Origin of the sequence: Aliiglaciecola sp. 3_MG-2023 (assembly GCF_030548205.1) — a bacterium.
In the GTDB taxonomy this organism is placed as follows: domain Bacteria; phylum Pseudomonadota; class Gammaproteobacteria; order Enterobacterales; family Alteromonadaceae; genus Aliiglaciecola.
In genome coordinates, this window is record NZ_JAUORV010000010.1 from 115,343 (window position 1) to 173,013 (window position 57,671).

Sequence of the window (57,671 nt, forward strand, 5' to 3'; positions counted from 1 at the left end):
TTCACGACGCTTTGTTTTTAACCTAGGTTAACCTAACAAATTAACGATGCCAATAAAATGCACACAATACCTGTAAAAAATCCTTATTTATTATACTCCTAATGGTTTAAAAATGACTTAGCCCCTGCAAAGCTGAACCTTGAGGGGCTAAGAGTATTATGTGTTCAGATTTATTCTTGCGGTAAGAAGTTTTCTTGGTTTACGTAAGCTTCTTCCCAGATGAATGCTTCTTCCCAGATGAACGCTTCCTCCCAGATGAATGCCTCTTCCCAGATGAACGCTTCTTCCCAAATGAATGCCTCTTCCCAGATAAACGCTTCTTCCCAAATGAATGCCTCTTCCCAGATGAACGCTTCTTCCCATATGAACGCTTCTTCCCAAAGTTCAAATTCGAACCCTTGGATGTAATAATTGCCGTCTTCATCTTTACGAGCTGCGCCCATATAGTGTTGTTCACCACTTAAGTCGGCGGCGATATCCATACCATTGTTTGCACACCCTGTGGCTGTCGATTCAACGGCTTTAACGGCATTAACACTACCCGAACCCTGTTGGAAAGGACTGTATGCAAGCTTGCCATTTGATAACTGTGCCATGGTAGTGCTGCTCATTAAGCGACACTTCACATCGTTTGCACTCAGACTCGGATCATTTTGTAGCATCAAAGCGACAATTCCACTTACCACGCCTGACGCTTGCGATGTACCCGACATAATAAACCGATCATTTCCAACCATATATTGTGGGAATTTATTCGGCATATACATATCTTCACTGGCTAAACTAAATATATGACCACCTGGGGCAACTAAATCTGGCTTTACAAAAGCTTCATGAGTCGGACCTTGTGAAGAGAATGAAAGTAACTCGTCATCATGAGGGTTATCTTGGGTGTAATTATCAGTGATAGCGCCCACGCTAATAACATAAGGAACATTAGCAGGTACGCCAATAGTCATTGCCGCAGGTCCGGTGTTACCTGCTGAGGTCACAACTACAATATCTTTTTCCCATAGCTTCATAATGGCTTGGTTAATTGGATCTGCCCAATAATTCGAGCGAGGTGGCGCACCAAAAGATAAATTGACTACGCGAATATTCAGCTCTTCATGATGATCAGAAACATATTGAATAGCACGAAGTGCATCCAAATATGTGCTGTGACCATCTTCATAAAAGGCTTTGATAACGACTAGATTTGCATCAGGGGCGACACCTTGATAATAATTGCGCATTTGGCCATCAACCACTGCGTAGTCACTATTAGCGATTATCCCTGAAATATGCGTACCATGACTATTCTCATCAGTCATATCTTCAGCTTGCATTTCTTGATTTTCAATTGCGTCAAATGCGGCTGTAATTCGAGGGTTATTATCAGTATCGTTTTTTAACGCTTTATGGTCAGCCCAAGCCCCACTATCAATAACAGCGACAGTTATATCTTTCCCTGTAATGCCATCTTCATGAAGCTCGTTAGCCCCTATAGTGTTAACGTAATAACTGTTGCTGTCCCCTTCATTTGCTTGAGTATCATAGCCTTTAACTAATTCACGATCACAATTTTGGGTAAAGGAAACATTCATTGAAAAGTCGTTTTGTTGATAATTTTCAGCACCACTACGAGCAAAGGTTAATTCTACTTTTGCATCATCATACGCATTCATTTTTGCGTAACGACTTAACCAAGAGGAGTCCAGTGTTAACTCACCATTTTGGCGTCCAAAGAAGCTCCAAAATACAGTGCTTCCATTAAATTTAACCGAAGTAACATTGCCTAGGCTTGTGGGCCAGGTAAATTTCATCTCATCAACATTTGTTTGCATGTCACGGGCGTTGTATAAATTCCAACTAACCTTTTTTCGCTCTAAGTCAACAACATGACTTCCATATACCTGACAATTATCAAGGGCACCAGCAGTAAAAAGAGGCTGGTTCTCAGTAATGGTTATCAACGCCGGAAAGCTCTTTAACAATTCCAATTGTAAATCAGAAACTCGCACGCCAATACCGTCAACGAGGGGTAATTCATGGGTTACAATCCCGCCTACCAAGTTAACCAAATCGTTGACTACAGCAATATCACCACCCTGGATTAAAATTTCATTGTCCATTGAAAGGATACTGTCAATGACAGGCACTTCAGGTAAACCTAATGAGGTTGTGAGGGCAGACACATCTGTTAAGTCAGCCACGCTATCAAGATCTAGACCTAATAGCCCACTGCTAGCAGCACTAGCATTAAATGTTGAAAAGCTTAACAAACCACTGACTAAAACTGCGAAAGTACTTCTTTTGTGTAGTTTCATATTAATTATCTCTTTGTGTTTCCATGCATGAAATGGTGTTGCACACCAATAGCAGGTTCCGTAACTTTCCATTCAAAGCAATTGGCGTGCCAATGATTAAAGCGCCATTTTCATTAGCCTTTAGTCTAATGTGAAAATTATGAACGCAACCAAAAAGAAAATAATGACTGTAAAAAATGGAGCCACAAACCAATATTTGCAATCATATTTTTCAAATATTATTAAAAATAGCGAGTTTGAACGACTTCTTATCCATCCATAAGCTTGCCTATACTCATCAGAAATATCATTGCAGTTAATCTCGATGACTATTATTTATTAAACTTGTCGTGTTTAATGAACCTTATTCCTTGAAAATAAAAATAACTATGCAACTACGTTTTGGTTTATTCATACTCACCTTGCTTACGTCGAATTATGGGATCGCTGATGCTAGCTCATTCCCTGTAACCTGTATTCCTCAGCCCCTCAAAGATATAGAAATTTGTTCACTGTCTACTCAATCTGAGCATTTTCCGGTGAATGATCTCGTATTGTATAAACGCGAAAAAGATCGCTTTCCTGTGCTTCTAGAAGTGATTAAAGGCGATGTTGCCGTTAGTTGGTTTTGGGGCTTTTCACGACATGGAAAGTACACTGTAATGGGCTTTGCTGAAGAAGGACATCCTTACTTTGTCGTTTACGAGACTAGCCGCTTTTTAGAAAGTGAACAACGTCCAACCGCCATAGCCATTCTTTCAGATTACTTTTTAAGCGATTTAATAGTACTGGAAGATGATGGTACCGCGCGTTTTGCAAAAAACCACGACACAAATAGGGAAGGCGAAAATATCGACTGTTTTGACCCGAACATTGATCGTGAATTACATAACGATACCTGTTTTGTGAACATCAATATATTCCATAAGAGCCACAAGCCTGTTAATTAAAGGCAGCTAGTCAAATATAAATAAAGATGAAAATATTTCTTTCACTAGGGTCACTTTTGCTTGTTCCCTAGGCGTCTTTTTACTAACTAAAGATTGAGTGAACTCATAATGGTATTGCGCGGGATGTATTTGTTTAATTTCACCACTTTCTAATTCATGTTTAATATAACTAAGTGGTAAATAACCAATATACATAGCGGATAAGATAAGCGTTTTACGGGTATCAAATTGATAAGCTTTGGCTTCTAGCTTGAGCTTCTGCAATTGTTTGCGACCTCCTTGATCAACATCTAGCCCGGGATGGATAGCAGCGTAAGAGGCAAGTCTTGACTCATCGAAGCCGTCATCAACAACGTCATACAACGGATGCCCCCTAGCGCAGCATAAATACATTGTCTCGCGAAATGCGGGAGAATACTCTAGGCCATCTACGGGCTTATAGTTCGGAAATAATCCAATATGCGCCTTATCTTTAAGCAAACTTTTTTCAATAAAATCAATGGATCCGCCATCTAAAACCAAATTTATCTTAGGCGCTCGTTGATGGATTTGATTCACCACCTTAGCTAAACTTTTTTGTTTACTACCATCAAGTTGATCGGCACATAAAATGACTAGCTCACCACTTAATTCACTATTTAACGAACGCACCAATAACGAAAAGTCATTCAAAGAATCAAAAAGATCTGTGCAAGCATGATAAACCACCTGGCCAGCTTCGGTGAGGGTAAATCCTTGTCGCCCTCGTAGACACAATTTGAGCTTCATGCGGCTTTCAAGGTTTCCCATATGAACGCTAATAGTAGATCGAGAGACACCAAGCTCACTTTCCGCAGCTGAAAAACCTCCATTTTCTACAACAGACTTGAACACCCTTAATAATCTTAAATCGTACTCGGTGATTGGTTTAGGAATTAAATTGTTTCTAGACATAATGTTTTACATCCTTAAACGTATAGATTGAAAGTTTAATATTTAAAGAGTAATTTAATTAGGTTTCAATAGCGAAAAAATTTGATGGAACCCTACATGCTTAACTTAAACGATCCAACCTTATTAAAAACAGCGTCCTATATTGATGGACGTTGGTTAATAACCGACAATCAAATCCCAGTAATTAATCCAGCCAATGGTCAAGAATTAGTCTCTATCTGCGACGCAGATGTAGAAGATGCTAACCGAGCCGTAGAAGCTGCCCACCGGGCCTTGCCGCAGTGGTCAGCTTTAAGTGCGCAACAACGCGCGAATTTGTTACGCAACCTTTTCCAATTAATGATGCAACATCAAGATGATTTAGCTCAGATTCTCACCTTAGAACAAGGCAAAACCTTTGCTGAAGCAAAAGGTGAAATCGCCTATGGCGCATCGTTTATTGAATGGTTTGCAGAAGAAGGTAAACGAATCTATGGAGATGTTATACCGGCCCCTAGCAGCGACAAACAAATTATTGTGCTAAAACAACCCATTGGAGTTGTAAGTGCAATTACGCCATGGAACTTCCCTAATGCAATGATCTCCCGAAAAGCGGCAGCGGCTTTAGCTGCGGGCTGTACTTTTGTGGTGAGACCGGCAACACAAACACCTTTATCCGCAATGGCAATGGCAGAACTGACCCACAGAGCGGGCTTTCCCCCAGGCGTTTTTAACCTGATAGTCGGTAAAGACTCTCAAGGATTGGGTAGCGTGTTAACGCAGCATCCACACGTAGCTAAATTCACTTTTACAGGTTCCACAGGGGTCGGCAAGAAGCTCATTGCCCAGTGTGCAACCAGCGTAAAACGCGTGTCCATGGAGTTAGGCGGTAATGCCCCCTTTATCGTCTTCGATGACGCCGATATCGACGAGGCTGTACAAGGCGCATTAGCTTCAAAATACCGAAATTCAGGCCAAACTTGTGTTTGCACAAACCGTATTTTGGTGCAAAAAGGTGTGTATGCTCAGTTTTGTGAGAAATTCATAGAAGAAACTGCAAAGTTAAAATTAGGCGCAGGAATGGACGCTGACTCCCATATTGGTCCCATGATTAATGCCAAAGCAGCCAATGATGTAGATGAATTGGTACAACAATCCATCGACCAAGGTGCAGTATTGAAATTAGGTGGCACCACCACCTCACAAGGTCCAAACTATTATCTACCAACTGTGCTGACCAATGTCAGCAATGATATGCCTATTGCCAGCAATGAAATCTTTGGGCCTGTTTCACCCATTATTCAATTTGAAGAAGAGAGCGAGGTAATTGAGTTAGCTAACGCCACTGAATATGGATTAGCAGCCTATTTTTACAGTCGCGATGTAGGTCGCATATTCCGAGTAGCCAAAGCACTCGAATTTGGTATGGTGGGGATTAATGAAGGGGCTATTTCAAATGCAGCGGCTCCCTTTGGCGGTATGAAACAATCAGGTAATGGCAGAGAAGGATCCCGTTACGGATTAGACGATTATTTAGAAATTAAATACCTATGTTTAGGTGGGCTAAACAACACTTAAAAACTAAAAATCACTCATACAAAGATGTCTATATATGTCATCTAAGATGAAAAAAACGCTATTTTTAGCCAATCAAGCCCTACACTAACAGGGCTTGATTGTTAATTGAATGCCACATCTTTTGAGTATACCCTGACTCTATTTACGCCTGTTTCCTGTTTAGCGTAATACGATCATAGGAATATGACTGCGCTCAAGCATTTTCATAGTGTTACTGCCCACAAAAAACTGCCTAAGCTTAGAGTGAGCAAATGCGCCCATAACAATAAGCTCAATGTTTTGGGATGTTTTATATGTCATCAGAGATTCAAAAATATTTCCTTCAATATAAGCCGCAGTGACTTGAAATCCTTCATCTTGCAGCCTTTGCTTGGCCGATATAAATTTATCATGTAGATCTTTTTCGTTATTTTTTACCGAAACTAAATGACAATGAAGACCACGCAATAAGCCCCCTTCTATCACACGCTGCAACGCTTTATCAGCCGTTTCCCGACCATCATAAGCGATCATAAATGAAGATGGAGGATTAAATGCATTAGGAATAAGCAATACAGGATGACAAGCCTTGCGAAGTAACGTTTCAATATTAGAGCCTAGCGCGTCAAAGCTATTATCATGTTCTTTACCATTACGGCCAATAACAATGAGTCTGGTTTTCGCCTTTAAATCGGTGATGGAATCTACCACCTCACCATGTCTTTGCATGGACTCAACCTCGACCACACCTGAATTTTGAGCATGTTGCACCGCAGCATCAAGTAACTCACGGCCAAGTTGCAACGCGACTTTTGCGCGTTGCTCATCAAGCTTAGTCATTTCTTCAAGCAATGCTGAGCGCGCACCTAAACCAATCGCACCAGTATAGTCATCCGCACCATGCTGCTGTTCTTTTTCCAAGGCATGCAAGAACAGAATAGGTTTATTTAGTTTTTTTGAAGCCCAGACAGCTGCATCTGTCACCGCAGGCGTGATTGCAGAACCATCTATACAGGTCACAATTTTAGTCATCATTATCTCCTTAATGTCCGCCAAACAGTTTTTCAACTTCTTTAGGATCGTTATGCACCCCAAATTTATCTACTACTGTAGCCGTTGCGTCATTCATTCCCATAAGCTTAACGGTTGCACCTTCGCGACGGAATTTAATGACCACTTTATCCAAAGAAGATACCGCCGTTATGTCCCAGAAATGCGCATGAGTAAGATCAATTACAATACTTTCAACAGCTTCTTTGAAGTCAAACTGATTGACAAATTGTTCTGCTGAGGCAAAAAATACCTGACCAACAACTTCATAAGTTCGCACTTTTTCATGTTCATTGTAATAAGACTTAACTGCCATATAACGACCAATTTTATTGGAAAAGAACAAGGTCGCCAATAACACGCCTACAAACACCCCAATGGCTAAGTTATGGGTAGCAACAACCACAATAACGGTAGTTATCATCACAATATTCGATGATTTAGGGTGCTTACGTAAATCGGTGATAGAAGACCAAGAAAACGTGCCTATGGAAACCATAATCATCACTGCCACCAGCGCCGCCATTGGAATTTTACCCACCCACTCGTCAAGGAATACCACCATAATGATTAAAAACAAACCGGCGATAAAGGTTGATAAACGTCCCCTTCCCCCAGATTTCACATTAATAATAGATTGACCAATCATCGCACAACCGGCCATTCCACCAAACAAACCAGCGCCAATATTTGCCATCCCCTGGCCTTTACATTCTTTATTCTTGTCACTGTTTGTATCGGTTAGATCATCGACAATGGTTGCCGTCATCAAAGACTCAAGCAACCCAACCACGGCTAAACCGAGGGAATACGGCAAGATAATTTCTAGAGTGGTTAAATTAAGGGGCACTTCCGGCCATAAAAATATGGGTAAAGTATCAGGTAATTCCCCCATATCACCTACCGTTCGTATATCTAAGCCTAAAACAATGGACACGATAGTGAGACTAACAATACACACCAAAGGAGAGGGTACGATTTTCCCGATACTAGGAACGTAGGGTAATAGATAAATAATCCCCAATCCTGCGGCAGTCATGGCATAAACATGCCAAGTCACATTGGTCAGCTCAGGTAATTGCGCCATAAAAATCAGAATCGCTAGGGCATTCACGAAACCGGTGACGACAGAGCGAGAAACAAAGCGCATTAAACTGCCAAGCTTTAGGAAACCGAAGATAATTTGCAGCACACCGGTTAGCAAAGTAGCAGCAAGCAAGTATTCCAAGCCGTGCTCTTTAACTAGGGTAACCATCAGCAATGCCATTGCTCCGGTAGCAGCAGAAATCATTCCCGGACGACCTCCGACAAAGGCAATGATCACAGCAATACAAAACGAAGCATAGAGGCCCACTTTAGGATCCACTCCGGCAATAATAGAAAAAGCAATCGCTTCGGGTATTAAGGCTAGCGCTACCACAATACCAGCAAGCACATCACCACGAATATTAGAAAACCATTCTCTTTTCATGTTTTCGAGCATGTAAATAACCTAAAAGTTGAAGATTCTTGGCAATCAAGAAAAAAAGTATGTTTCAATGCAATAACATCTACGAACAAACGAAATTCTTTGCGCGTTAAGCAATAACGAATTATTAGAGGAAGGACACCCTAGGGTGGCGTGAATTTCAAGCTTTTAATCCTTAATAAATTGACTATAGTTTAGACGATATAACTTTAGAAATGTGCTTACAAGCGCTAATGATAGAAAGTCATTAAAACCACTGTCCCACTATAAATTCAAGGCTGGCTAAAATACCAGTACTGAATATTAACCTAATAAATTTAGATATTACCCCTGTTTTATCAAGTACGTCTAAAAATGCGAAAACTCCCCAAACTCACGATGGGGAGCACAAAAACCGCAACAAATACCCAAGTAAGGGTACCGTAACCACTACCAATTAAAGCAACCAGCCCTACGGAAGAAGCGAGATAAATTGACAAAATCAGTGCTATAGCGGCAATTGTAGGACGCATTAACTTAGGCATTTTTTGTTGATTTTCTTTATACACTTCGGCGATCCGCTCATTCATACCATGGATAAAAGCAGTGCCTGTCTCGATAAAAGTACCAAATAACACTACATAAAAAATGGCCTGCAACCATGGAACGCCCAATTGCTGCATCATAAAATCAGATGGTACTTTTGCCTCAGTTACCTGCGCCGCATTTACCACCATAGCCACAAAGAAAAACAGCGCAGGCAGCATGGCTAGAGGGCCGGCAATAGCCCCAGCTAAAAGCGCGTCTTGGGATGTACGCATGTGGCGCACACAGAACAAAATGAGCGGTAAAGCGGCAATATTGTAACCAACGTACTGGATAGCGCCAATGAACCAATTATCCTTAATTTCGCCATAAAATAATTGCTCATATACATTCTCACCATACTCATGCAAGTACAAATATACAAACACACCGTAAACTAGATACAACAGAAATGACCAGCCGGCTAATACCTTCTCAATTAATTTAGTGCCCCAGGCAACCAATATACAAATTGATGCCATTAACACCACTGTACCCAGGGTACTGGAAATAGACAGATGTTCAGAAACCACTTCTCCGGCAGCAGAGCCAATTACCGCTAAAACTAAAATCCCTAGGGCAAAATAGGCCAACTCATACACAAACCAAGCTCTTCCCAACAGCTTTTTAAAAAAGCGTCTGTAAGTATAACTTTGGGTTTGTCGAGCAAATTCAAAGCTAAGCATACTGATTACGCTAAAGGCAGCAGTTGCAACTAAAATACCTAAAAAACCACCTAATGCCCCTGAACTTAGAAAAAACTGAACTAATTCTCGACCTGTCGCATACCCGCCTCCAATCAAAACCGACTGGAGGATAAAACCTGGCAGTAAAACACGTTGGAAGAAACTTGTTTGCATAGTTTTCTCTTTTTGAGATGTGTTGAGCTAAGCAATTCTGTGTGGTTGATTCAACCCCTTGGAATTATTGTTTTAGCCGTTGATAACTGGACAATAAACGCTGCCATATGGGACCTGGTTTTCCTACGCCAACCTTTTCCCCCTCGATGCTAATAATGGGTTTTAATTCTTCAAAAGAATTACTCACCCATACCTCATCAGCTTGTTTTACTTGTTCGACTGTGGGCGCGAGTTGTTTTACTGGAATACCTTGACTTTCGGCCAAATCAATAATGATTTTACGGGTGACTCCCGCCAAGATGTTATCCACAGGAGGGGTGAAAATAACGCCATTTTTTACTATGAACAAATTACTGCTAGGGGCTTCTACTACATACTCATCTCTAACTAGCAGAGCCTCACTATTGGCCACGCCATCATGTGCCAATTGCATATAGGACATCACATTACCCATCAAGCTTATGGATTTTATTGAGCAACGTTGCCAGCGCAAATCTTGTTGAAAATAAGCATCACAACCAGGATAAGACATGTCGATAGGGGGCGTAAAAGGAGTACTAAACATAAACACTGTCGGCTTTGCATCCACAGGGAAACGGTGCTTGCGAACGGCTTCAACACCTCGCGTAATTTGTACATATAACATTTGCGCGGGTTCATTATCGGCTAGCAAGGGTTGTGCAATATTGCTTAATTCCTGCACCGTTAAGTCCAGTGGAATATCGACAGAATTAAGTCCTTCAAGTAAACGTTGCCAGTGTTGAACCCCACCTAAAGCTTTGCCCTTATAAACAGGAACAACCTCATAAATACCATCTCCAAACAGAAAGCCCCGGTCCAGTGGCGAAATATTCACCTCCCTCAACGGCATATATTGGCCATTGAAGTATGCTGCACAATCGTTGTTATCCGTTTTATCATTAGCCATATAAAAACCAGCCTACAGAATTGTTTAGTATAAAAATCAAAAATATACTGTACTGTAAATTTCTCTTATGTGTAATTTTTTTTCGAATGACAAGAGGTAACCGCGCCCCAACACAGTTGTAGAATTAACCGCGAGGGCTTCGGATAAGTTGGCAACGTCATTCGCTTTCTACCTCCTTTGACTATTGAGCAATCAATTCATGAGGAAGTTATTGCCAAAATCACACAACTCTTTCAGGATGTAATACAAAGATAGAAATAGCCTAATAAAAAGTGAATTACCATGTTGAAACAGCTTATCCATATCGATACGACAATCAGTGAAAGTCTGCAAAGTCAGATTCGTAACAAATTGGTAGAGGGGATATTGGTAGGCTCGTTTCCATTGGGATGTAAACTCCCCTCATCACGTCGACTCGCTGAACAACTGGGCGTGGCGCGCAATACTGTAGTCTTGGTTTACCAAGCGTTACAAGATGAGGGTTATATCGTCACCAAAGAACGCAGTGGTATTTTCGTTAATGAAAAAATCCACCAAGGATGGGTAAACCAATCTCAAACAAAACCTCGCTTTCAACCCAAAGCCACTGACAATACCCACCGCTTTAAAGGGGCTTTACAAACAACCAATCAAACAGCATGTCCAGCAGATTGGCAAAAATATAGCTATCCATTTATGGATGGAAAATTTGATGCTTCACTATACCCAGTAAAAGAATGGCGCGATGCCAATCAACAAGCCAACGTAACTCGGGAAATAAATCAATGGTCACAGCTTCAAGGCCTTGGCGATGATCCCAAACTCATTGATGAAATTCGCACTAAAATAATCCCGCGCAGAGGTATTCAAGCAACAAGTAGCGAAATACTTATAACAGTAGGCACTCAACAAGCGCTGTACTTGATTAGTGAGTTATTTGTGGATAAATCTATTACCGTGGCCGTAGAGGAGCCCGGATACCCAGAGGTGAGAGAGTTATTACAACATAAAGGAGCAAATTTAGTTTATCAACCCGTTGATGACAACGGCATGCAAGTCGACTCGCAGTTAGATAAATGCGACATCGTTTACACTACCCCCAGTCATCAAACACCAACCAGTGTCACCATGTCGATGTCTCGCCGACAAGAGTTATTAGACAAAGCCAATCAGCAAGATCTGTTAATTATCGAAGACGACTTCGAGTTTGAAAGCAACTTTTTACGACAACCCCACCCGGCTCTGCGCAGTTTAGATGATAAAAATCGCGTGGTGTACATATCTTGTCTGTCCAAAGTCTTAGCTTCGGGTATTCAGATCGGATTTATCGTTGCAGACTCTGGCGTTATCAGCGAACTCAAAAAACTACGTAAAATTACCATGCGTAATCCGCCTTTAAATAATCAACGAGCGGTAGCGTATTTCCTGTCGTTAGGCTACTACGATGCATTTATGCTGCATTTGCATAAGGTCTTTTTTGAACGTTGGTTAACCTTAAGAGAAGCGTTGAATACGTATTTACCAAATTGCATAGATACAGGTCCAATCCAAGGTGGCACGGCTTATTGGATAACAGGTCCAAAGCAATTAGATGGTGAAAACTTGCAAGAAAAAGCCGCTGAGTTGGGGATTCTCATAGAGCCGGTAAAACGATATTTTGCCCTAAATAAACATCCAGAAAATTGCTTTCGAATGGGAATTACTAGTATTCCCAACAACAGAATCCGTGCAGGAGTTAAAATGCTTGCCGATCTAATTCGGCAATTAACTGCTCAGCACGAAGAGAAGCTTGATAACGCCAAAGGTAAACTATTAGATGAACAAGCATTACGTAACTTGTTACCTGGCATTCATTTAGAATGCCAAATGGTTTATGGCGTTCCCTGTACAATCGAATTACTCCCCGATGGCACAATGACTGGTCGCACTGGAGGCATTGGTAGCGAAGAAGACACAGGTCGTTGGTGGATTGAAAACGGCATGTATTGGCGTCAATGGAAACTATGGAGCTATGGAGAAATTCGTGGATTTTACGTGATCATGGATAGCAAAAAAATGAAATGGTTTGACCAAGATTATCGATTTGTACGTGAACTGGAATTAATTTAGCTTCATCAGAACTGGACCAACACATCCATTCATTCTGGCACTATCACTTTACCTCTGGACCCATTAGAGTTTTACCTTATGCAAAGCAGTCAATTCAAATTGCTTTATAGTGAGGAACTAAATGAGTCATTTTGCCATAGCGGGTTTACAACTAGCCTCGTCAAAAGGTAACAACACCCAGCAAATCGCCGCTGAAATTACGCTCTGTAAACAGCGTTTCCCTTGGTTAAACATGTTAGTGCTGGGTGAATTAAATAGTCACGGCCCAGAAAAGAAATATGCCGAGACCATGCCAGGCCCAACGGAATCCTTTTATCGCGATTTGGCTAAGCAACTTAATATTTGGTTAATTCCCGGCAGTTTATATGAAATAGCCAATCATCACATTTATAACACTACACCAGTCATAGATCCTCAAGGTCAGGTAATTTGCCGTTACCGAAAAATATTTCCTTTTTGCCCTTACGAAAGTGATGTATCACAAGGCCAAGACATTGTCGTTTTTGATGTTCCTCAAGGACGCATTGGTATCGCGATTTGCTATGACCTTTGGTTTCCAGAAGTAGCACGCAGCATGGCTTGCAAGGGAGCTGAAGTACTCATTTATCCGACTATGACAGGCACTATCGACCGTGGAATTGAATTAAATTTGGCACGGGCAACCGCGGCTAGCAATCAATGTTATGTGGTGGCCATCAATACTGCCGGTGAACTAGGCAATGGCCAGTCTATTATCGTTGGTCCGCAAGGTAACGATATTTACGTTGCAGGGGAGCAACAAGAAATTATCCCGGTAGAAATTGATTTTGCCCAAGTACGCCGCGACAGGAAGCGAGGACTACATAACCTGGGACAACCCCTAAAAAGCTTCAGAGAAAGTCAATGGCAAAAGTCAGTGTCTTCCTCTACAAACGACAACGAATTTTTAGCGTCTTTAGGCGAGCTAAAAATTCCAGAGCGCGATGACAATGAATAGTCATTCTGGACCAAAAGCGAGTCCCTAACTGGTACTACGGATTTAGTAACCACTGAACTACCCTCAAATAAGACTAAAAATAAAAAGATAATTGGAGTAACACTATGCATTCTGTGACATTTAGAAAACATACCATTGCCAAAGCTATTGCCAGTGCCTTGGTATTGGGGTCACCTGTTTATCACGCCTCCGCGCAACAAGTTGCGAACCAAGAAGGTAAGACAATTGAACGCATTGAAGTGACTGCCAGCCGCCGAACACAAAGTATTCAAGAAGTGCCTTATAATATTTCAGCCATTTCTGGAACCGAATTAGAAGACGGCCAAATTGTAGACTCAACGGAATTATTACGAAATATACCAGGTGCCACTATTGTTGACAGAGGTTACCGCAACTCTGGGGTTATCAGCGGTGTGGTAATACGTGGTATCAATGTAAACAGTGGTGCTCAAGGTGATGTACCATTATCTGCGGTTTCCACTGTTGCTGCATATGTCAACGACACCCCATTAAACGCCAACTTTATCCTCAAAGATATTGAAATGGTCGAAGTACTTCGCGGTCCTCAAGGCACATTGTACGGCTCAGGATCGCTGGCAGGTACAGTAAAATACCGCATGAATAAAGCGGAAACAGATGAGTTTTATGGCAGCGTGGGGATGTCAGTAGGTCAAACAAAGGGGTCTGAAGGCAATAGTATCAATATGGATGCGATGGTAAATATCCCGCTTTCAGAAACGTTAGCATTTAGGGCAAATATAGGTCGCATCGATAATGACGGCATTGTTGATTACACCAATGTTTACGTTTTAGATGCTGACAACTATGCCCCTGCAGCACAAGGTGGGGATCTCGCCACCGGTGGTGTAAGTTTTCGAAGTGTTGAAGATGCAGATACGGTAGATATTGACTACGGTCGCATGTCACTATTTTGGCAACCTACTGACAATTTAAATATCAACCTGTCATATCAAAAACAAACCGATGAAATCGGTGGTCGTAGGCAAGTAACTCGCGGCACCAATTGGGTGGATGGAACAGAACAGGCTTATGGTGACTACCAGAATGGTGCAGTATTATTAGAGCCTTCTGAACGAGATGTAGATTTAACCGCGCTGGAAGCGGAGTGGGATCTTGGCTTCGCCACATTAACGTCTAGTAGCTCAAAGTACAATCACGAAGGTAGTTCTACAAGTGATAATACCGGCTTTTACGCTAAGCAGAACTGGTTTGCCGATTTATACTATGGTTCACCTCGACCAATGGCATTGGCGGATAGAAGCTACGATGATGAAGCCTTTGTTCAGGAATTACGTTTAGTTTCGAATCAAACGGTCAACAACATAGATTGGGTGGTTGGGGCATACTATATGGACCAAGATAGTGTCGCCACACAAGATAGCTACATGCCTGGGTATCAAGAATGGGCTGGCGCGGCTTTCCCTTGGTGGCCGAGCATGGCCGATTTTGGCATGGTTTACACAGATAACGACTTTCACTACGTCCGTACTGAGAACTTTAAAGATAAAGCGTTATTCGGCGAACTAACCTATCACTTTTCCGACGATTTTCGCAGCACTGTGGGTATTCGACGATTTGATAACACCTTTACTAACAATACTGAATTACTCCTTCCAATTTGGCCGTTTTTAGGGGCACAACCTAATTTTGAAACGTCAGAAAGCGATACCTTATTTAAGCTCAATATGTCTTATGACTTGAGCCAGGAAACAATGCTTTATGGCACAATTTCTGAAGGTTATCGTAGAGGAGGGGCTAATGCGGTGCCACTCAACGGGAGTTTGGCAGAAAGGCCAGAATGGCAGCAATATGACTCAGATAAAGCTGTAAATTATGAAATTGGTGTGAAGGGTTATTTAGATAACAGAAAACACAGTTACAGTTTATCTGCTTTCGTGCTCGATTGGGATGATCCTCAGCTTAGTACGTCTTCATTCTGGGGATTCTATACAGTTACTAACGGCGAGTCTGCACGTACCCAAGGCATTGAATTAGAGTTACAAGGCTATCTCACTGACGAAATTCACTATGTGTTAGGTTATGCCTATGTCAATGCTGAACTAACCGCTGATTTCATCGTTCCTACCGGCGTATCAGCCGAAAACGCGACACGAGTACAGGCCTCAGATGGAACTCGATTGCCGGCATCGCCTGAACACACCTTGAGTTTAGCGCTAGACTACACTTACGAAATGAATAATGGCATGTACTGGATCACTCAAGTAAACACTTACTATCAGTCTGACTCTTTAAATTATCTAGGTGAAAGTCAAGCGTTGCAAGCTGACATAGATGGCTTCTCGTTATGGAATTTAACCTCGAGAATTAGCAAAGATGATTGGAATGTCACTTTCTACATTAAAAATATGTTCAATGAAGATGGCACCACAGGCACATTACCAGAAGCCTATATGGGTACTGATCCCGATGAAAACTTTTTGGGTAACTCTTCCAAAGATTACATCAGTCTTCCAAGAACCCTAGGTGTTGCATTTAACTATCGATTTTAATTTTATCCGAGCCATTTTACGTCCAGCACTCAGTGGTCAAAATGGCTCGCTAATACCGAAGCAGGTTAATATGCTCTAAACTCAATGACAAAATTTCATTATGACGCAATTTTTATGTTAACTGAACAATCGCAGAACGCACAAAAAAAACTCGATGGTATTTGGCTACAGATTCGCAATAAGCAACTAGAAATTGCTTTAGCACAATGCAAATCTTTGTGTGCTGATTTTCCTGAATATGCCCCTGCTTGGCATACATACAGCGAAGTGAACCTATTTTTAGGTAAACATGCATTAGCGTTGCGTTACATTGAAGCGGCATTGGCACTATCACCAAATATTCCAGATTGGTTATTACTCGAAGCAAAACTCCATTTTATATTGGGAGATAGAAGAAGCGCACAAGATATAGCTAGCTCGTTAACTGCTGAAGACAATGATTCAGTCGTCTTTAATGCTGAACTGGCTCTTCTACTGAATAAACTAAACCTCTATCAACCATCTTTAACTCACTATCAACGTGCGCTTACTTTGCAACCTGATAATCCGCAAATATTATTTAATTTAGCCTCAGTGCAACGATATGTAGGTAAGTTAGATAGTGCCAAGAGTACTCTGGATAAGCTCATAGCGCTGAACCCCAATGACAGTGAAGCTTGGCTAATGCGTTCTAACTTGCACAAACAGACCAGTGAAAGTAATCACGTAGATAAGATTAAAACGGCACTTACCCGCCCTGCTTCCCCTATCTCAAAATCACAACTGTATTATGCATTAGGCAAAGAACTTGAAGATTTAGCTGAATACGGAGATGCCTTTAATGCGTTTCAACAAGGTGCATCTATTCGGCGTCAGCATATGCAGTACTCTCTGGACAATGATCTTGCATCACTGGACCAAATTCGCAATGTATTTGATGCCAACACTGTCCATAACGATCAACCTGGATACGACTCCCAACAACCTATTTTTATTGTTGGTTTGCCCAGAACTGGCAGTACCTTGGTGGAGCGTATTGTTAGCAGCCACTCGCAGGTTATGAGTGCCGGCGAGTTGAATAATTTTGCACTGCAAATGATGCAACAAATTCAGCAAAGTGGTGTTGCTAAACCGGTTAATAAACTAGACTTAATCTCACTCACAAAACAGATAGATTTTAAACGTTTAGGCCAAAGTTATATCGAAAGCACCTACCCAGATACGCAAGGTCATCGCAAGTTTATAGATAAGTTGCCCTTGAACTCTCTGTATGTTGGGTTAATTCATTTAGCCCTTCCCAATGCCAAAATCATCCATGTAGAAAGAAACCCACTGGATACCTGTTACGCAATTTTTAAACACATTTTTACCCAAGGTTACCCTTTTTCTTACAATTTGGATGAATTAGCTCAGTATCAGATTGCTCACCATAAACTGATGACACATTGGAAAACCTTGTTACCGAATAAAATACACAGTATTTCATATGAAAACCTTACATCGAACATCGAGGCGCAAACAAACGCGATTTTAGACTATTGTGAACTTCCAATAGAACAACAATGTCATAATTTTCAAGATAATATTGCAGCTTCAACAACCGCCAGTGCAGCGCAAATTAGGCAACCGGTGTATTCAAGTTCTGTGAATAAATGGAAACATGTGAGTAAGCAATTGTCTTCAGTACATGCGAAATTTGAACTCGCAGGTTTAGTATGAGAATAATTTGGGCGATAACGTTGTTGTTGGTTAATTGCCTATTTGTTGTGTCAGCAACAACAATAAACGCCATTTTGGAAAGCCCTTCCGCGATACCCCAAAAACCTATTTTGATGTCTGAATTATTCATTCCTGATAGGGCTCAGAAGAAAAGTCAAAAAGGGCACATTGCATTACAAATGGATAAACTTAGGGCCAAAATTCAAGTCATTCAATCGGCGTCTCCCCTGCAAGAAAATATTGAGATTCTGCCGGATATGAGCTTTAACTGGGTGAGCAATGAATTAGGAGAAGTTATCCCTGAAAAGCGGCACTTGCTGCATAGTGACAACCCCAATTGGGACTTTTTTATCGGTGTAGGGGAATTTTGGGGCACTCCCCCTGAACATCAAGGGAGTAAAATCAGCCTGCCATTTGCGATAGTCGAGAAAAATGAGAACTGTGTACATAATGGTGTTTTAGTCATTGAATTAGGCTTAGCGGGCAGTTCTAATCAATTTTACTATCAAATAAGTAGTGAAACCTGTGCCTATTTTAAGGCTGACTTTTGGGGAACGGGCACCGCCCACTACACAGAAAACACGAGTGATTCACCCAGTGAAATAGTGACTCAATATGAAGCTGAGAAACACGCTAGATTACCCTGGGTTGCGTTAGATGAATTAGCCAAGAAACTCCCTAAAATAAAGATAGAAAACTTAGCTTTGCCACAACGAATTGCACTGACAGATATGAGTGCTTATGGCGTACTTTATAAAGATGTACATTATGTATCGTCATGTCCCACACGCGCTGGCAACTACCCATTTTGTGAACAACTAGTGCTTCCATCTTATTCTACCGCAAAGTCATTATTTGCTGGATTAGCAATGTTTTATTTAGAAAAACACTACGGAGATGTATTTGAACAGCCGGTAAACCGCTGGATAGAGCAATGCAGCGATAGCCAATGGCAGGGGGTAACTTTCGGTCATTTGTTAGATATGACCACGGGAAATTTCGATTCAGCTCAATACGGCGTTGATGAGGCATCTGCAGATAAGCTTAGTTTTTTTACTGCGAAAACAAACGAAGGTAGAATTGCCTATGCCTGCAACCACTATGTCCGTAAACGTCCCCCAGCAAGCACTTTTGTTTATCATTCCTCGGACACCTATTTGTTGGGTGCTGGCCTAAACAAATTTATAAAGTCTAAACTGGGAGAAAATGCCGATATATTCAACGATATTTTGTACAAACAGATTTTCCTTCCCTTAGGATTAAGTCAAATAAGTGCAAAAACAAGACGTACCCTAGATGAGGCACAGCAACCTTACACAGGCTATGGGCTATTCTTTAATCGCCACGATTTAGTTAAGTTGTCTCTTTATATTCAACGTCAATCGACTTCAACTGAATCCGCTTCGGAGCTCTCCAAAAATTATCTTCTAGCAGGATTACAACAAGCCCCAAACAATCGTGGTGCCACAACTGATTACCCTAACATTCGTTATCAACATGGTTTTTGGGGAAGAAAAGTGGATGCTAAGTTCAAATGTAAATCCGAAAGTTGGATACCATTTATGTCTGGCTATGGCGGAATTACGTTAGCATTTTTAGGCAACAACAATACCTACTATTACGTCAGTGATAGTTATCAGTTTAACTGGACAGAAGCCCTCAGTGAATTAGATAAGCTAAATTCAGTTTGTAGTGGTTAACCTATGAACCTTAATACATCAGCAGTACGGGAGAAGTAAGTGACTAAACATATAGCCATCGAACAAACTCAATTAAATCAATGGAAAGTCGATTCGAATGGCGCACTAGCCCGTATTTTCTTAGCTTTTCTAACCACCGCAGGTATCTTCTATATCAACATTATGCCCGCGCTAGTCAGTGGCTTAATTGAAGGTTTAAATTTTACTAACCAACAAGCAGGCTTTGTAAGCTCTTCAAATCTATATGGAGCAGCAGCCGGTGCGCTTTTAGCCGTCTTTATCGTCAAGCATATTAATTGGAAAAAATGGGCGTATGTACTGCTCCTCACTATTCTACTGGTCGACTTTTTATCTATTTTTATTACCTCCCCCACTATTATGGTGATAATCCGTGGCGCACATGGTTTAGTGGGCGGCTTGCTAGTAGGGATTGGTTTTGCCGTTATTTCACGCACCCGAGATGCAGATAAAACGTTCGGTTACCTGCTTCTTATCCAATGGGGATTAGGTGGTCTTGGGATTATGTATTTGCCCGCGATGGTACCTGAATATGGCACCTCCGCGTTATTTATCGCGTTGATGAGCTTTACTTTTATCTCACTTGCTATGCTGCCTTTTCTACCAAGTTATCCGGTAGCTGCAACCGATCCTTTAGCCAAGTTACCGGCTAAAGTTCGTCGTCAACCATTGGTCTTAACATTGTTGGCTATTTTCTTGTTTCAAGCTGCCAACATGGGATTATTCGCTTATGTAATTGGACTAGGAAAAGCAGAAGGCTTAACCATGGATTTTATGAGCCCAGCATTGGCCAGCGCCAGTTGGGTGGCACTCCTGGGTTCCATGTTAGTGATATTAATAGGTACAAAATACGGAAGAACTATGCCCTTAATTGCAGCAATTATTGTCACGGCAATCTGTACTTGGGTATTAATATATAGCGAAGTTTCAATGGTGTATTTGATAGCCAATGTGCTCATCGGTATCACCTGGGCGTTTGCGTTACCCTATATGTTTGGCATTTGTTCTGAATTAGACAAAGCAGGACAATTAGCTGCGTTAGGCGGATTTGCATCAAAGATGGGCTTGGCTTCCGGTCCAATGGCAGCCGCTTTGCTTCTCAATGATGATAGTTATGAAACCGTTATCTATTTTTCGAGTATCTTACTTATTGTTTGTTCCGCTGTAATTTTTTGGCCTGCAAGACTGCTAGATTCTGATAAGAAGGCCTCACTTTGACATGCAATTCTATCAACCAAAGAGTAAATGAGTAAATTGTCGGAAGCGTTTCACCTAGGACGTTTTCGAATAAACAGGAAAAAACCTGAACTAAATAAAATAAACAGAAAAGCAGATGGCTCACTTACCTCTGTAATATGCTGTTCAATTGCTGCTAAATTTGAATAAGTAATCAGATGAGACATGTTTATTTCTTCTCCGGGTTGCAAGGTAACACCCAATGCGTAGGAAAACGTACCATCTCCAAACGCCTGTTGACTGCCACCAATATCCGATCCCGTCGCACTTGCGTTACCAGTAAAACTCAAATGGCCAGTATTTGCTACGTCAGTTTCCCGAATTAATGACGTAATGGCATTATCGCCGGTTTCAGTTTGATTATTGATATACAGGCTGGTATCGGCAAAGACAATGTCTAACCCATTACTGGACGTAAAAAACAGATCTAGCATTGCGAAGGCTTCAGCAAAGCTATTTTCACCATCAGCCATGGCAAAAAACCCCATTTCAAAGGTTCCTTCAATGGAAAATGTTAATGCTGTGGCGTTTTCATTGGAAAGCGTAAACTCTCTTTCCAAAGACACATCAGAGTCTGCTTGAGTATCAAAAAGTTCAGAGCTAATACTTGCTTGGGCCTGCCCACTGCCCCAAACTCCACGCTCAGAAATATCATTATTACCATCAGGAACTAATTCCTCCTCCACAATTTGATACAACTGAGTATCATTCATGCCGAAGGCACCTTCGGTGTCTGCGTTACGAGTACTGCTACTATACCGTGTAACAGTCGAGGGGGCTTCAGGAGCAAGACCGGCGATAACAATTTCTAAATCGTCAAATTCAACGGCATCATCTGCTTGCAATTCAGTATTGATTGGATTGCTAAAATCGGGACCACCGGATCTAACCTCTAATCCAATCGGCAACTGTCCCCCGCCAGCAATGATGATGTCGTGGTAAAATGACACACCACTATCAGCACTAATGGGGACAGCCATGCTAATCCCACACCATACTGAAGTCACAGCAGCGATAAAAATCGAGTTCATTGCTTTCATGATTTTTCCTTATTTTCACGGGAGACCAAATACAATTGGTGCACAATCCTATGACTAAAAGTATAAGCGCATAAATGTGTTTAAAAATGTGCACTGGTACCTGATTTTTGAAATCTGAATACCTAAATTTGGTAAAAACTCTGCAATTTAGCCTAATTTAACTTAAATTAAATTGTATAGTTTAGGCTCAGCGAGCAGGTAATTTACATGTTATTAGAGCGAGAAGTCGCAATTGATAAGATATCAAACACTATCTCTCAAATAGCGCAGTCGGGAAAGGTATTGCTACTCAGTGGTGAGGCTGGAATTGGTAAAACCACCTTGCTAGAGCACGTACGTTCCCATGCAGACGATACCTTAGATATTTATTGGTCTGGTTGCGATCCTTTATTTACGCCGCGCCCCTATGCTCCCATCTACGATTTTGCTCAGCTCCTATCGCCTTCATTGCTCACTCAATTGGAAAACGGCGCTATTCCTAACTTAATTTATTCCAGCTTTTTTCAAGCCATAAGCCAACTGGGCAAACCGACTATTTTGGTAATAGAAGACGTGCATTGGGCCGACCATGCCAGCCTAGATCTCATCAAATATATAGTTAGACGTATCTCGTTTTTACCCTGTTTACTGTGTTTGAGTTATCGGGTTGATGAAGTGACACAAGATCATCCATTGAGCTCAGTACTTTCATTAGTGCCATCAGCTCATACAGCGCGAGTTCACCTTGAACAATTGAGCCAAGACGCAGTATCAAAGTTAAGTAAAGACAGTAGTTATGATCCAGAAGCCTTGCACAAAATCACTGGCGGAAACCCGTTTTTCATTGCTGAATTATTAGCTAACAATGGTTATAACAATCACACAATACCGGCATCAATTAGAGAAGCAGTGAGCAGTAGAGTGCATTTATTAGGTCACAATGAACGTGAATTGCTGCAAGTATTAAGCCTTATCCCTTATAGCATTCCAGCGGCTTTAATTAGCCAATTATTTGATGAAAACGCAGAGTCCTTCGCAATGGCCTGTGTAGCCAGAAAATTATTAGTTTGTGATCACCAAAGTGTGTTTCGATTTAAGCATGAGCTAGTTCGCTTAGCCATATTGGAAAATCAATCACCCCCGCAAATAAAACTAACTCATAAGCGCATAATTGAAAGTTTAGAAACATTGCCTTTGGTCACTAACTTAGCTTGGCTTGTGCATCATGCTGAAGGGGCCTTAGATGCAGAAAGAGTACTTAAATACGCACCTAATGCAGCGACTAAAGCTGCAGAACTAGGCGCACATAAGGAAGCCGCCTCGTTTTACCGTAAAGCCTTAAGTTTTGTAGAATATGCAGACCCTGAACTCGCCGCAAGCCTACATGAAAACTGGGCCTACGAAGTCAGCTTAACTACCCATATGCAGCAAACCGTCATTGACGCACGACGCCATGCTATTAGTCTATGGCGAGCCTTGGATAGGCAGGATAAAGTAGGGGAAAATTTACGTTCATTGTCGCGTCTATATTGGTATCAGGGCCATGCAGAGAAAGCGGAGCAATACGCCAATCAGGCAATCAAAACCTTTGAATCAATACCTGCTTCCAGCGAACTGGCCATGGCATACTCGTTACGCTCACAATTAGATATGCTTAACGATCGAATGGAGGACTCCTTGTATTGGGGAAATAAAGCCCTCGAATTAGCAGATCAGTTCTCAAATCCCACGGTGAAAGCACATGCCCTAAACAACATTGGAACGGCTTTATTGATGCACGGCGATGCCGCTGGTGAAGATAAACTAAAACAAAGTCTGGCTATTTCAGAACAATATGGATTCCACGAAGATGTGGCAAGGGTTTATACAAACTTTTCAGACTACTGTATTCGATTCAAGAAACTTGAAATGGCTGAAACTATGACCCTAAAAGGTATACAATATGATATTGCCCACGATCTCGATTCCTGGACGTACTATTTAGTCGGATTACAAGCCCAACTGCGACAAGAACAAGGTCGATTAATAGATGCCCAAACCATTGCTGCCGGTGTGCAATCAATTAGCAATCAAACATTGCTAATGAAACTGCCCGCGTTAATTGTATTAGCGCGAGTCAACTTACGATTGGGGGTAGCAAATAGCCAGGAACTGCTCAACCAAGCCTTAAAAGACGCCCAATCAACCAACGAAAATCAGTACATGATTCCAGCAAGGTTAGGACTGATTGAACACCTATGGTTAAACGCTGATAATACAATTCGTATAGAGGAGGCTAAAAAACACATAGATTGGCTAAATGAGTTGCCCTCTGGTGTATTAAACCCATGGCAGTTGGGCGAACTGTTAGTTTGGGCTAAACTTTTGCAATACGACATTTCAAATGGGCGGGAAGACAGTATATCAAAACCCTACCAACTCCAATTAAAAGATAACGGCGAAGCGGCGTATGCAGCATGGGATACCCTTGGAATGCCATTTAATGCAGCGATGTGTCTGCTGTCAATTCAAGGAAAGCATCGGCCATCTTCTTTGTTAAAAGCATGGCAACTATTTGACAAGATGCATGCAAAAGCCTTTCAACAAAAGGTTAGGAGTATTGCTGCAGCAGAAGGCATTGCCGATATGCTTCCAAAAATTCGTCGCGGTCCTTACTCTAAAACACGTAAACACCCCATTGGGCTCACCAATAAAGAACAACAAGTTTTGAAGCTTTTAGTCACAGGCGCGAGCAATCTCGATATTGCCACTTCCCTTTCTCGCTCAAATCGCACAATAGAAAACCACGTGTCTTCGATTTTGAGTAAACTGAATGTGGATAACCGAGTTGAAGCGATGCTTAGAGTGCAAAACGAACCTTGGTTATCGGAATAATAGAAACCACAGCACACACTGTGCAAGCATATTAAAGTTTGAAAGTGGGGATCAATGTTAGAAACTCGAACAACTAAATTGCCCCCAATGTTGGTCGGGTTTGTGCCATGAGCAATCAGTGAGCAGGCGTTATTTGACAAGTTGCAGTGAGCCTTAAAACGGCCAGTCGAGTTATCCTTTAAATGATGACAGAAAGTGCGACATTCCTGACATTGTCGATGTCTAAGATAGGTAGGAAACTATTTTCATAATTGACGACGGCTTATTGAAAATTACAGGAAAAAAGCACCCAAAAATGTTGAGGGATAACAATTACCTCCATCGAAGGTCTTTGTTAAATTAAATTCAACAATAGGTGCTTTTCATTGATTAAATCAATTACTCAATGTTGTAACGAATAGCAACTTTTATAAATGTATATATAGTAACGACCAACAGCCATAAGAACACCAAGGTTTCGTCGTTATATAGTTTTGCCCAAAAATTATTTTCGATTTGAATAGGTTCGGCTTTATATCTGTATATTTGTCCTGATTCACCCTTACCGCTGAAATTAATGTACAAACCTTTCTCTTCATTCGCATATATGAACCCAGAACTTTGTGTAGAAGGTTTTAAAATTGAAAATTGTTCTCCCATTTTCAAATCGAAAATCTCCGCCAAATAGTAATTCTGCGAGAGGGCAGCTTTGTCAGCAATTTGCACTTGTCCTGAGTACATAATTGGAAACACAGAAACTTCTTCTTTAATAGAGCCACCTACTCTTACAATGCCATCAATTGGTAAGGTAACCGCAGACTCTTTAGAGGGATTCAAAATTAAGGTTGCACAATCAGTGAACTCAGTTACCTGGCCGTTATCGTTTGTAATTGAGCCAGTAGTAGGTTCATCGATTGAATCTAAATTAATTTCTAGCGTGCCTGTACTTAGTCGTGTGAACTCGATAGAAGAACTACCTGAGACTTGAACCAACCCAGACATTTCTTTATAGTCATTGCCACAGTCAAATGCAATTTTTGCCTTTTCGACTCTCCAAATTGGGTAAGCGACATCTTCGAACGGCATCACTTCTATAAGTTCAGCTCTAGCAGATACAGAAAATAAGGTGTTTTTTTCCGTAAAAAATAGTACTGAAACTACAATTATCCCGATCAAAATAAGCCAGAACAGACTTAAAAATATAAAGATAATTCTACCTTGAGCTTTTTCAGCAAATTCGTTAGCAGAATATGGAATGTCTTCGGATACGAAAAAAATACTAAGTAAAAATTTACGTATATAAAAAGCAAATGAGCTTTTAGTTTTAGAATTAGCTGTTTTCTTTTTAGCCATTACATTGCCAATAATATGGTTTCGTCAGGGATTTTTATATATTTCTTCCGTTTGACGACTAATTTGTTAATGCTTGTTAAATCTGTATTTTCTAATACGCATTTTTTGTCATATGATACGTTAGATGGACTATTAATTTTCTCACATTTGAATGACTTACCCGTGTCACCAACCGAAACACTGTCTCTTCTAGCGTTACTCCGAATCAACATTACGACATTACTTTTCGCTACTGAATCTGTCCAAGTAGATATAAAATAACGCTTGTCAGTGGATTCACAAGAACCTGCGACACTAGCGAGTACTGCCAAGCTGTTAGAATCGTATTCTTGCAATTCATCCATAAATTTAGATTGGTAAACTATTCTAGTAAAACCAGATATTTTTCCATCTATCTCATGTGACATAGAGGCTTTGTATTTTCCATCTTTACTTGTAATTGAGATACACAAAAGCCCTTGTATTCCACTTATCAGCTTAACGCTCAGAAATTTTTCATCGTCAGCTGATTCGTATTGAATGCCTTTGAGAAAAGTACCTGATACCTTGACCTTTTTGCTTAATGATTCAGAAAAGTCGCTTATGTTTATTACGTTCTGTGCCAGTGCTGAATTTGCAGCGAGCAGACACATGAATAGAAAGCATTTTATAATCATAAATGTAACCTTTGAGTTTTAACGTCAATCTCAAGCTAAAGAATTATTATAAGACGCATTTTCATTAAGGTTGCGAAACCAATAAATGAAATGGACCGTAATTTCCAGTAGCTATTAAACGAACGGTGTATAAAGCCGACTTGGGTGGCGTGAAAGGTAAATTGGCGTTTTTACGTGTGCTAATTTCCCATTGTCTTAAAGTCTTTCCTTGTTTATCAATAATGGCGAGGGTAAAGAATACTCGCTGCGCTGCGGCCAAACTCTCAAATACAATTGGGCTGTTTTCTCTTGCTTCCAACTGGTATTCCGCGATGCTACCTTCCGCAAACTGACCCTGAATTATATCGCCAACCTTGACCTTATTAGCGTCTCCGCGTAAGTCCGAATTTAATGCCCATTGATTGAGTCCTATATTGAACTCTCCATAGCCTTTAGTTGCTGTCAAACGGACCGTGTATAAACCCGACTTGGGTGGTGTGAAAGGTAAATTGGCGTTTTTACGTGTGCTAATTTCCCATTGTCTTAAAGTCTTTCCTTGTTTATCAATAATGGCGAGGGTAAAGAATACTCGCTGCGCTGCGGCCAAACTCTCAAATACAATTGGGCTGTTTTCTCTTGCTTCCAACTGGTATTCGGCGATGCTACCTTCCGCAAACTGACCTTGAATTGTATCGCCAACGTTGACCTTATTAGCGTCTCCGCGTAAATCAGAATTTAACGCCCATTGATTGAGTCCTATATTGAATAAGCCGTGATAGTTGTTAGCAACTAAGCGAACGGTATAAAGACCCGATTTAGGCGGAGTGAAAGGTAAATTGACAGCTCTACCTGAGCCAATGTCCCATTGTTTTAGGGTTTTTCCACGTTCGTTGATTATCTGAAATTTGAAATCAACACGTTGTTGTGTCGTTAAATTGTCAAATACAATAGCGCTATTTTCTCTTGCTTCCAACGAGTATTCGGCGATGCTACCTTCCGCAAACTGACCTTGAATTGTATCGCCAACGTTGACCTTATTAGCGTCTCCGCGTAAATCAGAATTTAACGCCCATTGATTCAGTCCTATATTGAATAAGCCGTGATAGTTGTTAGCAACTAAGCGAACGGTATAAAGACCCGATTTAGGCGGAGTGAAAGGTAAATTGACAGCTCTACCTGAGCCAATGTCCCATTGTTTTAGGGTTTTTCCACGTTCGTTGACTATCTGTAATTTGAAATCGACCCGTTTATCAGTTTTGTAGTTTTTAAGAATGATAGGACTATTTTCTTGAGCTCTAAAACGATATTCAGCGATACTCCCAATGGCAAATCGGCCGTTTATTGCATCCCCTTTATCTAATAAATTGGCTTCTCCACGTAAGTCTGAGTTGATAGACCACTGATGAAGTTTAATCTTATAGTTTCCGCTGTAGTTAGTTCCAGTAAGACGAATGGTGTAAGAGCCGGTCGTTAGAGGTGTAAATGCAAAGCGAGAGTGTCTTCCGGATCCTATGTCCCAACCAGCTTTTTGAATACCATTTTCGTCTAGTATTGCTAGCCTGTAGTCGACGCGTTTATCGGTTTTGAGGTTTTCAAGCTCAATAGCGCTATTTGCTTGACCGTCAAAGGTATATTCCTTTGTTTGGCCTTTTGCAAATGTACTTTGAAGCGTGGTTTTACCAATGACTAAGCCTTCATTGCCATCAGTTGGTACACCGTTCGGATAGAAATAATCATCTAGCAATGAACTAACAACATCGTACCTATATACGTACCCAACGTCGTCTTCTATTTCATATAGAATTCCCGCCGGTAAATTAGCAATGTATAATAGACTCCCGCTAAAACCCTGCTTAAGTGTGTCAGAGTTCAGTGCAGAGCGAATACCGAGAGCAGTTGTATTTTCTACCCCTATTATATTAACAAGCACCTGCTGGGTACTGCCATCTTCTAATTTCGTTTTCAATATACCTTCTTCTAATATATTGAGGAGCTGGGTTAATTTTTCGTGCTTTCGGAAAGTAGACAAATGACAGATGTTTGGTTTATCAATCAATGACAATAACGCTAAGTCGAATTCAAACTCTGTTTCAAACTCTGTGAGAAGTTCTGCCCGATAACTAATATTCTCGGCAGTAAGGACTGAGGGTTCACTGGAGTCTTTAACTACATGAAAAGGTGTGACAACGTAGCAGATATCTTCGTGCTCATACAAGAAACCTTGCCCTTCGCTAGAGCCTGCTGATATCAATACATCTGAAGCAAATGTTGAAGAAACAAGCATTAATGCAAGACAAATTATATATAAACGGTGCACTCACTATCCCTAAAGACATCAGTTTATCTTTTTACCATGTCAAAAATCGTTTAATTATTCAACAAAAATAAACAATTAGAATCACTTATTAATATTGTGACATCGCTAGATAAGAAATTTAACATGGAAAGTGCTGGCATTCTTCTGCTTGGCTTTATAGTAAAAGCGAGATTCAAGGGGCTGAACGCTTGAAAACTGACTTGTACAAAGCAGAGATTTAGGCACCATCACTTGAACGGCACCTCTTGGATGAGACAGCTAATGATTGTGAGCCAGTTTTGTCACAGTTTTATAGGATATTTGCGTATCACTCGCGTAATTTCTATGAAATTCTCTCGCTCAATAAAATAGACGGAATACGTTTGATAAATTGCTCTACGGTATCCTTTGCGGACCTCATCTATTCGGGCAAATTGAGCAGGATTATTAACGATTTTACGGATTAGACTTAGTAAGCCTTCGTAAAATCCGAGCGCTGCTTCAGTACCGAAATGTACTTCGCCGTATTCTAAAATGTCAGCGAGGTCCATTTCTGCGGCGAGTGTTAACCTATATTCAGACATTTATGCGGCGTTTTTCTTTAAACTCCTGCAAAATTTGTTCAGCTGATTTCGTGGAGTAGCCACTTTTTTCACCGGTAATTAACGCCTCTCTGATAACTTTAATTTCTTCGTTCCTTCGTTGTTCTTTACGTATTAAGTCTCTCAATAACTCACTATCACTAGCGTATTCGCCGCTTCTTAACTGACTTTGCATCCACTCATTTTGTTTATCAGTAACAGTGATGCTCTTTTTAACCATGCTCATTATTCACCTCACAGCCTCATTGGTAGTATTTAATAGTATTATGTATGGTATTTGTATTGCAATTAAATTCTCACAGTCTGCAGTCCTTCATAATTCTGGAGAATACTTATGTACCCACTTGCCGTTTATAAGAAAACGAGCCTTGGAATAAGGGAGAGCTAGTTGGTCAAGAACTAGCTTTGAAGCAAAAAACGGGATGGCCTGTTCAATTTGAAATCACTGAACAGACTCGATTGGCAATAAAAGCATTGATTCAAAAAGATACTCTCGGCCATTCTAAATTAGAAAGTTCGGTTTAATATCTGGGCATCGAAGTTGACGACGCATTAGAGATTACAGAGAACATCGATACATAAACTTTGTAGTGACTGCGCACAACCGCGTTGGGATGACACTTGCCGGTCAAACAAGTTAATCAAATAACCATTTTATTCAAAATAATTAGCTTATAAGCACCGGCTGTTTCCTTATGCTAAGCAGACGGTTGGCTAAATCAGAACCAACGGCTGCAATTCACCGAAACCTAGGCAAAGTCCATTGTTAAATTACACTAAAAAATTAGAGTTTTTTGCAGGACTCACGTATCTCCAACGAGCAAGGGATCAATATTTTGTGGGAAATATTGGTTTCTTTTGCAATATTATTTAATAACAACTTCGACGCTTCAATGCCTATGCTGTAAGGCTCTTGTTTTACTACGGTGATGGGCACTTTGAAGAATTCAGCCATAGGAACTTCATCAAATCCAAGTAATGAAACATCATCTGGGACCGATATGTTAGCTCGGTTTAAACTTCTCAATAGCTCAACCGTGATGGGTAAATGCTGGGTAAAAAATGCGGTGGGAGCGTAAGATTTTATAATCTCTATTGGTGCCGTCTGAAAACCAGATTCACGGTCCCAACGCTGCACTAAATTATCGTCTAGTGGAATGTCATGCTTGCTCAATGCCTCTGCGTAGCCTTGGTAACGATCTATTCTAGAATTGACATTGTTGAAGTCTTGAGTCACGAAGCAAATGCGTTTGTGACCTAAGTTTATAAGGTACTCAGTGGCATCAAAAGCGGCCTTTTTATAATCGGATAGAATTATATTCTGCTCACTCCCATCATTTTCAATTTGAAAGTGGACAATAGGCATACCTTTCTCGATATATCCTGAAATAAGTTGAGTGTTATTCCCTGAAGAGGCAATAATAACGCCGTCGACACGCAACTGATACAGAGCCTCGATTGATTTTGCTTCCGTCTCTGGATCAAAATCCGTATTGTAAATCAATGCGTTATACCCCTTGGCTTTGCAATAATCATCTACCCCACGAATAACCCGACTGGAATAAAATCCGGTGATATCTCTTACCACTACCCCTATGGTTTTTGTCTTTGTTGCTTTTAGGTTTCTTGCAATGGGATTAGGCACATAATCCAACTCAGCCACGGCTGCGCGAATGCGTTCTTGGGTTTCTTTCGACATATAGTCAAAGCGGCCATTCAGGAATTGAGAGGCTGTACTTTTTGATACACCAGCAAAACGGGCCACATCAATTAATTTCACTTTTGCCATTTAGGTATCACTGTTTTTTAATTTGTTAATAGAAAGTTGACATACTGCAATACTATGCTAAATTAATCAACTAAACCGGTTTAGTAAATTTATCTGCAAAGAGAGAATATCCGTTGAAAATTAAAGAAATCAAAGTATTTGTTTGTAATCCTGGCAGAAATTTTGTCACAGTGAAAATCATTACTGATGCAGGCATACATGGTATCGGCGATGCGACCCTAAATGGTCGCGAAATGGCAGTGGTTAGCTATTTAGAAGAGCATGTTGCACCTTGTTTGATTGGTCGTAATGCCCATGATATCGAGGATATATGGCAGTATTTGTATAAAGGTGTTTATTGGCGTAAAGGGCCAGTGAACATGGCAGCGGTGGCAGCGATAGATATGGCGCTGTGGGACATTAAAGGAAAAGCTGCGGGCTTGCCGGTTTATCAGTTATTGGGTGGCAAGAGCAGACAAGCTGTGACCCTTTATGCCCACGCCAGTGGTGAAGACATCAAAGACACCCTAGATAAAACCGAAGAGTTGATTAATCAAGGGTTTAAGGCGGTTAGATTGCAATCTGCAGTCCCTGGCTTGAATGTCACCTACGGTGTACTGGGCGATAAAAAGGACTATTACGAATTACAGGGTAATCGACCTTTGCCGCCAGAAGAGGCTTGGTCCACACAAAAATACTTCAATATGATTGTCGATCTTTTTGCTCAGGCCAGAGAACGTTTTGGCAATGATGTTCATCTGCTCCATGATGTTCACAGTCGCTTAACCCCCATTGAGTCGGCAAGATTGGGTAAGTTATTAGAACCGTATAATTTAATGTTCTTGGAAGATGCATCCATCGCTGAGAATCAAGACAGTTACAAAGTCATCAGACAGCATACCACTACGCCATTGGCCATTGGTGAAACCTACAATACCATTTGGGATTGTAAGGATTTAATTCAAAACCAGTTAATTGATTACCTTCGAGCTGCGGCTACCCACGCCGGCGGCATCACCGCATTGAGACGCATGGCAGACTTTGCCAGTATTTATAACGTCAAAACGGCCCCCCATGGTGCCCCTGATTTATCGCCAGTTTGTTTTGCCGCTCATATGCACCTCAATATTTGGGCACCTAACTTTGGTATTCAAGAATTCGTTGGCCTAGGTAACGAGCAATTAAAGCAAATTTTTAAACATCAAATTAAAGTAGAACAAGGTATGGCATACGTAAGTGATGCACCAGGTCTAGGGATTGAGTTTGATGAAGAAGAAGCGAGTAAATATCCCTATAAGCGTTCTTATCTTCCCGTTAGTCGACTAGAAGATGGAACTGTTTGGAACTGGTAATTCAGTTCTACTTTTTTGAATTTAAACTTTGTTAGGTTGGAGAAACAACATGAGCAAAAAGATAAGCGTATTAGTATTCGGCACTGGCTTTGCGGGTCAAGGGCATGCAGAAGCATTTAGAGATATGGGTGCTGAAGTGGTTGGGATCGTTGGCAGAACGCAAAGTGTCGTTGAGCAAGTCGCCAAAGACATGAACATCCCTTATGCCGGCACAGACTGGCAAAAAGCTCTGCAAGATTGTCAACCCGATGTGGTGTCTATTGCCACCCCAGGAGGCGCTCACGTTGAAGCAATAACAGCTGCAATTGAAAATGGTTGCCACGTATTCTGTGATAAACCCTTAACTGAAAGTGGTGAAACCTCCAAACAATTATACGATTTAGCCGTTGCCAAAAACGTTAAAACGGCCTTTGCAGCAAGTTTTCGCTATATGCCTGATGTGATCCATGCCAAACGCTTAGTTGAAGCTGGCGCTATCGGTGAACCTTTGGAAGTTGAATGCATATCCCACTTCAATTTAGAACGAGACATTCCCTTTGGTTGGTCACACAGAAAAGAGCATGGTGGCGGACGGTTAAACAACAACTTCACCCATAAACTGTCAATTGTGACTTCTATTGTTGGCGAAAAAATCCTATCCATTATGGGCGAAGTACGGGATGACTTGGTCAAAGCGCCGATCGTTGAAGGTGTGCATAACTTCAAAAAGCGTCGTGATTTCATCCCCAGCGATCTAAATGATCCAGATCTAAAATGGGGTGAGTCAAATGTAGAATGGACTTATACCGTGCTGGCACAAATTGAAAGTGAGATGGCTAAAAATCCGGTATCAGTATTATTTAAACACGGTGGGTTACATCCTCGTTTCAACGAAGATCACGTTGTGATCTATGGCAGTGAAGGAGCTATTTATATTAAAGGCCATTATGCAAGTGGCCCCTTGTACGTCCACGACAAAGAAAATGGATGGCAAGAGCTTGCGTTGCCAGAAGACATAGCCAATAACGTGCCTGATGCCGAAGGTGACACTGAAAAGAATTGGCGCTACCTCATCAGAGAATTGTTAAACGACATTAAAGGTGAAAAGGTTGCCCCTTATCAAACATTTAAAGAAGGCAGCCAATATCAACAACTGATCGATTTAATCCGTAAAAATGACAATTGGGTTGACGTTAGTCATCTGCAATAAAAGGCTTACTCATGTTATATGAATATATTGTTATTGCCGGCTATTTTACCTTGGTCATCGGAATTGGCTTTGCGTTTAAAAAAATGGCGGCAAACTCAACTAGTGATTACTTTCGTGGCGGCGGTCGTATGCTTTGGTGGATGGTTGGTTCAACTGCGTTTATGGCGCAGTTCTCCGCATGGACATTCACCGGTGGAGCCGGTAAAGCCTTCACCGATGGTTTTTCCATAAGTTTAGTATTTTTTGCTAATACCTTTGCATATTTTTGCGGCTGGGCCTTTTTTGCTGCGCGTTTTCGTCAAATGCGCGTAGACACCCCTACTGAAGGCATAAAACGCCGCTTTGGTCACCAAAACGAATTGTTTTTCTCGTGGGCACTCATTGCTTTTAGTTTTATTAATGCAGGTGTTTGGCTCAATGCCTTGGGGGTATTTACTAGTGTTGTTTTTGACGCGGATGTGAGTACCACCATTATCGCCACTGGCTTAACGGTACTATTTGTATCAGTATTGTCTGGTGCTTGGGGAGTAGTGGCTTCCGACTTCGTGCAAACCTTAGTGGTCGCCGTTATTTCTGTTGCCTGCGCCATCATTGCCCTGATTAATGTGGGCGGGCCAACAGCGATGATAGAAAACTTCCCGGTAGATTTTGTGATGGGACCAGATATGAACTACGGCATTATTTTAGTCGCTACTTTCGTATTTTTCCTGGCTAAGCAGATGATCACCATAATGAACATGCATGATTCATTTCGCTTTCTAAACGCAAAAGATTCCGATAATGCCCGTAAAGCTGCGTTGTTAGCAATGGTGCTGATGGGCGTAGGCAGTATTATTTGGTTTATACCACCTTGGGCTTCTGCCACTTTGTATCCAGATGCAGCAGCGGCTTATCCTGAATTAGGCAACAAAGCCGCCGATGCGGTGTATTTGGTATTTACCCGCAATGCTATGCCAGTAGGCACAGTTGGACTTTTACTAGCCGGTTTGTTTGCCGCCACCATGTCTTCTATGGACTCTGCTTTGAATAAAAACTCAGGCATATTTGTGCGCAGTATTTACCAACCCTTTTTGACCAAAAGAAATAAAGATGTCAGCGATAAGCACATGCTTACCATCAGTCAAATTGTCAGTTTTATCAGTGGTATTTTAGTAATCGCCGTGGCCTTATTCTTCAAGTCTTTAAAAGAACTAAGCTTGTTCGATTTGATGATGAATGTGTCGACTATGATCCAAGTTCCCTTGCTCATTCCCCTTATTTTTGGTTTGTTTATCAAAAAGACACCACAATGGGCCCCATGGGCAACCGTGATAGTGGGTTTGTTCGTGTCATGGTTTGCTGCAAATATCTTCACGCCACAAGTTTTGGCTGATTTGATAGGCATGGAACAAGAGTTCACCCGTCGTGAATCCATCGATATTAATTTGATGATCACTATCGGCGGACACCTACTTATCACGGCAAGCTTCTTCTGTTTATCCAGTTTGTTTTATTCAGAACAAAAAGATCAGCATATCGCTGAAAGGGAGTTTTTCTTCAAAGATCTTGACACTCCGTTTATTGCTGACTTTGAACAAGATGAATTCGACCGCCAACAACGAAGCAAACTCGGTTCTATGGTGATGTACATGGGAGTGGGTGTATTTGCGATGATGTTGATACCAAACCCAATGTGGGGAAGGTTAGTCTTTGTTGGCTGTGCACTGACCATTCTAGCCGTCGGTTTTCTATTGAAAAGAAGCGCAAATCCTAAAAAAGCTCTAAGCACCGCATAAGCGGTGCATCTTGCTTGTATTTTTAACCTCTTATTACACGAGTAAACTCTATGTTTTCAAAGTTTAAATACCTTTATGTGGTGGGATTTATTTTACTGATCGCAGCGTGCGCGCCAAGCAACGACGAAAAGGCAGTAACCTTATCCCATGGCATCGATGAGTCTGCAGGCGGACTGGAAGCCTATATAGTCAATATTGCAAACGCCACCTTTTATCTTGAAAAACAAGGCGGCGGTCTATCCAGTATGTTGGATAACGATGGCGTAGATTGGATAGGCTTCCATAATGAAAAAGGCTCTGGTTGGAAGGGTGAGTATCGCGGCTTTCCCAATGCTATCCATAAACAAGACGGTAATTATTTTCATGCCATGAACGCGGGAACAGATCCAGCATCATCCGTTGTGGAAATTGAAAGTGATAAGCACGTTCGTATCACCTTTACCTCAGACAATGGCAAATGGCAGGGACAATGGGATTTTTACCCAGATCGCTGTGATTTCACGATGATACAAGTCAGCAACGGTTATCAATATTGGGTACAATATGAGGGCGTGCCCGGTGGAGAAATGGACAAAACGGATTTCTGGTTTAACTCTGTAGATAATCAGCAACACCAGATAGATGAATCTTTTATCGGTGACCTTCCCTCACCTGAATGGTTCGCTTTTGGTGATGTTAAAACATCCAGAATGCTTTACCTACTTAATCATCAGGATGATGAGCACCCTGATGATTATGTCAGCAGACCATACATGACCGTATTGGGATTTGGACGTCATGAAAAAGACAAATTTCTAACCACCCCACAGACCTTCTCCATAGGTTTTATAGAATCAACTGCCTACAACCAGGTTAATTCTAAAATAAAACAGATACTTGAGTAACTAAATAGTCATACAAGAATCTTGTCATAACCCTTTATAAGCGTGTATGGTTAAAAAACAAACATACTTATAAAGGGTAGCAGGATGCGAATTAACATTATTTTGAGCATGGCATTTACAGTACTAGTACTGACCGCATGTGCTGGACATAAAGTAAAAACAGAAGATCTAAACAAACCCAAAAACACCGCAATATCTTCCAATGTTGATGCCCATCAACAACTGCAACAAATATTCGACGACGAATGGCAATATTTCTTAGACACCTCTCCTGCGTATGCTAGTTACTTAGGGTTGGGCAATGATCAACAAAACAGTCGCTGGCAAGATATGAGTTTGTCTGCCATTAAAGCTGAAGATACCCACAACCGTAACGTCCTTAAAAAACTAACTACCATTGATTTAAAAGCGTTGTCGCCAAGTGAACAAACCAATTACCAATTATTTAAATGGCAGTTGGAAATGGCGATTGATGAGCATCAATTTAAATCCTACCTTATTCCCATTGACCAATCACAAGGCATCCAAACATTAGATGACATGGCCAATTTTATACCATTAGCGACTGTTGCTGATTACGAGAATTGGCTGACACGATTGACAAAAATACCCACCTTGATAAGTCAAAGTCAAAAACTAATGGAAGTGGGTATAAGTGAAGGCGTCATGCCTTCCCGGGATACCATGTTGCGGATCCCTGCACAAATTCAAAAACAACTTGTAGACGCTCCCGAAGAAAGTCTTTTTTATCAGCCTTTTGCGAATATCAGTGACACTATCTCGGTAGCAGAACAAAAGCGCTTACAGCAACAAGCCGCATCTGTTATTGGCGAAAAAATCATTCCTGCATTTTATGAGTTTAATCAGTTTTTTGTAAATAAATACTTACCCGCAACTCGCACCAGTCATGGCTTATGGGACACCCCCAATGGCAAAGCTGCGTACGAACAAAAAGTCCGCTACTTCACCACTACTGACCTTACGCCAGATGAAATCCATCAAATAGGCTTAGATGAGGTTGCTCGGAATCGTGCCGAGATGGATAAAGTCATAGAAGAAGTCGGCTTTGACGGAACCTTTGAAGAATTTATTACCTTTTTACGAACAGATCCTCAGTTCTATTATGAAACTCCAGAAGAATTGTTTGACGCATATCTTGCCATCAGCAAGCGCATTGACCCTGAGCTTGTGAAATTATTTGGCAAACTTCCCCGTATGCCCTATGGACTAAAAGCAATCCCAGATGCCGTGGCCCCAGACTCAACTACTGCATATTACAATACGCCTGCAGCTGATGGCTCCCGCGCCGGTTATTACTATGTGAACTTATATCAGCCTGAAACTCGCCCTAAATATGAAATGGAAGTATTGAGTGTTCATGAAGCGGTACCAGGTCACCATTTACAATTGGCGTTACAAATGGAATTAGATGATATGCCGAATTTTCGTCGTTTCTTAGGTTTCACCGTATTTGTAGAAGGATGGGGATTATATAGTGAACGCTTAGGATACGACTTGGGCTTGTACAAAGACCCATACTCGCGCTTTGGCCAATTAACCTACGATATGTGGCGGTCCATTCGTTTAGTGGTAGATACTGGAATCCATTATAAAGGTTGGACTCGACAACAAGCTATCGACTACTTCAAAGCCAATGCTGCCAAAAGTGAAGAAGATATCATTAATGAAATTGACCGCTATATATCTTGGCCTGGGCAAGCCCTTGCTTATAAAATTGGCCAATTGAAAATGCTTGAATTACGTGAACGAGCAAAGAGTAAACTAGGTGATAAATTTGATATCAAAGCATTTCACGATACCTTACTGGGCAGTGGCTCGATACCGTTATCGGTGTTAGAAGAGAATATCGACAATTGGATAGAGTCGGTAAAATCCTCCAAATAGCGATAAATATAGGCAAAATTCTGCAAACATCTTAAATAATGGAAATATCAACAAAACTCAAAACCCCGTTGTTGATATTTCTATAGTTACAAATTGAAACTTAAACCAGCAGCCCCTCGGTTACTTAAGGTCTTTCATTTTGACTGAATTAGTATCCAACAACATTCGATTTGTCAGAGGCTTTGTTTAGTCGCATAAATAACGCTCCACTTCAAAAATCCTAAGAAAATCCGCAGCGTCCATTCCACACAATCAATGCCTTTGTTAATCATTAATTTCGCTACTTTCGTCATCAATTGACGTTTAAGAATGAACTTCTAAGTAGTTTATTTCATTGGAGCTATCGATAAATGAATATTGACATTCTGTATTCATATGTTAATTTAATTAAATAAACCGGTTTAGTAAACCGGTTTATTTTTTACCTATACAATCAGATTGATAACCTTTTACGAGGCCGAAATGGGTATAACTAACGAATACACAGTGCTCACTCAGCTTCCAAACTACAAACTGGTTGGCTCCGTCATTGAAACAATTTATTTACAACATGCTAAGACATAGACAGTAAATTTGACACTACCAAGTTAATGGAGACCCCATGGAAACTAAGCTTAATAAAATCAGTGCAGTACTTAAAAATCGTAGAACAAATACCGCAGTTTACAGTGCCGCTATAGTTGCGATGTTGTCAGCACCTACTATTAGTGCACAGGAACAGCAAAGCAATGAAGATCTTGAAGTAATACAAGTCAGTGGAATACGCAGTGCATTAACTAGTGCACTATTGGAAAAGCGTGAATCGAATAACCTAGTTGAAGTTATTGAAGCGGTAGATATTGGTAAATTACCCGATCAAAACTTGGCAGAAGTGCTTGAGAATATTACCGGAATACAAATTACGCGCTCTGCAGGTGTGGGTACCGGCGTACAAATTCGAGGAACTAATGCCAACCGCACTGAAATAAATGGGGTTTCTACCGTAGGTTCTGGCGCGGGTAGAACGGGCATTAACTTTGAAGATGTGTCAGCTTCCATTATTGCCGGGGTCGAAGTCACAAAAGCCCCCGATGCAAAAACCATCGAAGGTTCTGTGGGCGGTACTATCAATCTTAGAACGATTCGTCCATTACAACTAAATGAAACCTTAGCTTCCGTTAGAGTCCAGGGGGAGTCAAGTAGCCTTTCGACCGACGGTGTTAAACCTAGGGTATCAGGAACCTATGGAGATAATTGGGAGTTTGATGCAGGAGAAATTGGCGTTGTAATAAGCGCTAGCTATGCTGAACAAGACGTCACTGCTTTTCGCCCACGTGTTGATCGAGACAACGTTGTGAGATCAGATGGCGGCACCGTTAACGCCCAAGAATTTGATTTTTTAGGTATTCAATTCCTTAACCAAGATTACGATAACCATGAATATGAAACGGTTAATTTAGCGGGCTCGCTTGAATGGGCTCCCAATTCTGACTTGAAGTTTTACTTTGATGCCATCATCAATGATCAAGAGCGTTACTCAGAAAGTGTTTCAGCACAAGCATCTGGGGTAAGTGACCTTATTGGAATATCAGTTCCTAGTGAATTTGAAACCGTTAACTTTGGTAGTTTAGATGGCCAGGAGCTAGGCAGTATTCAAGCCGCCTTAAAAGGGGTTATTCCCGTTGAAGATGGAGGTGCTGATCCAAACCTACGTTTTGCAGGTGATACCATATCAAGGGTCACCAAGAGTGAAATATTTAGGCTTGGCGGGGAATGGCAAGGTGAAAACCTTAAGGTCACCCTGGAGTTGGCATCGTCGAGCTCTGAAACCACCAACCCTCGAATTAACACCACACTTAACTTCATCAATCCCAACGCTGCCACTAACTCTTCAAATGAAAATGGTACGCCATTTATTTACGATTTAACGGGAGGTTCACTAGCCTTTGGTATTGCATTTGACGAACCTAATGCACCTAGTACCGCAGACTTACTCGATCCAGCTAACTATATGTTGCGTTCCGTAGATACGGCGCGCGATCTCACTGAAAACACCGAAGACGCCTTTCGTGCTGACTTTGTTTACGATTTAGACTGGTCTGTGCTTACCACCCTTGATTTTGGCTATCGCCATAGTAAAGCAACCAGTATGACTGACGAAGTTCGTGCAAACGTGAACTTAAGAAGTTATGACGATAGCCCAACAGGTGATCTTTTTGCAGAAATACTGACTACCGGTCCCGATAACTTTGGGGATGCAGATGGTCGAGATTTATTTGTAAAAGATTTTCTGATGGTAAACCCCGAGATGATAACGGCTGATCAAGATAACGTATTGCGGATACTCAATGATGCTGTTACTGCTCATGGAGGCTCAATTCCAGTCACTGCGCCTACTTCTGCGGTAAACGCATTCTTTGATATCGAAGAAACCACTGATGCAATTTACTTGCAAGCAAACTTTTCAACTGATTATATGCGCGGTAATTTTGGTGTGCGTTATTTAGAAACCGAAGTGGTATCAACAGGTAATTCAACGACCACAGACGCAAATGGCGAGCTGACTATTTCGCAAATTACCACCGTTGGTGATTATGATTTTTTATTACCTAGAATTAATCTTGTAGCAGACATAACAGACGATGTTGTGCTTCGTGCCGGTTGGGGAAAAGATATACGCCGTCCTGACTTTGATGATCTATCCACTTCGGTTACTTATTCTACTAGCCCTAACCCTGCCGTGACTGTAGGTAATCCTGGCTTGGTTCCTGAAGAAGTGACCTCTTTTGATATCTCGGCTGAATGGTATTTTGCACAGGCAAGTGTTGTAAGCATTGGTTACTTTCATAAAACACGTAAAGATTTGCACGTTGGACAACAAAACGACCCTTATGAAGATCCAGTAACTGGTTTCCGTGACATTATCGGCCCTGAATGTGAACAAGGTGGCATCTGGAACCCCATTGCAGATATCAATGTATTCGGTCCTGTTGGTGTAGGAGTGTGTGTTCCTTGGTCAACTACCATTAATGATACTGGCGAAACCACCCAAAAAGGTATTGAAATGGCAGTGCAATATGACCTCTCGGGCTTCGAAGACGAGTTAGGTTGGGCATCGGGATTTGGGGTTTTAGCTAATTACACAATTCAGAAATTCGAAGGTGGTGAAGCAATTGATAATGCCACAAGCCGCGCCAACGCAATTTTTGCAGCATCCACAGGGATAGAAGACATTGATGTTTCAGCAAAACAGTCATTGATCGATCTATCTGAAAATGCTTACAACTTTACCTTGTACTATGAAAAGTATGGTCTGTCTGCACGTATGCGTTATACGTGGCGTGAAGCCTACCGTTCAACGGATTTTGGAAGTACTTCAAGCTTTCCATGGGGATTCCCAGTGGTTCAAGAAGATAGAGGGCAGCTGAATGCCAGTGTGAGTTATGACCTAACTGAACAGCTAAACATTGGAATTGAAGCGGTGAACTTAACAGAGTCAGAAGTTGAACAGTCTTGTGTAAGTGAAGGGGCGCTATTGTGTTTCCAAGGTTTAACAGACCGTCGTATTACAGTGGGTGCTAGCTATCATTGGTAAGGCTTTCACCGAGCAAAATTAAGATATGGAGTTATCGAAATAAACGAAAAGGCATGTAACCAAACTTATTGAGTTATTTTGGACATTTTGTGGTTTGGAAAAACGGCAACTTGTCCTCAGTCTTTTTGATATGTGCCTAAACGCAATAAACTTTAACCACTTCGAATACAGCATAGCGGGAGATCACAGAATATGAAAATGAGTCTAATAATATTAACGACAATGATGTTGTGTGCGACTTTTACAGTTAAATCGCAAACAACCTACACCCTCACAGATAACGATGTGACAGTGGTCAATGGAATAATTACAGCAGCTACTTTAACTGGTGTAAAAGGGGACAATTATCGCGCGGAAATTATGATCCCCAAGATCCTTGATGGACAAAAAGTAACAGGGATTGGCAATAATGTCTTCCAAGGTAACGGCCTAACTCGGGTGGACTTTCCTGATGGGCTGACATCTATTGGTAAACTCGCGTTTCAGAATAATCGCATCAGTAAAATAGACTTACCCGATGGGCTCACCTCCATTGGCAGCGGTGCGTTTGAATTTAACAATATTGCCAGTGTGGATTTGCCTGAAGGGCTGACAACTATCGAACAAAGCGTTTTTGCTACAAATAGTATTATTAGTGTGACATGGCCAACTGAGCTAAAGTCTGTTAAAAGCAGTGCATTTCGCGACAACAGCCTCATCGTTGTGGACTTGCCCGCAAGTGTTACCTCCATTGGCGATTTTGCATTTCAAAATAACCGTATCACCACGTTGAACTTGCCCGCTGGCTTAACCACCATTGAAGAGAGTGCATTTAACGTTAACTTTCTAATCAGTGTAGATTTACCATCAGGGCTGATATCCATTGAAGATAGCGCATTTCGAGACAATCGATTAACCCATTTATCGTTACCTGCAGGGCTGAAATCCATCGGCCATAAAGCCTTTCTTGCTAACCGCCTTAGCCATGTAGATTTGCCTGCTGGACTGAAATTTATCGGTGAAGATGTGTTTAAGATTAACAGTGATTTATCCAGTTTTGTTTTACCCATGGGGTTAGGCAATGGTAATGCAGTAAAATGGCAAGCTAGCGATGGCAGCATGCTAAAAGCCGGTGATGTCATTCTACCTGCTAACTTTGCTAAAAGTTATACTGTCATTGCACCTTAGTTAAAACCCAAAATACATCAATAGGGGCGGGTCAGTTGAAAACACAGTCAAGCGTTCTAGCCCCTATACTTCCCCTACGGCACTCATTCCTTTGTTACCTTAACAGTTCGATAATCAATAACGACTTGTTAAACTCATCTTATCAGGCCCTTGCGTATTATCCATGGCTTAACCTTCCCCCTCTTCCAAAAAACAATACTAAGCATTGAAATAGTTCTCTAGCACAGAGATATTCAGTATCAACACAACAAGGAAGCACTCTGCACTGTAACGTCAATCATGACCCAGTGAGGATAGCTAATGACAAAGTTTTTGACAGCAAAGCCTCTGGTATTCAGAGTGCTAATTAAGACGAGGAGAAAATAAAAAAGCAAACCCGAAGGTTTGCTTTTATCAATTACTTAACTAACTCTCCGGTTTCGTTAGAAACCGATTGCCGCCATTGACGGCAATCCGAGTTAGGATTTACTTATCTTAGAAGCGGTAGCTAGCACCAAGAGTAATTCTGCGGTCTGTTAAACCTTGGTAACAAAGCAATGCACCTTCGTTGATACAACGTTGTTCAACTTCAGATTCAGTAATGTTCACAGCTTCAATACCAACGTTGAATTGTTCATTGATATCATAATTTATGCTAGCGTTAAGCTGTCCTCTGTCTTCTTGAACCACTGGGAATCCCCACGGTAAACTAGAAGTACTACCGAAGTCAGTTGAACGATACCCTTCACGCCATGTGTAACGCATACGAGCAGACAAACCGTACTTTTCATAGTACAAGGTAAAGTTATAAGAATTTTCAGACAAATCAAGTAACCCTTGTACTGCTGAAACATCGATATCCTCAACACCAGTCGTTAATGCAAACACTGTATTTGCACGGCTAGTTGCTGAATCTTCAGCTTCACCGCCTGAGAATTCTTGAATGGTATAGTTGAAAATCACACCGAAACCAGACGCCCAACCTAGGTCATCTTCGAAACCAGCCAAGTCGTATTGAACGGCAAATTCAATCCCTTTTTGCGTCGTTTCACCAGTGTCATTAATTTTCTGTGAAGTAGGTACACAAACCCCAGTACCAATTGGACCGAATACGTTGATATCAGCGATAGGGTTAAAGATACCACCCTGTTCACAAGGATCGGTAATATCACGGAAACCAGTTACTGGATCTTCATATGGGTCATCTTGTTGAGTCACGTGTAGGTCTGAACGTTTTTTGTGGAAAATGCCAAGACTTACCATACTCGCTTCAGCAAAATACCATTCTGCTGATAAGTCAAATGACGTCACTTCTTCTGGTGCTAAGCCTGGGTTACCAAGCTGAACCGCAGGGTTTGGACTAGTAGAGAAGGTAAAAGAGGTAGAAAGGTCATCGAAATCTGGACGGCGTATATCTTTACCCCAACCAGCACGTACTACAACATCATCGTGCACATCAGCTACAACGTTAATACGTGGTAATACAAAGTCATAATCACTTTCTGTTGTTACTGCTGTGACAACATCGTTTGTTACCGAGTTACCTCTTGAAGTGACGTCTGTTTTTAAATAACGCACACCGAAGTTACCGCGGAACATTTCATAGGAGAAGTTACCCTGTGCATACAATGCAGTTGTTTTCTCTTCAATGTCGAAGAAAGCAGCTGAACTTGATGTTGGAGAACTAATTGGACCACGAGTTGAACCGGTAATTGCATTATTAGCAACAATGGCGTCATTTAAGATATCCAATACACCGTCTGGGTCTGAAGCAACTCTTTCAGCATCAATAAGTAGGAAATCACGAACATAAAGTTCTCTACCATCCGCATCGTTAAAGTTAGTTGGACCAGGTACAAGCAATTCTGCAAACAAATCACCTGTAGGGCTATCAGCGAACTCGCGCAAACCTACACTAGTGGTAATTTCATCACGAAGACTGTTTACTTTGCTGTAACGGAAACCAACATCAACTGAGGTGACAACACCGTCTAGGTAATAAGTGAAATCCGTACGGAAAGCATCTTCACTATTTTCTGCAACGTTTTGACCAATTGCCACATCACGTAACACAACGTTAGCAGGGTCAAGTAACTGTTCTGAGGTAGGACCGTTTGCTTCACCAGTTGCAACACCAAAGGTAAGTGCATTGCCGGTCAAATCATAAATAAAGGGTGTACCATTTTCGTTAGAGTCATATAAATCTTCGTTACCATTTGCTTCATTTTCAAAGTGATTGGCAAGAAGTGCTTCAGCATCTAACGGAGAGTTAGGGTTGATAAAGTTCAAAGTAGTATTGAAGCTGGGAGTGGTTGTATCAGAGCTTGAAGAAGATAGCTCTGCACTGACTTTAAAGTTATCACCTGTCCATTCGCCACCAATTCGATAGATTTCACTTTTGGTTAAACGAGAGTTGGTATCACCGGAGAAACGTAGGTTACCGTCAGAACCATCTTCGTCAATTGGGATAACGCCGCGAACCGCCGCTTGGATACTGCCCAAGTCTTGACCGCCTAAGGAACCAAAATCAACGGTTTCAAACTCACTAGGTGCTGCAAGATCTTTAAGGCCACTAATACCTGATGCTTGAATTCTTGAGCTTTCTTGTCGACGTTCTTGGTCGTTGATAACCGCATCAAAGAACAACTTCAGCTCTTCTCTTGGCGCCCATTCGAACGTGGCCGCGATATTAGTAGATTCATATTCATAGTTATCATAATCTTGTACGAAGAATTGAATAGGAAGAAAGTCAAATTCTTGCGCACTTGCTGCACCGCTATCTGCAGCCACAGAGTTATCTCTGTCGGCACGAGGACGGAAAGCGGTAACATCTTGTTCTGCGTAGTTAAGACTGACTACAACACCAATCTCGCCGTTATCAGTATCCCAATTGTCACCGAAGGTGCCAGATAGTCGAGGTGTAAAAGTACTGTCGGTAGACAGACTACTATTTTCACCTTGCACTCGCACGGAAATTAGGGTGTCGTTTAATTGCAGTGGACGTATTGTTTTAAGGTTTACAGTACCACCCACAGATCCTTCAATTGTTTTAGCTTCAGGCGACTTAGTCACCTCAACACCAGCAATAATGCCAGCTGAAACGTCTTCAAAGCTAATACCACTTCGTCCCGCACCAGAACCCACAGTTGACACACCGTTAATTTCTGTTCGGTTAGAGTTTGTACCACGGATTTGAACACCTGTACCTACACCTGCGGTTCTGGTGATTTGAATACCAGTTACGTTTTCTAATACTTCCGCCAAGTTTTGGTCAGGTAACTTACCAATATCAACCGCTTCAATGACTTCAACGAGGTTATTAGATTCACGCTTTTCTGCTAAGGCACTAGTTAGTGAGCTGCGAATACCTGTTACTTGAATAACTTCGTAGTCGTCATCTGCATTTGCTTGAGCATCTTGTGCAAGAGCAGATGCGGACATATTTAGCGCGGTTGCTGAAAGCATCGCCAAAGTAATTTTCGATAATCTGTGTTGCATATATTGTTCCTGTGAGTTTTATGTGTGTTTTAACTTATTTATAACAATTGAGTGTCTTCTTATTGGAATATAGTTTAGATAAAAATTTACACAAACTTATTCGTTTACATCAAAAAGGCCCAAGACTTACAAATAATTTACGTAATACTTACAAGTAATTTCGTAAAGGTCAACCTTTTGGTAATAAATAATTTAACAAATATTTAAAGTATTGGTCTAACCAAAGGTGGAAATTTAGTTACCAAAGTTTAAAATATACTGATAATTCAACTTTTAATCTATATATAACAACGACTTGAATAACTTTAAAAGTGTACTTTTTAGTCATTAGCCTTTGTTGATGAAATGAATTTCATCCTGACTAATTGTGTTAAAAAGAATCGAAAAATGATTAAAAATCTGTAACCCAGCTAATATATTGGTTGACCAATTTACTATTATTGGATACTTTGATTTTCGATTTTCACAATCACGCAACTTGCTAAAATGGAAATAGACACACATTAAAATGTGTCAAGCATGCACATGACGGTTAGGCTAAGAAACTGTCAAAGGTGTAAATCTGAGTTAAATGGCCATGGGAATATTTTTATATCCATAATCATGATGGCGCTGCGGTGAAGGTGGGAAGTTTATTTTTATCCTAATTAGAGAATCTTAACATGCGTGAATCTTGGAGATGGTTTGGTCCCAACGACCCGGTAACCATAAATGACATTAGACAGACAGGTGCAACTGATGTTGTCAGTGCACTTCATAATATCCCTACCGGTGATGTTTGGACGATTGACGCCATTCGCCAATATCAAGCACTTATCGAAGACTGTGAAGAGGGTCTGACAGCGTTAAAATGGAGCGTAGTGGAAAGTATTCCCGTTCATGAAGATATCAAATTAAAGCGCCCAGGCCATCAAAAGTATATCGATAATTGGATTGAATCCATGGAAAATCTCGCCAAATGCGGGATAAAAACGATTTGCTACAACTTTATGCCCGTCATTGATTGGACTCGTACCGATCTCAAGTTTAAGCTTCCTAATGGTGCTTATGCTCTGCGTTTTGATCAGAAAAAATTTGCCGCTTTCGATCTGTTTATACTGCAACGTGAAAATGCGGAATCAGAATACAGTGCCGCTGAAATAGCTGAAGCCAAGCACATTTTTGAGAGCATGTCTGAAGCCGAAAAAGAGCAACTGACCAATAATATTATTGCCGGTCTGCCAGGCAAAATGACTGACGCTTATGGATTAGATGACTTTCGTAAAATGTTAGCCAACTATAAAGATGTCACCAGTGACACCTTACGTGAAAGTCTCTTTGCATTTTTATCCCAAGTGCTTCCTCGCGCCGAAGCTTTGGGCGTGAAACTGGCTATTCATCCCGATGATCCTCCTCGTGATATGCTAGGACTACCGCGCATTATATGTACAGCAGACGATCTCGATATTCTATTTAATGCGCTACCTAGTCCTGCTAATGGTATTACTCTATGCGTTGGCACCTATAGTAGTCGTCCAGACAACGATCTACCTGCGATGGCAAAACAGTTTGGACCTCGCATTCACTTTTCACACCTTCGCGGTGTGAGTCGAGACCCTGAAGAACAACGCACGTTTTACGAAGCCAGTCACCTCGATAGTGATATTGATATGATTCATGTGGTCAAGGAATTGTTATTAGAAGAAAAGCGTCGTCGCCAAACAGAAGCTAAGGATCAAGCTATATTTATCCGCCCCGATCATGGCCACCAAATGATGGATGACATCGATAAAACCGTTAATCCGGGATACTCAGGCATAGGTCGTCTCAAAGGGCTTGCTGAAGTTAGAGGGGTCATCAGAGCCCTTTCAGCTCAATTAGAAGAACCATCATCATGAAAGATATTATCAAGTTCTCAGCGAACCGAGTTTGGCGTACTTACCAAGGTGGAAAGTTACTCGATTTAATCGAAGGCAAAGCCACCCCCCAAGACTCAAGTTTTCCAGAAGATTGGATTGGTTCAACCGTAGAGGCCCGCAACATTGGCCGCGAAGATATCTCAGAAGGTTTAGCGACCGTTAATCTTGAAAATGGCGAGTCGGTAACTTTTCGCGATTTGCTAAACCAAGACCAGCAACATTTTTTAGGCTCCGTAGGCGACGCACCCCGCTCTTTAGATGATATTCCATTAGTAAAGTACTTGGACAGTGCAACGAGATTGCATTTCCAAGCGCACCCTACCCGCGAATTTGCGCAACAGCGATTAGGCTTTCCCCGCGGGAAAACGGAAGCATATGTGATTCTCGAGATCCGTGAAGATGTCACTGATCCCTATATTTACGCAGGCTTTCAAAGATCACCCAGTCGTGAACAGCTCAAAAAATGGATAGAAGAACAAGATATTGCTTCCATTGAAAAGTGTTTCGATCGCATACCTGTAAAACCAGGTGACGTATTTTTGCTGCCAGGCGGACGTCCCCATGCGTTAGGAGAAGGCATTTTGATGTTGGAGATCATGGAACCATCTGATTTAGCCGTCAGGTTTGAATTCGAACGTTGTGGGTATGTGATCCCTGAAAAAGCACGCTTTATGGATCGGGGCATCGAAACTGCGTTAGATGCGTTTAACTTCTCTCCTGTTCCACCAGAACAGATTGATGATGAATTTCGTTGCCTACCTGAAGTGTTAATTGACGACCACGCAGGGAATACACTAGAAGAACTCATTGGGCCTGACAAAACCCCTTGTTTTACCGTCCGACGCGCTATCGTGAATGGTAATTTTGAGCGAAAGCAAGATGCGTTTTTCATCGGCGTAGTGACCCAAGGCAGTGGTCTTTTGCGAGTTGGAGATGAAGTTACCCAGTTAAATCAGTGGGACCGCTTTTTCTGTCCAGCAAAGGTGGATGATTTCCAATACGAATCCGAATCGGGAATGACGGTTTTGGAATGCTATCCCGGCGGATAGTACCAATAAAAAACGGTTTCGCCTGTGACTCATTAACGAGTGAAGCCGTTACAATAACTTAGGTAGTTAAAATGCAAAATTCCTCGCAAAAATCCCTGAAACAAAAATTCGCTCAAGGCTTAGCTTTGTTTCTACCTGGTATTTTCTTACTCGGTTTCAATATTGGTACTGGCAGTGTAACCGCCATGGCCAAGGCCGGCGCAGACTATGGTATGTCTTTATTGTGGACCATAATCGCGTCTTGTTTATGTACCTTTTTCATGATCAACTTGTATGGTCGCTATACCCTGATTACAGGCGAAACCGCCCTGCAAGCCTTTAGAAAACACATTCATCCTGGCGTAGGCATCTTTTTCTTAGTCGCACTGACCTTTGGTGTATGCGGCAGTGTAATGGGTGTGATGGGAATAGTGGCTGATATTTGTTACGAGTGGTCAAAATCTGCTGTTGATGGTGGTATCTCCCCTATTTACTTTGCTGGTTTTTTTCTCAGCTTGGTATATTTCATTTTTTGGAATGGTAAAACCCAATTTTTTGAGCGCAGCTTGGCGGTAATTGTTGCCATTATGTCAGCTTGTTTTCTAATTAACTTTTTTATCATGATGCCACCTCCAATGGAGATTTTGAAAGGCTTAGTACCCAGTATTCCAGAAGTAACATCATCTACTGACAAGGGACCATTTTTAGTCATCGCGTCTATGATTGGCACCACAGTATTTTCCGGATTATTTATCATCCGTACTACTTTGGTAAAAGAAGCGGGCTGGACCTTGGCAGATTATAGCAAGCAACGAAATGATGCTATTTTCTCAGTGTTTCTAATGTTTATTATTAGTGCCTCCATAATGGCTGCAGCAGCCGGAACCTTGTATGTAGAAGGTATTGGTTTATCAAAAGCATCACAAATGATCAGCATTTTAGAGCCACTCGCGGGAGCTTTGGCCACTTCGATATTTGCCTTTGGATTAATTGCCGCAGGGGTATCTTCACAGTTTCCAAACATATTAATGTTACCTTGGCTATTGTGCGATTATACCGGCGCTAAACGGGATATGACTCTGCCTAAGTACCGTATTATGGTGTTTGCTATTTCTTTGTTAGGGTTAGTGGTACCGATTTTTGAAGCACGCCCAGTATTTGTGATGATAATCTCGCAGGCGTTTAACGCCGTAATCCTGCCTGTTACCGTAGCCTGTATCTTCTATTTAGGTAATCGCAAAGATTTGATGAAAGAACACGCAAACAGCGCGTTCGCTAACATTGTTTTAGGCGCAATATTGTTGTTCTCTATTTTCACTTCAGCAGTGGGGATTAAAGGTGTTTGGCAATTAGTGGTTGCCTAGATAAATCATACTCTTGGGCAGGTCAGTGAATAGTCGGAGCCCTTCACTGACCTGCGGATAAATTCTGTTTGTTACCTTTCTCTTTTACACCCTAGCGTCAACAGTTTCCTCTCCAATAGAAAGAAATTCACAGTGCAATTTTCTGTCAGGTCAACGATTCGATATCCCCAGCTAAGGAAAAGTAAGTGGCCCCAAGCTGGTAAAAATTGCCGCGCATCTTCCTCAATGGGTTGCTTGGCTAGACATTTAATAGCTTCCCATTGCGCCCGCTTAGGGCGCTTTTTTAAATAGATAGGTAAAATAAGCACACTGGGTAATTGTCTAGCCGCATCATCCTCCACTCCCTGATTAATTTAAGTCCTCTAATATCTGCATTTCAACGTAAACTAATGTTAACCGCATAGGTTTTTATCTAGGATGAAGACGAAAGCTTGTAGACTAACGTTATCTGCGTCTCTAAGCATAGTGCTGTAGTTAAGCGTCATTCAAACTAACCGTTACAATAAAGGCAGCTAAAATGATTCAATCATATTTACCGACAACCAACTTGGCTTTAAAGACACTTGGGTTCAGCTTGTTTTCACTTTTTTGTGGTGTGTCCGAGGCCCTACCAACAAAGAATGAAAAGGTTACTCATAATAGCTTGGTCTCTGTAGAGCGTTATCCGGCAACGAATCCAACTCATAAAGTTCCACAATTTAGTGTGGATGCAAGCTGGCCGACTATGCCTGCGACTTGGTTAATGGGGCAAGTTCCTGGTTTAGCCGTAGATAAACAAAATAATGTGTGGGTTTTGCACCGCCCCAACTCCCTCAGCGGCTTAGATCTTGGATTAACCAACAACACTGGCTTATGTTGTGAAGCTGCACCGCACGTCATGCAATTTTCCCAAGCTGGAGAGCTGCTCGAAGCATGGGGCGGTCCAGAGTTAGCGCCCAGCCTAGCAGGTACTAACCAGTGGCCGGCGACTGTGCATGGCCTCTATGTCGATGACGATAATACGGTTTGGCTAGGAGGAAACGGTAATGACGACCATGTAGTATTGAATTTTACAACTAAAGGAAAGTTCATTCGTCAGTATGGCCAGCGGGGTAAAACCGATGGTAATTTGAGCCAAGATGCGTTGGGTAATCCGGCGGATATTTTCCACAACATTCTAAACAATCAGGTTTTTATCGCCGACGGATACATTAATAAACGCATTACTGCGTTTGATACCAAAGACAACCGTTTTGACCAACTATGGGGAGCCTACGGCGGTGAGCCAGGCGGTGGCACAAGACAAGGTGCATTTGACGTTTCCCAGGCTACTAGTAACAGCGAAAATACCAGTACTGAGGCCCAGAGTTTTGGTGACATCGTGCATTGCGTAACTCAATCCAAAGACGGACGTATATATGTCTGTGACCGCCGAAACAATCGTATTCAGGTATTCAAAGCCAACCAAGATGGCAAAGTGCAGTTCGTACAAGATGTAATTGTTGCCGGTGATACAGGCGGCTTAGGAACCGCATCAGATATCGACTTCTCTCCTGATAATAAATACATGTACGTTGCCGATATGATGAACGGTCGTATTTGGATTTTATGGCACGATACCTATGAAGTACTTGGTAGTTTTGGTCGCCCTGGTCGCTACCCCGGACAATTTACTTGGCTTCACAGCGTTGTGGTAGACGGCGACGGGAATTTATATACCTCAGAAGTGAGCTCTGGCAGACGGGTTCAGAAGTTCGTCCTAACGGGCTTTGATGGGAAATAGATAAGTGTTGGGCATGGAAGCGTGGCGCTTTCAATATTATCAGGCTTGCAAAATCGGCTAAGTTGCAAGCCTGATCTACTGTTCGCTCTTAGATTTTTAAAGTTAATTAGCTTCTAGCGTCAGAGAAACGCCACTTTCATCACTGGCTAAATGTTGACGGCTGTTAAGAAGAAACAATCGATTGGGGTCGATATTTCCTTGGGTGGTCAAAAATAATTTAACAGCTTTGGCTCTCTCTGCGGCTAAGTTTGCCAACTCACGTCTTGAAATATCAATAGAGCTTCTGACTTGGTTATACATCGCAATCAGAAGTGCTTGCTCTAATTGCTGTTCTGGGATCACTTTTTCGCTATCACCCTCTTGAAGTATTCCTTTTACAACTTCGCGTTCTTGCTCAACCAGTTTATTGGTAGTTGAAGTAAATAAACGAGTTAAGGCGTCAGTGAGTGGCCCTGACAGAGGCACAGTGCTTGGACCAAAGTCATCCGGCAATGAGGTTTCGCCCGACAGCTGGAGCAATTGTTGTTGTAGTTTCTGTTCTGCCAATTCATAGGCATCCGTGACTTCATCCACTGTACCTTCGATGTCGACTCTGAGTCCGGGACGTTTTGCCAAAGCCGCAGCTAAAGTACTAAGCGTTTGTGAAGCGGTTTCGTCCAATTCCGCCACCCCATCAGCAAAGGCGACTTTGTTGAGTTCATCTTCACTCCCCACTAAATTGGCTAATAAAGAAAATGGTGCGGTTACCGCTTTGGTGATGATATTTCCCAGGGCTTTGAATATGATTGAGCCAAAACCAAAGCTCGGATTGTTCAAGTCTCCTGAGACTTCCATTCCCAAATCAATAACACCATTAGAGTCTTGCAATAATGCAATGGCCAAGGATAAGGGCAGACTCACCGCTTGCTCGGATTGAGTTTTACGCCCTAAAGTGAGTTGGTCGATCACGATTTGGTTATCCCCAACCAACTGGTTATTTTCAAGTAGATAATTCACATTGATTGACAGTAGTCCTTTATCAATAAAATGTCCCATATAGGTACCCGAATAAGGGTTAACTGATGTTAGTTCAGCGCCATCAACGGTAAAATTCAAATCCAAAAACATTTGTTCGATGAGCGGGTTAACTTCCCCTTTGAGGAGCACAGGTGCGTAACCGTCTATTTTCCCCGCTAAGTTAACTTTCGCTGCGCTCTGTGGTGAAGAAGAAAGTGATGCAATATTTCCGTTTAGCTGTTCAATACCGGAGGCGAAAGGCGCTTTTAAAGAGTTATCTTCGAAATAAGCACGACCATCATTGATACTAATATCATCAATAATAATAACCATGGGCGAGGTTGCAGCTTGTGCATTTTCAACACTTTGTTGTTGCGCTGACGCCAAAGAAGCACTCGGTGACGAAGGTGAACCATCTTCTAAGTCTAGTGTTGAATCTGGGGTAGATGACGAATTCTGAACAAGAATATTTCCGATATTCGTTTGTTTATCTTGATAAATAATAAATTTGCTAAAGGGTTTATCGAACCTGACAGTTTTTACTGACAGTTGATTTCCCGCAGACTGATATTGAATACCTTGAATATTCATATCTTGCCAATTGACTAGGGGTTGTTGGTGCAGTCCATCAATCACACTCAGGTTAGCGATATTGGCTTCCCCCGCAATGCTAATTGCATTGCTTGTACCGCCGTCGAATGTACCTGAGACACTAGCTAAACCATCGTCGATAGTGGCATTTACATAAGGAAGCAAATAAGATTGAAGTTGGGTTAACGCAAACTCTTCAATCTTAAAAGAACCAGTAACCTGCTCAGTGGCTACGCTGACCTCTCCGTCACTGCTAAAGTGGCCAGATGCCGATATGGGCTGGGCACTAACGTCACCACCTAGTGCTAGTGCTAACTTGTATTCAATGGGGGTTTCAAAGGCTGTATCTATAACACCGGTAGCGAGATTTAAATCAAGAACTTGCCAATACATGCCATCGGAAACCATTGATTCTTTAAGCTCAATAGTCCCCTTGTTTAAAGCAAAAGATTGTAAAATCACGCGCCAATTAGACTCATCAGCTTGGCTTTTTGGTGAATTCACCTGGGGCCCAGTTGGAGACGGAACTTGGGTTGACGTTGCCGCTTTGATGGGCGTAAATAACCCTTGTAAATCTAAACCTTGTTTATCAAAGTTGGCGTCAATCCATGGCTGATCAATCGTAACTTCAGCCAAGTTAATTTGTTCTGAATCCGTGTCCAAACTGAGCTGCTTTATATCGATTGCGGCTACTTTTATGCGTGGTTCATTACTAGCGGATATGGCCAAATTGGATAACGATAATTGGGTATTATCGGCCCGAAAGCGCATTCCACTTTGCTCTTCTGACAGATGATAATCAGCATAAAACCCAAGCAAACCATCAGTTAATTTAGCTTCGATGAGGTCATTTGATAACGGCCACAAGGGGGCTAGAGCGATATCTGAAAGGGCAATATTGCCCTTAATTTCAAACGGCGCTAATTGCATTTGCCCGGTAAAATCAATGGATCCGCCTTCTGCGGTTTCGATGTGCACATCATAATGATTGTCGTCGGTTACCGGGTCTTGTTGCTGAATGACCTTAGAAATCGCCCCTTGGGTATCGAATTCCGTTAGTTCAAAGGCTAAATTAGGTAATGCAATATTGGTACTGGAAACCTCATCCGATAGCAGTATCTGTCCGCCCTCCAGAGTGAAATAATTCACTCGAAAATGGGCAATACCGGCCTCTTCTGTGGCAGCTTCTTGCTGACCATTTTCTGCTTGTAAAGTATCGAGAATATCGGAAAAGTTAAACTCGGTATGTTCTTTTTCTGAAAGCCTCGCTAAGTGCAAGTATGGCTGTTTAATTGACAGACTTTCTAACGTTGGCGTGAAATTTATCAAGGTTTGCCAGAAGCTCGCATCCACTTCTAATTGCGAAACGTTAACAAAGCGTTCGTCCCTTTTATTCTCCTCAATAACGAAATTGGCAACACGAATACGCAATAAAAATGGGTTTATGCTGATTTTTTCGATAGTGACATCCCGTTGTAGCTTGTCACTTAATATTTTCGGAAGCTGGGATTGTAGTATCAATGGCGTCAACAACCCCAGAATTAAGGCATAAATGAAATATGCGCTAAGCAAGTAAGTGGTGTATCGCAACCACCCGGGCTGTTTACGAAAGGCTAAAGATAAATTTCTAGGAGTCATAATATGGGTTTTGTATCGTTGGCAAAGGGTAACAAAGGGCCAGAACTAAATAGGCCGCCAGATCGTAAGAAACAGGGTAACACTTAAAACTAGCGTGTTACCCGTATTCACAAATTAAAGGGCTGTTGCTAAGTTACCTAAACCCGATTGCAACAGGGAAAGCGTATCTTTATCTTCACTAAAGAAGCTATTAATTTGGCTAATAAAGCTAGTGATCATCTCAGTATCTAAACCCAGAGCGTCAAATTGTTGTTTTAATTCATTAATAGTACTTAAAGACGAGCTGTATTCTGAGGCTTTGCTAAGTAAGCCGGATACAGAAGCGCTATCAGTAGATGCGTCCGAAGTAAGCGCTGGTACATTGTCTAACAGAGAATCTAAACCTGGGATAGTTTGCGCAAGTTCAGTGTAATTTGTATCAGAAAGATTATCTTTAGCGTAATCAAAGATCGAAGCCAAGCCACCTTCCGATTGCGCTTCAGATACGTCTAAATTTTCTGAAACCATGGTTACTAAACTGGCGATATCAAAAGATTGCGTGTCTTCGTTAGTATCTGTTCCTTGTGCATCCGTCACCTGTGAGCTAGATGATGAACTGCCAAGTAATCCCTGCAATTTATTGAGCGTGTCGTCGGCGGCAAGTACATTTCCAGAAAAGACAAATGTAGAGATAAGTAGAGCGGATAAAATTTTCATTTATATTCCTTCAAATCAGAGTCACGCTAGACAAGGCAAAAATTAATAACCTACGGGCCTTAAGTACCTAAATGGCAAAACGTGAGTTCAAATGTAGTGGTTGGTGGATTTTTCGCGCAGAATTTTACCAGTTATCGTTTGAAAATACCTGATTTGAAGTGTAAAGATTGTCTTTACAAAAGGGCGTTACTGACTGCCTACTGACATTGCCAATTGCAGCTTAAAGGCTAATTAGCTAAGACAATCACACCATCATGATTGCCAAAGCTGAAGAGTTAAGCCGTGAGTTTAGGTTGTTCCCCCAACTTACCTAAGCGCCATATTGCTGCTGTCGAATGATCTTTTGCAACTCAGAGATATTATGTTTGATATCCCTTCGATTAGGATTCAATTTTATCACCTGCTGTAACAGCCCTACAGCTTGTTGAAATTGACGCTGTTCAATTTGCATTTGCGCATGAGCCAGTAATGCTTGCTGCTGAACTTGCGGTAAGGAGCTGGCTCGCACAAAGTAATTTTCTGCCTGCTGATACTTATTTTGACTTTGATAGAGCTTAGCAATCCCAAGCAATGCTTCGGGCAACAGGGGATCATGTTTGATGGCTTGAGAAAAATACTTGAGTGCTCGCTTATTTGCGTTTCGCGCAACCGCGATTTGACCGCGATACAAATTAAGTAGCCCTTGAAAATCCACAGGTACTTCAACACGAGTCGCCGCGCTAAGTAAAGAATCAACAGATGCATAACGTTGTTGGTTCAATAGCCAAGGAAGCACTTGTTTTAATGTTGCCCAATATTCTGCAGATTCTACCACCTCATCGTTTCCTAAACTTAGTTTCAACAACTCAATAGCGCGTGGAATACTGCCGTGTTGAACATGTAACTTGGCTGCTAATAGGCTATTGCTTAAATCTTGGGGAGACAATTGTAACGCCACTTCTAAACTGCTTAGGGCTTGTTCGGGGTGTTCACGTTGCAAGGCAATTTGACTTCGCAACAACCAAAGTTCGTGAGGGTTTTCGTGT

The 57,671-nt window shown here is 41.6% G+C and carries 37 protein-coding genes (1 of these 37 cut by a window edge); 20 read left to right on the forward strand and 17 right to left on the reverse strand.

Annotation, left to right across the window (positions count from 1 at the left end; genetic code table 11):
* Positions 1 to 170: 170 nt before the first annotated feature.
* The gene (locus Q4574_RS12860; RefSeq protein ID WP_303474542.1) at positions 171 to 2,309 is read right to left on the reverse strand and encodes a S8 family peptidase; all 2,139 of its coding nucleotides are present in this window, start codon (positions 2,307 to 2,309) and stop codon (positions 171 to 173) included.
* Between the two features lie 368 nt (positions 2,310 to 2,677).
* Between Q4574_RS12860 and Q4574_RS12865 the strand changes: the two genes are divergently transcribed.
* Complete coding sequence (locus tag Q4574_RS12865) at positions 2,678 to 3,238, forward strand: hypothetical protein (RefSeq protein ID WP_303474543.1); 561 nt, start codon at positions 2,678 to 2,680, stop codon at positions 3,236 to 3,238.
* 6 nt (positions 3,239 to 3,244) lie between these two features.
* On the opposite strand, the gene Q4574_RS12870 is transcribed toward Q4574_RS12865, so the two are convergent.
* Positions 3,245 to 4,171, reverse strand: coding sequence for a LysR family transcriptional regulator (locus Q4574_RS12870; RefSeq protein WP_303474544.1), 927 nt, complete (start codon positions 4,169 to 4,171; stop codon positions 3,245 to 3,247).
* A gap of 96 nt (positions 4,172 to 4,267) precedes the next feature.
* Here Q4574_RS12870 and Q4574_RS12875 point away from each other — a divergent pair, with 96 nt between their 5' ends.
* Positions 4,268 to 5,728 (forward strand): NAD-dependent succinate-semialdehyde dehydrogenase, encoded by a 1,461-nt coding sequence (locus tag Q4574_RS12875; protein ID WP_303474545.1) that lies wholly within the window; start codon positions 4,268 to 4,270, stop codon positions 5,726 to 5,728.
* A gap of 159 nt (positions 5,729 to 5,887) precedes the next feature.
* Here Q4574_RS12875 and Q4574_RS12880 read toward each other — a convergent pair whose 3' ends face one another.
* From Q4574_RS12880 to Q4574_RS12895, 4 genes are all read right to left on the reverse strand, one after another.
* Positions 5,888 to 6,739, reverse strand: coding sequence for a universal stress protein (locus Q4574_RS12880; RefSeq protein ID WP_303474546.1), 852 nt, complete (start codon positions 6,737 to 6,739; stop codon positions 5,888 to 5,890).
* A 10-nt stretch (positions 6,740 to 6,749) separates the two neighbouring features.
* Positions 6,750 to 8,240, reverse strand: coding sequence for a SulP family inorganic anion transporter (locus Q4574_RS12885; protein ID WP_303474547.1), 1,491 nt, complete (start codon positions 8,238 to 8,240; stop codon positions 6,750 to 6,752).
* A 323-nt stretch (positions 8,241 to 8,563) separates the two neighbouring features.
* On the reverse strand, positions 8,564 to 9,649 hold the full coding sequence (locus tag Q4574_RS12890) for a hypothetical protein (RefSeq protein WP_303474548.1): 1,086 nt from the start codon (positions 9,647 to 9,649) through the stop codon (positions 8,564 to 8,566).
* 64 nt (positions 9,650 to 9,713) lie between these two features.
* On the reverse strand, positions 9,714 to 10,577 hold the full coding sequence (locus Q4574_RS12895) for an aminotransferase class IV (protein WP_303474549.1): 864 nt from the start codon (positions 10,575 to 10,577) through the stop codon (positions 9,714 to 9,716).
* Positions 10,578 to 10,859: 282 nt separating this feature from the next.
* On the opposite strand from Q4574_RS12895, the gene Q4574_RS12900 reads away from it, so the two are divergent.
* From Q4574_RS12900 to Q4574_RS12925, 6 genes are all read left to right on the forward strand, one after another.
* Complete coding sequence (locus Q4574_RS12900; RefSeq protein WP_303474550.1) at positions 10,860 to 12,665, forward strand: PLP-dependent aminotransferase family protein; 1,806 nt, start codon at positions 10,860 to 10,862, stop codon at positions 12,663 to 12,665.
* 121 nt (positions 12,666 to 12,786) lie between these two features.
* On the forward strand, positions 12,787 to 13,641 hold the full coding sequence (locus Q4574_RS12905; RefSeq protein ID WP_303474551.1) for a carbon-nitrogen hydrolase family protein: 855 nt from the start codon (positions 12,787 to 12,789) through the stop codon (positions 13,639 to 13,641).
* A 104-nt stretch (positions 13,642 to 13,745) separates the two neighbouring features.
* Positions 13,746 to 16,172 (forward strand): TonB-dependent receptor, encoded by a 2,427-nt coding sequence (locus Q4574_RS12910; RefSeq protein WP_303474552.1) that lies wholly within the window; start codon positions 13,746 to 13,748, stop codon positions 16,170 to 16,172.
* A 114-nt stretch (positions 16,173 to 16,286) separates the two neighbouring features.
* Positions 16,287 to 17,870 (forward strand): sulfotransferase, encoded by a 1,584-nt coding sequence (locus Q4574_RS12915; protein ID WP_303474553.1) that lies wholly within the window; start codon positions 16,287 to 16,289, stop codon positions 17,868 to 17,870.
* A complete protein-coding gene (locus tag Q4574_RS12920; protein WP_303474554.1) occupies positions 17,867 to 19,570 on the forward strand; it encodes a serine hydrolase in 1,704 nt (567 codons plus the stop codon). Before Q4574_RS12915 ends, Q4574_RS12920 begins: the two co-directional genes overlap by 4 nt.
* Before the next feature lie 39 nt (positions 19,571 to 19,609).
* The gene (locus tag Q4574_RS12925; protein WP_303474555.1) at positions 19,610 to 20,806 is read left to right on the forward strand and encodes an MFS transporter; all 1,197 of its coding nucleotides are present in this window, start codon (positions 19,610 to 19,612) and stop codon (positions 20,804 to 20,806) included.
* 50 nt (positions 20,807 to 20,856) lie between these two features.
* On the opposite strand, the gene Q4574_RS12930 is transcribed toward Q4574_RS12925, so the two are convergent.
* Positions 20,857 to 21,864 carry a hypothetical protein gene (locus tag Q4574_RS12930; RefSeq protein ID WP_303474556.1) on the reverse strand — a complete coding sequence of 336 codons (1,008 nt, stop codon included), beginning with the start codon at positions 21,862 to 21,864 and terminating at the stop codon, positions 20,857 to 20,859.
* A 207-nt stretch (positions 21,865 to 22,071) separates the two neighbouring features.
* On the opposite strand from Q4574_RS12930, the gene Q4574_RS12935 reads away from it, so the two are divergent.
* Positions 22,072 to 24,717 carry an AAA family ATPase gene (locus tag Q4574_RS12935; protein ID WP_303474557.1) on the forward strand — a complete coding sequence of 882 codons (2,646 nt, stop codon included), beginning with the start codon at positions 22,072 to 22,074 and terminating at the stop codon, positions 24,715 to 24,717.
* Between the two features lie 378 nt (positions 24,718 to 25,095).
* On the opposite strand, the gene Q4574_RS12940 is transcribed toward Q4574_RS12935, so the two are convergent.
* The 6 genes from Q4574_RS12940 to Q4574_RS12965 form a co-directional block, all read right to left on the reverse strand.
* Complete coding sequence (locus Q4574_RS12940; protein ID WP_303474558.1) at positions 25,096 to 26,049, reverse strand: hypothetical protein; 954 nt, start codon at positions 26,047 to 26,049, stop codon at positions 25,096 to 25,098.
* A complete protein-coding gene (locus tag Q4574_RS12945) occupies positions 26,049 to 26,705 on the reverse strand; it encodes a hypothetical protein (protein ID WP_303474559.1) in 657 nt (218 codons plus the stop codon). The genes Q4574_RS12940 and Q4574_RS12945 overlap by 1 nt, the downstream gene beginning before the upstream one ends.
* A gap of 64 nt (positions 26,706 to 26,769) precedes the next feature.
* Positions 26,770 to 29,001 (reverse strand): hypothetical protein, encoded by a 2,232-nt coding sequence (locus tag Q4574_RS12950; protein WP_303474560.1) that lies wholly within the window; start codon positions 28,999 to 29,001, stop codon positions 26,770 to 26,772.
* A gap of 281 nt (positions 29,002 to 29,282) precedes the next feature.
* A complete protein-coding gene (locus tag Q4574_RS12955) occupies positions 29,283 to 29,564 on the reverse strand; it encodes a type II toxin-antitoxin system RelE/ParE family toxin (protein ID WP_303474561.1) in 282 nt (93 codons plus the stop codon).
* Positions 29,557 to 29,808, reverse strand: a complete 252-nt coding sequence (locus tag Q4574_RS12960) for a type II toxin-antitoxin system ParD family antitoxin (protein ID WP_303474562.1) — start codon at positions 29,806 to 29,808, stop codon at positions 29,557 to 29,559. Before Q4574_RS12960 ends, Q4574_RS12955 begins: the two co-directional genes overlap by 8 nt.
* Positions 29,809 to 30,366: 558 nt before the next feature.
* On the reverse strand, positions 30,367 to 31,371 hold the full coding sequence (locus tag Q4574_RS12965) for a LacI family DNA-binding transcriptional regulator (protein WP_303474563.1): 1,005 nt from the start codon (positions 31,369 to 31,371) through the stop codon (positions 30,367 to 30,369).
* 113 nt (positions 31,372 to 31,484) lie between these two features.
* Here Q4574_RS12965 and manD point away from each other — a divergent pair, with 113 nt between their 5' ends.
* From manD to Q4574_RS13000, 7 genes are all read left to right on the forward strand, one after another.
* The gene (gene manD / locus Q4574_RS12970; RefSeq protein WP_303474564.1) at positions 31,485 to 32,702 is read left to right on the forward strand and encodes a D-mannonate dehydratase ManD; all 1,218 of its coding nucleotides are present in this window, start codon (positions 31,485 to 31,487) and stop codon (positions 32,700 to 32,702) included.
* 49 nt (positions 32,703 to 32,751) lie between these two features.
* Entirely contained in the window at positions 32,752 to 33,891 is a 1,140-nt protein-coding gene (locus Q4574_RS12975) for a Gfo/Idh/MocA family protein (RefSeq protein WP_303474565.1), read from the forward strand.
* An 11-nt stretch (positions 33,892 to 33,902) separates the two neighbouring features.
* Entirely contained in the window at positions 33,903 to 35,666 is a 1,764-nt protein-coding gene (locus tag Q4574_RS12980; protein WP_303474566.1) for a transporter, read from the forward strand.
* 50 nt (positions 35,667 to 35,716) lie between these two features.
* Positions 35,717 to 36,550: a hypothetical protein gene (locus tag Q4574_RS12985; protein WP_303474567.1), complete on the forward strand. Its 834-nt coding sequence runs from the start codon at positions 35,717 to 35,719 to the stop codon at positions 36,548 to 36,550.
* An 84-nt stretch (positions 36,551 to 36,634) separates the two neighbouring features.
* Positions 36,635 to 38,455, forward strand: coding sequence for a DUF885 family protein (locus Q4574_RS12990; RefSeq protein WP_303474568.1), 1,821 nt, complete (start codon positions 36,635 to 36,637; stop codon positions 38,453 to 38,455).
* A gap of 601 nt (positions 38,456 to 39,056) precedes the next feature.
* Positions 39,057 to 42,029, forward strand: a complete 2,973-nt coding sequence (locus Q4574_RS12995; RefSeq protein ID WP_303474569.1) for a TonB-dependent receptor — start codon at positions 39,057 to 39,059, stop codon at positions 42,027 to 42,029.
* A gap of 192 nt (positions 42,030 to 42,221) precedes the next feature.
* Positions 42,222 to 43,196, forward strand: coding sequence for a leucine-rich repeat domain-containing protein (locus Q4574_RS13000; protein ID WP_303474570.1), 975 nt, complete (start codon positions 42,222 to 42,224; stop codon positions 43,194 to 43,196).
* 474 nt (positions 43,197 to 43,670) lie between these two features.
* Here the strand turns inward: Q4574_RS13000 and Q4574_RS13005 are convergent, their stop codons facing one another.
* The gene (locus Q4574_RS13005) at positions 43,671 to 46,673 is read right to left on the reverse strand and encodes a TonB-dependent receptor (protein WP_303474571.1); all 3,003 of its coding nucleotides are present in this window, start codon (positions 46,671 to 46,673) and stop codon (positions 43,671 to 43,673) included.
* A gap of 662 nt (positions 46,674 to 47,335) precedes the next feature.
* Here Q4574_RS13005 and uxuA point away from each other — a divergent pair.
* The 4 genes from uxuA (at position 47,336) to Q4574_RS13025 (ending at position 52,725) form a co-directional block, all read left to right on the forward strand.
* Positions 47,336 to 48,550 carry a mannonate dehydratase gene (uxuA, locus tag Q4574_RS13010; RefSeq protein ID WP_303474572.1) on the forward strand — a complete coding sequence of 405 codons (1,215 nt, stop codon included), beginning with the start codon at positions 47,336 to 47,338 and terminating at the stop codon, positions 48,548 to 48,550.
* Entirely contained in the window at positions 48,547 to 49,620 is a 1,074-nt protein-coding gene (locus tag Q4574_RS13015; RefSeq protein WP_303474573.1) for a class I mannose-6-phosphate isomerase, read from the forward strand. Before uxuA ends, Q4574_RS13015 begins: the two co-directional genes overlap by 4 nt.
* A 71-nt stretch (positions 49,621 to 49,691) precedes the next feature.
* A complete protein-coding gene (locus Q4574_RS13020; RefSeq protein WP_303474574.1) occupies positions 49,692 to 50,963 on the forward strand; it encodes an Nramp family divalent metal transporter in 1,272 nt (423 codons plus the stop codon).
* Positions 50,964 to 51,480: 517 nt separating this feature from the next.
* Positions 51,481 to 52,725, forward strand: coding sequence for a beta-propeller fold lactonase family protein (locus Q4574_RS13025; RefSeq protein ID WP_303474575.1), 1,245 nt, complete (start codon positions 51,481 to 51,483; stop codon positions 52,723 to 52,725).
* 102 nt (positions 52,726 to 52,827) lie between these two features.
* Here Q4574_RS13025 and Q4574_RS13030 read toward each other — a convergent pair whose 3' ends face one another.
* The 3 genes from Q4574_RS13030 to Q4574_RS13040 all read right to left on the reverse strand — a co-directional run.
* The gene (locus Q4574_RS13030) at positions 52,828 to 55,950 is read right to left on the reverse strand and encodes a DUF748 domain-containing protein (protein WP_303474576.1); all 3,123 of its coding nucleotides are present in this window, start codon (positions 55,948 to 55,950) and stop codon (positions 52,828 to 52,830) included.
* A 114-nt stretch (positions 55,951 to 56,064) separates the two neighbouring features.
* Positions 56,065 to 56,646: a DUF2780 domain-containing protein gene (locus Q4574_RS13035; protein WP_303474577.1), complete on the reverse strand. Its 582-nt coding sequence runs from the start codon at positions 56,644 to 56,646 to the stop codon at positions 56,065 to 56,067.
* 310 nt (positions 56,647 to 56,956) lie between these two features.
* On the reverse strand, positions 56,957 to 57,671 hold the 3' portion of the coding sequence (locus tag Q4574_RS13040) for a tetratricopeptide repeat protein (RefSeq protein WP_303474578.1). It continues 704 nt past the right edge of the window; 715 of the gene's 1,419 nt are visible here — the last part of the coding sequence; the start codon falls outside the window, past its right edge; its stop codon occupies positions 56,957 to 56,959.

Bases quoted from the DNA above. Each gene is read 5' to 3' on its own strand.
- Q4574_RS12860 (WP_303474542.1), bottom strand. From the start codon at position 2,309: ATGAAACTACACAAAAGAAGTACTTTCGCAGTTTTAGTCAGTGGTTTG.
- Q4574_RS12865 (WP_303474543.1), top strand. From the start codon at position 2,678: ATGCAACTACGTTTTGGTTTATTCATACTCACCTTGCTTACGTCGAAT.
- Q4574_RS12870 (WP_303474544.1), bottom strand. From the start codon at position 4,171: ATGTCTAGAAACAATTTAATTCCTAAACCAATCACCGAGTACGATTTA.
- Q4574_RS12875 (WP_303474545.1), top strand. From the start codon at position 4,268: ATGCTTAACTTAAACGATCCAACCTTATTAAAAACAGCGTCCTATATT.
- Q4574_RS12880 (WP_303474546.1), bottom strand. From the start codon at position 6,739: ATGACTAAAATTGTGACCTGTATAGATGGTTCTGCAATCACGCCTGCG.
- Q4574_RS12885 (WP_303474547.1), bottom strand. From the start codon at position 8,240: ATGCTCGAAAACATGAAAAGAGAATGGTTTTCTAATATTCGTGGTGAT.
- Q4574_RS12890 (WP_303474548.1), bottom strand. From the start codon at position 9,649: ATGCAAACAAGTTTCTTCCAACGTGTTTTACTGCCAGGTTTTATCCTC.
- Q4574_RS12895 (WP_303474549.1), bottom strand. From the start codon at position 10,577: ATGGCTAATGATAAAACGGATAACAACGATTGTGCAGCATACTTCAAT.
- Q4574_RS12900 (WP_303474550.1), top strand. From the start codon at position 10,860: ATGTTGAAACAGCTTATCCATATCGATACGACAATCAGTGAAAGTCTG.
- Q4574_RS12905 (WP_303474551.1), top strand. From the start codon at position 12,787: ATGAGTCATTTTGCCATAGCGGGTTTACAACTAGCCTCGTCAAAAGGT.
- Q4574_RS12910 (WP_303474552.1), top strand. From the start codon at position 13,746: ATGCATTCTGTGACATTTAGAAAACATACCATTGCCAAAGCTATTGCC.
- Q4574_RS12915 (WP_303474553.1), top strand. From the start codon at position 16,287: ATGTTAACTGAACAATCGCAGAACGCACAAAAAAAACTCGATGGTATT.
- Q4574_RS12920 (WP_303474554.1), top strand. From the start codon at position 17,867: ATGAGAATAATTTGGGCGATAACGTTGTTGTTGGTTAATTGCCTATTT.
- Q4574_RS12930 (WP_303474556.1), bottom strand. From the start codon at position 21,864: ATGAAAGCAATGAACTCGATTTTTATCGCTGCTGTGACTTCAGTATGG.
- Q4574_RS12935 (WP_303474557.1), top strand. From the start codon at position 22,072: ATGTTATTAGAGCGAGAAGTCGCAATTGATAAGATATCAAACACTATC.
- Q4574_RS12940 (WP_303474558.1), bottom strand. From the start codon at position 26,049: ATGGCTAAAAAGAAAACAGCTAATTCTAAAACTAAAAGCTCATTTGCT.
- Q4574_RS12945 (WP_303474559.1), bottom strand. From the start codon at position 26,705: ATGATTATAAAATGCTTTCTATTCATGTGTCTGCTCGCTGCAAATTCA.
- Q4574_RS12955 (WP_303474561.1), bottom strand. From the start codon at position 29,564: ATGTCTGAATATAGGTTAACACTCGCCGCAGAAATGGACCTCGCTGAC.
- Q4574_RS12960 (WP_303474562.1), bottom strand. From the start codon at position 29,808: ATGAGCATGGTTAAAAAGAGCATCACTGTTACTGATAAACAAAATGAG.
- Q4574_RS12965 (WP_303474563.1), bottom strand. From the start codon at position 31,371: ATGGCAAAAGTGAAATTAATTGATGTGGCCCGTTTTGCTGGTGTATCA.
- Q4574_RS12975 (WP_303474565.1), top strand. From the start codon at position 32,752: ATGAGCAAAAAGATAAGCGTATTAGTATTCGGCACTGGCTTTGCGGGT.
- Q4574_RS12980 (WP_303474566.1), top strand. From the start codon at position 33,903: ATGTTATATGAATATATTGTTATTGCCGGCTATTTTACCTTGGTCATC.
- Q4574_RS12985 (WP_303474567.1), top strand. From the start codon at position 35,717: ATGTTTTCAAAGTTTAAATACCTTTATGTGGTGGGATTTATTTTACTG.
- Q4574_RS12990 (WP_303474568.1), top strand. From the start codon at position 36,635: ATGCGAATTAACATTATTTTGAGCATGGCATTTACAGTACTAGTACTG.
- Q4574_RS12995 (WP_303474569.1), top strand. From the start codon at position 39,057: ATGGAAACTAAGCTTAATAAAATCAGTGCAGTACTTAAAAATCGTAGA.
- Q4574_RS13000 (WP_303474570.1), top strand. From the start codon at position 42,222: ATGAAAATGAGTCTAATAATATTAACGACAATGATGTTGTGTGCGACT.
- Q4574_RS13005 (WP_303474571.1), bottom strand. From the start codon at position 46,673: ATGCAACACAGATTATCGAAAATTACTTTGGCGATGCTTTCAGCAACC.
- uxuA (WP_303474572.1), top strand. From the start codon at position 47,336: ATGCGTGAATCTTGGAGATGGTTTGGTCCCAACGACCCGGTAACCATA.
- Q4574_RS13015 (WP_303474573.1), top strand. From the start codon at position 48,547: ATGAAAGATATTATCAAGTTCTCAGCGAACCGAGTTTGGCGTACTTAC.
- Q4574_RS13020 (WP_303474574.1), top strand. From the start codon at position 49,692: ATGCAAAATTCCTCGCAAAAATCCCTGAAACAAAAATTCGCTCAAGGC.
- Q4574_RS13025 (WP_303474575.1), top strand. From the start codon at position 51,481: ATGATTCAATCATATTTACCGACAACCAACTTGGCTTTAAAGACACTT.
- Q4574_RS13030 (WP_303474576.1), bottom strand. From the start codon at position 55,950: ATGACTCCTAGAAATTTATCTTTAGCCTTTCGTAAACAGCCCGGGTGG.
- Q4574_RS13035 (WP_303474577.1), bottom strand. From the start codon at position 56,646: ATGAAAATTTTATCCGCTCTACTTATCTCTACATTTGTCTTTTCTGGA.